Consider the following 57,671-nt stretch of genomic DNA (forward strand, 5'->3'; position numbering starts at 1 on the left):
CGCCAACTCACCCCGGAGCCGTTCCACCTCCCCCAACCTCATACCGAGAAGATGCCCAACACCAGGCGAGATCACCCAACGTAACGAAGCACTACTAGTCCGGGGGCTCCGGAACCGTCCCGTCCAGGTCCCGCGTTCCGGGGGCGACGCACTCCGCGACGGCGCCGGGCGCGAGCCTCGGCAGCGCGCGGTGGTGGAAGGGCACGGCGTGCGCGTCGCCGTGCCGGGGGCCGCCGTTGTCGACGGCGGACCGCTCGCCCCGCAGCCCGGACGGGTCACCGCCGGGCGACTGGGGCAGGGGCGCGGGAAGCTGCCCGGCGCGTGCGGCGGACTCCGCCGCCCGGCCCGCGCTCCCCGCCTCGGCCAGGGCCGCCACCTCGGCACCCCCGGGCCACGGCCCGTGCGCGACGGACACCACCGGCTCCGCCCGCTCCCGCGGTTCCGCCACCGCCCGCTCCGCCACCGCCCGCTCCGGCGCCGACGACGCGGGCGGCTCCCGTACGAGCCCGGCTGCCGGCTCCGACGGGGTGACCGGCACGGGCACGAGCGGTACCGAAGCCACGGGCAGCGGAAGCGGCAGCGCCGGGACCTGCGGCAACAGCACCGTCACATCCCCCAGCCCACCCGTGACCGCTTCGATGACCCCGCCGACCGGCGCCACGGCCTCCTCCACCACCGGTCGCACCAACCCGCCGGCAACCGGCACGACCACCTGCCGCACAGCACCGCTCACCCCGGCCACGGCATCTCGGAGGCCGGGAGCGGCCGCCGCGCTGGGTGCGGCCGGTGCGTTACGACGGCTGTGCTTGTGAGGCGTGCTGTCGGCACCGCCGCCCCGCGCCGCGCTCGCCGCGCTCGTCGTACTCGCCGCGCTCCCCGTACTCGCCGCACGGGAAGCAGGCGCCGCACCGGGCGCCGCCTCGACCACGGCCGACGTCGCCTGGGCCACGACCGCCGGCACGTCGGTCACCGGCGCATCCGTCACCGTCACCGGCCCGTCGGCCACCGGCACCGGCGCCCCCTCCGCCGCCTGTGCCCTCCCCCCGTACAGGAGCCCGAGCACCACCAACCCGCCCACCAGCAGCGCCAGTCGCAGCGCACGTCGGACGGCCGCCGTGCGCGCGACGCGCAGGACGGCGCCTGCGGGGTGCGGCGCGGCGGGCGGGACCAAGGCGGGACAGCCTCCGTGGGACGGGCGGAACCAGAGGGGTACGAGCGAAGGAGCACCGATACTCGCACGCCGCCTCCGAGCCCGCGCAAGCCCCTCGCTTCCTCGCTTCCTCGCCTCCTCCCCTCCCTCAGCCCACGTCCGGTATCGGCAGCGGCCGTTTCTCGAGCGCCGCCGCCATCACCTCGGGGAACAGCTCGGGCGTGCACGCGAACGCCGGTGCCCCGAGCGCCGCGAGGGCCGCCGCGTGCTCGCGGTCGTAGGCGGGCGCCCCCTCGTCGGACAGCGCGAGCAGCGCCACGAACCGCACCCCCGACGCCCGCATCGCCGCCACCCGCTTCAGCATCTCGTCGCGTATCCCCCCTTCGTAGAGGTCGCTGATGAGGACCACGACCGTGTCGGCGGGCCGGGTGATCCTCGACTGGCAGTAGGACAGCGCCCTGTTGATGTCCGTGCCGCCGCCGAGCCGCGTGCCGAACAGGACGTCGACCGGGTCGTCGAGCCGGTCCGTCAGATCGGCCACCGCCGTGTCGAAGACGACGAGCCGTGTGGCGATCGACCGCATCGACGCCAGCACCGCCCCGAACACGGACGCGTACACGACGGACGACGCCATCGACCCCGACTGGTCGATGCAGAGGATCACCTCCTTCTTCACCGACCGCGACGCACGCCCGTGCCCGACGAGCCGCTCCGGCACGACCGTGCCGTGCTCGGGCAGGTAGTGCTTGAGGTTGGCCGCGATCGTCCGGTTCCAGTCGATGTCGCCGTGGCGGGGCCGGGCGACCCGGGCGCCGCGGTCGAGGGCGCCGGTGAGCGCGGCCCGGGTGCGGGTGGCGAGCCGCTTCTCCAACTCCTCGACCACCTTGCGCACCACCGCCCGTGCCGTCTCCCTCGTCGTCTCGGGCATCGCCTTGGTGAGGGAGAGCAGGGTGCCGACGAGGTGGACGTCCGCCTCCACCGCCTCCAGCAGCTCCGGCTCCAGCAGCAGCGTGGCCAGGCCGAGCCGGTCGATCGCGTCCCGCTGCATCACCCGCACCACGGAGGCCGGGAAGTACGTCCGTATGTCCCCGAGCCAGCGGGCGACCGACGGCGCGGACGCCCCGAGCCCCGCCGAACGGTCCCGGCCCGACGCCGGTTTCTCCTCCTTCCCGTAGAGCGCGCCCAGCGCGCCGTCCATCGCCGCGTCCCGCCCGGCGAGTTCTTGCCCGGTGCCGTCCGCACCGCCCCCACCGAGTACGAGCCGCCACCGCCGCAACCGCTCCTCCGCCGCGCCCGGTGCGCCCGGTCCGTCCGGTCCGTCCGGTGAGGCCGGCCCGTCCGGTGTCCCCGGCGCCCGCGGCACCTGCTGTTCCGCCGTCATACCGCCGCCTCCCCGTACCCGTTGAACGCGTCCCGCCCGCCGTCGCGCGGGAGACCGGCGTGTGGAAGGCCGGTGCGCGGGAGACCGGTGCGCGGAAGTCCGGCGGACGGCGGCTCCTCCTTCTCCTCCGTGCCGGGGAGGCCGGGGAGGCCGGTCAGGCCGAGGAGCAGCCCCAGCACCGGCAGTACGGCGTCCGCGCGCTCCGCGTCGAGGCCGTCCCCGAACCCCGGGACGCCCGCGCCCCCGTGCCCCGCGCTCCCCCGCGCCCCGGGACCGCGCCGCACCAGTTCGCCGAGCGTTCTGCGCACCCCCGCCTCGTACGCCGCGAACGTGCGCCGCAGCAGGGGCAGTACGTCGTCGAACGCCTGCGCGGGGACCCCCGTGAGCCAGGCGTCCACCAGCCCCCGCAGCCGTTCGTCGTGCACGAGCAGCATTCCGCCGCCGGAGCCGCCCCCGAGGAACCCCTCGATCCATGCGGCCGCGTCCGCCGGCGGCGTGCCCGGCGACAGGACGAGCCCCATCAGCCGGGCCGCCTCCCCCTCGGCCAGCACACCGTCGTCGAGCAGCAGCCGTACGGCTCGGCCGCGCACGAGCCCCGCGACCGTGTCCCGCGCCGACAGCACCCGCAGCACCGCGTGCCAGCGCCGGCGCAGGCCGCCGCGGCCGACCGGCGGCCCGGTCCCCTCGGCCAGCAGCGCCACCGCCCCGTGCACGGCGTCGACATGGCCCCGCAGCTCCGCCGCGGCCTCGGCGTCGAGCGCGGCACAGGCGGGCGGGAGGCCGACGAACACCCGCTCGGCCAGGCCCCCGGCGACCTCGGCCAGGGCCCCGGCGTCCGTGCCGCGCACGTCGCCGTAGCGCAGGGAGCGGACGAGCGCGGGCAGGGCCTGGGCGAGGTGGCCCACGTCGGTGTCGAGTGCCGCGCGGTCGGTGAGGACCCGCATCACCACCGGCAGCGCGTCCGGGAGCGAGGCGAGCAGACACCGTTCGGCGAGCGCGGTGACCTCGGCGAGCCCCCGCGCGGACAACGCCTCCGCCTCGGCCTTCGCGGTCGCGGCGGCGAGCACCGTGGTTCCCCACACCCCCGCCTCCGCCACCCGCACCGCCAGTTCGGGTTCCCAGCGCAGCCGCCAGGTCTCCCGGAAGGTGCCCGTGCCGGCGCGGCCTCCGGTCGGCTCGCCCCAGCCGATGCCCAGCAGTCGCAGCCGGTGCAGCACCCGGCTGCGCCCCGCGTCGGTCTCCTTGCGCAGGTCCAGTTCGGCCTCGCGCGCCGACGGTTCGGGTTTCAGCCGCAGCCGCCGCTGGTGCCGGGCGAGGTCCCGCTGAAGGGGCACCGCGGGCGCCGAGTCGGGGACCTCTCCCAGCACCTCCCCGACCACGAGCCGGTCCCGCACCAGCGCCAGCGGCACGTCCGAGCCCTCGCACAGCACCGCCCGCACGGCGTCGAGCGTCTCGGTCAGCCCGGGCAGCGGCCGGCCGCGCAGCACCGCGAGCGTCTCCGCGAGCCGTACCGCCTCGATGACGTCGGCGGACGACACCATCCGGTCCTCGGCCCGGAGCAGCCCGGCCACCTTGGTCAGCCACCGTTCGACGGGCCGGTCCGGGGCGGCGAAGAGATGGCCGTACCAGCCGGGTGACTCGATGCCCGCGCCGTAGCCCCCCGCCCGGGACAGTCTGCCGTGGGTCCACGGCACCCACGTCATGTCGGCCCTCACCCGGGGCAGGCCCTTCACCAGCGCCCGGTCGGCGGCCAGGGTGGTGCGCTCCCGCAGCGCGGGCACGTGCCAGGCCCCGCACACCACGGCCACCCGGTCTCCGAACTCCTTGACCGCCGCCCGCACCTGGATCCGCATGTACGCCTCGCGGACCAGGTCCCGCGCGTGCCCGCCGTCGCCGTAGGTCTCCCGGAGCGCGGCCATCGCCTCGCCGAGCGCCGCGAACGGCGCGAGGGCGTCCCCCGCGGCGCCCCGGTGTTCGACCGCGTCCTCCCACCAGCGCTCGGGATCGTCGTACCCGGCGGCGTCGGCGAGCACGGCGAGCGGATCGACCCGCACGCGCTGGGCCTCGTCGGTCTCCCCGGCGCCGTCGGTCTCCCCGGCCTCGTCGGCGTCGTCGGCGTCTTCCCGCTCCCAGGCCAGGGTGTGCGCGGCCGGAAGGTCGATGAAGCGGGCGGGCACGTCGTGCTCCAGCGCCCAGCGGAGGGCCACCCACTCCGGGGAGAACTCGGCCAGCGGCCAGAACACCGAGCGCCCCGGTTCGTCCACCGCGTGGGCGAGCAGCGCGACCGGCGGCCGCATCGCCTCGTCCGCCGCGAGCGGGATCAGCGGATCGGCCTCCGGCGGCCCCTCGATCAGTACGGTTCCGGGAGCCGCCGCGTCGAGCGCGGCCCGCACCGCCCGCGCCGAGCCCGGTCCGTGGTGACGGACGCCGAGCAGCAGCGGCCCCGTGCCGGTCATGGGCTCACCTCCCGGCAGGCCCGGTAGAAGTCCGCCCACCCCTCCCGCTCCCGGACGACCGCCTCCAGGTACTCACGCCAGGCGACCCGGTCGGCCGCCGGGTCCCGGACGACGGCGCCCAGGACGCCCGCGGCGACGTCGCCCGGCCGCAGTACGCCGTCACCGAAGTGGGCGGCCAGGGCGAGCCCGCCGGTGACCACGGAGATCGCCTCTGCCGTGGAGAGAGTGCCGCTGGGCGACTTCAGCTTCGTCCGACCGTCCGCGGTGACGCCGTCGCGCAGTTCGCGGAAGACGGTGACGACGCGGCGGATCTCGTCGATGCCGTCGGGCGCCGCGGGCAGGTCGAGTGCGCGGCCGATCTGGTCGACCCGGCGGGTGACGATCTCGACCTCGGCCTCGGCCGTCTCCGGCAGGGGCAGCACCACCGTGTTGAAACGGCGGCGCAGGGCGCTGGAGAGCTCGTTGACCCCGCGGTCACGGTCGTTGGCGGTGGCGATGAGGTTGAAACCGCGGACGGCCTGCACCTCCTCTCCCAGTTCCGGTATCGGCAGAGACTTCTCGGACAGGATGGTGATGAGCGAGTCCTGGACATCCGCGGGAACGCGGGTCAGTTCCTCGACGCGGGCGGTCATTCCCGCGGCCATCGCGCGCAGCACCGGGCTCGGCACCAGCGCCTCCCGGCTGGGGCCGCGGGCCAGCAGTTGCGCGTAGTTCCAGCCGTAGCGGATCGCCTCCTCCGGGGTGCCGGCGGTGCCCTGGACCAGCAGCGTCGAGTCGCCGCTGACGGCCGCGGCGAGGTGTTCCGACACCCAGGTCTTGGCGGTGCCGGGCACGCCGAGCAGGAGCAGGGCGCGGTCGGTGGCGAGGGTGGTGACGGCGACCTCGACGATGCGACGCGGGCCCACGTACTTCGGTGTGATCACCGTGCCGTCCGCCAGCGTCCCGCCGAGCAGGTACGTCGCCACGGCCCACGGCGACAGTTTCCAGCGGGGCGGGCGCGGGCGGTCGTCCCGCGCGGCCAGTGCGGCGAGTTCACCGGCGAACGCGTCCTCGGCGTGTGGCCGCAGTACCCCGGCGGCCTTCGTCGCGTGCACGTTGTCGTCGTCGGTTCCGCCGTGTGCGGTGGTCGTCTCTTCCACGGGCGCAGGCATGGGCAGGTCCCCCTCCAGCTCGGCCGGTCCGGATCTGGTTCCACCCTGCACCACCCCACTGACAATCGCTCTGACCTGCACAGACGCTCGCGCAGGGCGGATTGTCAGTGGCGGGATCTACCGTCGTTGGCATGAGTGATGCGGGGGTGCGCCGGGCCACGGACCAGATCCCGGCACCGACGTCCGGCGCTGTGCCGGGCGCGGCGTCCGACGCCACGCCGGGCGCGGCGGATGCCGCGTCCGGGGCGGCCGGTCCGCGCCCGGACGCGGGCAGTGCACGGGAGGGGGCGGCCACGGTTCGCGGAACGCGGCGGGCGGAGGAAGAGCGGACGGCGGACTACGGCGGAAGCTCCGGTCCCAGGATTTCCGGGCTCACGGGACCCACGCCCACCGACCCCGTGCCCACCGGTTCCACGCCCACTGATCCGGGGCCCGCCGGATCCGGGCTGGCCGGTTCCGGGCCCGCCGGTTCCGAGCCGGCCGGTTCCGAGCCCGCCGGGTCCGAGCCCGCCGGATCCGAGCCGGCCGATCCCGGGCCCGCCGGGTCCGGGCCGGCTGATCCCGGGCCCGCCGGGTCCGGGCCGGCTGATCCCCGGGCGGCCCGGCGCCGGGCGGAGCTGCGGGCGGCCCGGATCACGGCGGGGGCCACGGAGTTGGAGCAGCGGCTGGCCGATCTGCTGCGCGGGGGCCTGGCCGCCGCCGAGGAGAAGGGGTACGGGCTGTGGGAGGAGACGGCGGCCCGCATGGTCGACGCGCAGGCGCCCGGACTTGCCGCGGGTGTACGGGAGTTGGGGGCGATACCGGGGTCGGGTCCCGGCTGGCCCGCCCGGCTGCTGGAGGAGTGCGCGCTGCTCCACCTCCTCGACCGGGGCTGGCTGCGCCACGGCGAACTGCCCGACGGCCTGGCGGCGACGGTCCGCTCGCGGATCGGCCTGCCCGCCTCGCCCGCGGAACCGCCGGTGCGGGACCGCTGGCTGGTGCTGGCCCAGTACGACACACAGGACAGCCGGCTCACCACCCGCCGGATCTGGCTGCACGGCACCGCATCCGGCCGTACGGCGCTGGTCCTGTCGTACGGGGGCGGGGGCCGGGCGCCGGAGCTGTCCCTGCCGGTGGGGCTGGCGCTGGACGCGGAGACGGTGGCGTACCCCGGGGCGGGCCGGCTGCGGGTGGCCCTGGGCGAGCGGTTCTCGGCCCCCGGCCCGGTGCCGATACGCCCGCCGGGCAGCGGTCCGGCCGAGGCCGCCGCCCGCTACGGCGAGGCCCTGCGCGACGATCCGTGGCTGGACGCCTGCCCGGTGACGCTGCGCCGCGTGGTGCCGGTCCCGGCCGGGGAGGGCGCCTGGCAACTGGCCGACGCGGACGGCGACCTGGCGCTGCCCGTCACCGCGGCGGCCGTATCCCGACCTGGCCTGTGGCGCCTGGTCGCCCTGTCGGGCGGCGCCCCGGTCACGGTCTTCGGCGAGTGCGGCCACCGCGGCTTCACCCCGCTGACGGCCTGGCCGGAGGGGACCGGAGAGGCGGTGGCGCTGTGCTGACCCCGGCCCCGCGCACAGCGCCGTCTGCCTCCCTCGCCCGCCCCCTCTTCTCCTCACGGAAGGAACGCGTATGAGCAGCACCCGCTCCGCTCCCGGCCCGCTCCGCTGGGAGGAACTGGTGACGGCGGCCCTGCTGGGCACCGACCGCCGGACGCCGCCGGGGCTGCCGCCCGGCCGCGAGGCACCGGCGGCCCTGCTGGACGCCGCGGCCGTGGCGACCGTACGGCGGCGGGCCGGGCTGCGCGCCGCGCCCGCCGCCGCCCGGCCGGCGCCCGCCGAGCCCGACCCGCGCCCCCCGCTGCCGCCCGCGGCGGCGCGCCGGCTGGCGGCGCTGCTGACGGACCGGCCCGGGACGGCGGGCGGTCGTCGGGGAGCGGCGCCGGATCTGAGGGAGCTGCTCCCGCAGTGGCTGTCGCTGGCGAACGAGCGGGGTTTCGCGGCGCCGCCCGAAGCGCTGCCGGCGCTGCTGGACGCGGCGCGGGGGCGTACGGACCTGCGCCCGGCGGCACTCGCCTTCGCGGGACCGCGGGCGCTGTGGCTGGCCCGGCTCAACCCGGACTGGCGGTTCGCCCTGCGGGCCGCGCCGGGCGGCGGTGCGGAACTGCCGTCGGCCGAGGAGTCCGACCGGGTGCGGGAGCTGTGGCAGAAGGGCCTGTTCGCCGAGCGTGTGGCACTGCTCACGGCGCTCAGGGCTCGCACGCCCGCCGCCGGCCGTGCGCTGCTGTCGACGACGTGGCCGACGGAGCGGGCCGAGGACCGGCTGATGTTCCTCGACTCGCTGCGGACGGGGCTCGGACCCGAGGACGAGCCGTTCCTGGAGCAGGCCCTCGCCGACCGCAGTCGCAACGTACGGGCCACGGCGGCGGAGTTGCTGTCGGCGCTGCCGGGGTCGGCACTGGCCGCGCGCATGGGCCGGCGGGCGGCCACGTGCGTGGCGGTCGACGTGACCGGCCGGGTGCCGACGCTGGTGGTGGAGGCCCCGCACGAGTGCGACGCGGGCATGGAGCGCGACGGAGTGGTGGCCCAGCCGCCGGCCGGGCGCGGCGAACGCTCCTGGTGGCTGGGCCAGTTGCTGGACGCCGCACCGCTCGCGACCTGGCCGGCCCGGTTCGGGGGCCGTACACCGGAGGAGATCGTCGCCCTGCCCGTGGCCGACGACTGGCAGGGCGAGCTGCACGCGGCGTGGTGCCGGGCGGCGGTACGGCAGCGGGACCCCGGGTGGGCGCGGGCGCTCCTCGGCATACCGTCCGCGCCGGAGGCCGGGGGCCCGGGCGCGGTGTCCCTGGCGGAACGGGCGAAGCTCCTCGGCACGCTCGGGGCGGCGGAGCGGGCGGCGTGGGTGGCCGGGTTCATCGGAACGCACGGGCTGTCGGAGGCGTTCCAGCTCCTCGGCGTGTGCGCGGTCCCGTGGGCGGAGGAACTGGGAGGGGCGGTGGTGGACGCGCTCAACATCGCACGGGATGCCGGGAGTTACCCGTGGAGCTTCAGCGGGGTGATGGGCCTGGCGGAACGCTGCCTGGCTCCTGCGGAGGCGAACCGGCTGGAGTCGCTCACCGCGACCCCCGACGAGACGGAGGGCTCGGCGCCGGGGGCGGGGGGCTACTGGGCGGAGGCGTTCCAACGCCTGACGGCAACGTTGCGACTACGCGCGACGATGGCCGACGAACTGACCCCTCCGCCGGCACGGACCGGCCACTGACTTCCGGTTGCGCGAGAGGGGGTGAGGGCGAAGTCGTACGGCGAGTGCGGCCCCGTGGCGGCGGGTCGCGCAGTTCCCCGCGCCCCTGAAGGGGGTGGCCGAGCCGCGTGTTCGGGTGCGGGTGAATCGTGGTTGCCCGCGCAGTTCCCCGCGCCCCTGGGTTGGCCGGGCGATCCGGGGATGCGGGGGCGCAGCCCCAGGCGTTTTCGGGGGTCCAGGGGGCGGAGCTCCCTTGGGGTGGGGGCGGAGCGCCGTGGCTGCTCCGGGGGCGGAGCCCCTCACGTCTTTCGGGGGGTGCAGGGGGCGGAGCCCCCGCGTCCCACCCACCTCCGGGGTCGAAGGGGCGGAGCCCCTGGAGGGCGGGAAGGGCAGGGGCGGCGGGGGCGAAAAAACCACCGCCGTCACACGCCCCGCACCCCCGCCCTACGCCCCCGCCGGCTGCCGCACATTCCCCCGCACCCACTCCACGATCGACGCCGTCGTCGCCCCCGGCGTGAAGATCTCCGCAACCCCCTTCTCCTTCAACGGCACGATGTCCGCCTCCGGAATGATCCCGCCCCCGAACACCTTGATGTCCTCCGCGTCCCGCTCCTTCAACAGCTCGATCACCGCCGCGAAGAGCGTGTTGTGCGCCCCGGACAGAATCGACAGCCCGATCGCGTCGGCGTCCTCCTGGATCGCCGTGTCGACGATCTGCTCCGGCGTCTGGTGGAGCCCGGTGTAGATGACCTCCATCCCCGCGTCCCGAAGCGCCCGCGCGATCACCTTGGCCCCGCGATCGTGACCGTCGAGCCCCGGCTTGGCCACCACCACACGGATCGGTCCCGCTGCCACACCCACCACTCCCTCCATGACGACAAGCGACTACCAGCGACGACTGCCCGACGTCGAACAACCTCCCGAACGAGGCCGGCCGACGCCCGAACGACGTCCAAACGAAGTGAACGAACGTTATCTACAGCATCCCGCAACCAGCCGATCCCCGCCGCACACAGAGGGGGAAATCACACGGCGGGACACACCTTCACCCTCCCCCACCCCGCCAGCCCCGTTTCCCCCGCCGGCCACGCGCACCCGCACCCGCGCGAACACGGCTCGCCCACCCACGCGAGCCCCGCCCATGTAAGCCCCGCCCAGCCAGTCGGCCCCTGACCGACGCACCGCGCACCACGACCGCCACACTCGAACGCGCCTCGAACATAAGGCCAAGGCCGTGTCCAACGCCCCCCGAAAGACGGTCGAATGCCCGTTTCCCCCGGGGGCGAAACCCGCAGAAGATTGTCGCGCCCGCATACCGCCGGGTACAGTCGCCGCACTGCTCTGCCAGCCCCTGTTGTCGAGGCGAAAGAGAAGTTGGTGAACGACCGTCACCCGTCGGGGACCACTACCTCCCCGGCCCCGGCTTCCGAAGCGGCCTCGGCGTCCTACACGCCGTACGGCGGAGAGGAAGCCCGGTACGGCGAGTTCACCCCCTACGGTGATCCCTCCGCCACCGCTTACCCCACCGCGACGACGACGGGACCGAGCGGCGGACAGCAGTCCGTCCCCTTCGGCAGCGACCCGCTCTTCGGCGACTTCCCCGGCACCGGCGCGTACGGCACCGACCAGTGGGCCGACCCCGGCCAGACGTACGGCACCGACCTCCACCACCTGCCGCCCTACGATCCGTACGCGGCCCCGCAGCAGTCCCTCTACGACTCCGGCGCCCACGACGCGTCCGCCTGGACCGACGGCTACCAGCCCCTGAACGGCATCCCCGCCCAGGGCTCGGCCCCCGAGGCGACCGGGCAGTGGAACGCACAGGCGTGGCAGCAGGCGGAGCAGTCCGACGGCGCGGGCGCCACCCAGCAGTGGGCGTGGGGCACCCAGACCTTCGACAGCGGCGTGTACGACGCCACGCAGTGGAACGGGGGCGCCGGAACCGGCGCGCAGGAACAGCACGAGGGCCTCGCACAGGAAAGCGCGTCGGCCGAGGAACCGTTCGGCCGCCAGGCGACCGCCGCCTTCGAGCCGGCGGACTCCTTCGACCACCCGGCCACCGCGGTCTTCGAGGCGGCCGAGCCGTTCGACCACGCCGCCACCGCCGTCGTCGAACAGGCCGTCCCCTTCGACCAGCAGGCCACCGCGACGTTCGAGTCGTTCGAGGAGTTCGGGGCGGCCGGGCCGGACGGCGGCGAGGACGTTCCCCCGCTCCTCGACGGCCAGGAGGAGCACGCGTCCGCCCCGCTCACGCGGACCGCGGCCCGTGCCGCCTCCCGCTCCCGCCGTCGCGCTCCGGCAAAACGTTCCGCGCTGCTCACCGTCGCGGTGCCCTCGGTCTGCGTCATCGGGGTCGCCTCCATCGCCGCCGCCACCGTCGACTTCGGCGGGGACGACGGCAAGGAGACGACGGCCGCCGGTTCCTCCGAGGCCACCGCGGTGCAGCCGGTCGCCGCAAACAACAAGCTGGACACCCAGCTCAAGAGCCTCTCCGCGGGCGCGGACGACTTCGCGGACCGGGCCAGCCGCACCCAGGAGCGCATGGACCTCAAGGCCCAGCAGGCGGCCCAGAAGAAGAGGGCGGCGCAGGAGGCGGCCCGCAAGGAGCGGCTGCGCCCCAAGTTCGTCCTCCCGGTCACGCAGAAGGGGCTCAGCGCCTACTTCGGCCAGGCCGGCGTCAACTGGATGTCCGTACACACGGGCATCGACTTCCCGGTGTCGTTCGGCACCACGGTGATGGCGGCGACGGACGGCACCGTGCGCACGCAGTGGAACAGCGCGTACGGCAACATGGCGATCGTCACCGCGAAGGACGGCACGGAGACGTGGTACTGCCACCTCTCCAGCTACCGCGTCGCCTCCGGTACGACCGTGAAGGCCGGCCAGCCGATCGCGTACTCCGGCAGCTCGGGCAACTCCACCGGCCCGCACCTGCACTTCGAGGTCCGGCCCGGCGGCGGCTCGGCCATCGACCCGCTGCCGTGGCTGCGCAGCCACGGCCTCAACCCGACGTAGGCCCCGCCGCCACTCGCCGTGGACCCCGCCGCCGCGCGACGTAGACCCCGCTGCCACTCGACGTAGACCCCTCCGCCGCGCGAGGCGGCCCGGTCCCGCCCTCCCGGGCGGACCGGACCGCTCCTGCTAGAGCTTCTCCACCGGCGCGTACCGCAGCAGCAGCCGCTTCGGCTTGGTGTCGCCGAAGTCGATCGTCGCCTCCGCCTTCGCGCCCGCGCCGGAGACCGAGACCACCGTGCCGAGGCCGAACTGGTCGTGGGTGACCCGATCGCCGACGGACAGGTCGACGGCCGGCTTCTCCCCCGCGCCGCCCCGGCCGGTCGCGAACCCCGCGCCCCCCGCCGCCGAGGAACGCGAACGGGACGGGAACGAGGAGGACAGCGACGACGACAGCGAGGCCGCCACGCCCGAGCCGCGCCCCGGCCTGCCGCCCCCGGCCGGCGCACCGGCCGACCCCGTCCGCTTCCACTCCACGTGCTGGTCGGGGATCTCCTCCAGGAAGCGGGAGGGCGGGTTGTACGACGGCTGTCCCCACGCACTGCGCAGCGCCGAGCGGGTCAGGTAGAGCCGCTCCCGCGCGCGCGTGATGCCGACGTACGCCAGTCGCCGCTCCTCCTCCAGTTCCTTGGTCTGTCCGAGCGCACGCATGTGCGGGAAGACGCCGTCCTCCATGCCGGTGAGGAAGACGACCGGGAACTCCAGACCCTTGGCGGTGTGCAGGGTCATCAGGGTGATGACGCCCGAGCCGTCCTCCTCGTCCGGGATCTGGTCGGAGTCGGCGACCAGGGCGACCTGTTCGAGGAAGTCGGCGAGGGTGCCACCGGGGCCCGCGCCGGCACCGGCACCGGCATCGGCATCGGCAGCGGCAGCGACGCCTTCGGCGCCCGCGCCCGCGTCCCCGGCATCCGCTGCCGCACCTGCGGCATCCGCTCCCGCTCCCGCGCCCTCGGCCGCGGTGGCGTCCGGTGCTGCCGCCGCGCCCCCCGCGCCGTTCCCCGCGCCGCGCTCCTGTTCGAACTCCAGGGCGACGGCGGCGAGTTCCTGGAGGTTCTCGATCCGGGTCTCGTCCTGCGGGTCCGTCGACGCCTGCAACTCGGCGAGATAGCCGGTGCGTTCGAGGATCGCCTCCAGGACCGTCGCCGGACCCGCCCCGGACTCGACGACCGTCCGCAGTTCCTCCATCAGCACGTTGAACCGCTTGACGGCGTTGGTGGAGCGGGCCGCCATGCCGTACGCCTCGTCGACGCGCCGCAGCGCCTGCGCGAAGCTGATCCGCTCGCGCTGCGCGAGGGCGTCGATCATCGCCTCGGCGCGCTCGCCGATGCCCCGCTTGGGCACGTTGAGGATGCGGCGCAGCGGAACGGAGTCCTCCGGGTTGGCGAGGACCCTCAGATAGGCCAGGACGTCCCGGACCTCCTTGCGCTCGTAGAAGCGGACACCGCCGACGACCTTGTAGGGCAGGCCGACGCGGATGAACACCTCTTCGAAGACACGGGACTGGGCGTTGGTGCGGTAGAAGACGGCGACGTCGCCCGCCTTGGCCTCGCCCGCGTCCGTGAGGCGGTCTATCTCGTCGGCGACGAACTGGGCCTCGTCGTGCTCGGTGTCGGCGACGTAACCGGTGATCCGCGCGCCCGTGCCCGCGTTGGTCCACAGGTTCTTGGGGCGGCGGGACTCGTTGCGTTCGATGACCGCGTTGGCGGCGGAGAGGATCGTCTGCGTGGAGCGGTAGTTCTGCTCCAGCAGGATCGTCGTCGCGTCCGGGTAGTCCTCCTCGAACTGGAGGATGTTGCGGATGGTCGCACCGCGGAAGGCGTAGATCGACTGGTCGGCGTCGCCGACGACGCACAGTTCGGCGGGCGGCACCTGGGCCTCCGGCGGGACGTCGACCGGCTGTTCGAAGGTGCCGACCAGTTCGCGGACGAGGGCGTACTGGGCGTGGTTGGTGTCCTGGTACTCGTCGACCAGGACGTGCCGGAAGCGGCGGCGGTAGTGCTCGGCGACGTCCGGGAAGACGCGCAGCATGTTGACCGTCGTCATGATCAGGTCGTCGAAGTCGAGCGCGTTGGCCTCGCGCAGCCGCGACTGGTACATGGCGTAGGCCTGGGCGAGGGTCTTCTCGAAGCCGTCGGCGGCCTGGGCGGCGAAGTCCTCCTCGTCGATCAGCTCGTTCTTCAGGTTGCTGATCTTGGCGCTGAAGGACTTCGGCGGGAAGCGCTTGGGGTCGAGGTCCAGGTCGCGACAGACGAGGGCCATCAGGCGCTTGGAGTCGGCGGCGTCGTAGATCGAGAAGGACGAGGTGAAGCCGAGCCGCTTGCTCTCGCGGCGCAGGATGCGGACGCAGGCGCTGTGGAACGTCATCACCCACATCGCGTGCGCGCGCGGGCCGACGAGCTGTTCGACGCGCTCCTTCATCTCGCCCGCGGCCTTGTTGGTGAACGTGATCGCGAGGATCTGACCTGGGTGGACGCTCCGCTCGGCCAGCAGATGGGCGATGCGGTGGGTGAGCACGCGGGTCTTGCCGGAGCCGGCGCCGGCGACGATGAGCAGGGGGGAGCCGGCGTGCACGACGGCCGCGCGCTGGTTCTCGTTCAGCCCGTCGAGCAGCGCGGCCGCGTCGAGGGCGGGGCGGGGGGCGCCGTTGCGGTAGTACGAGTCCCGGTCCGGAGGCGTGTCGAACTTCCCGCCGAACAGATCGTCCGGAACCTGCTCCGGAGCGTGCTCGTCCTCGGGCGGTGGCGGGGGTTCCTCCTCGTGGGCCCGCGGGGCCTGGAGGTCCGCCAGGAAGCTGTCGTCAAAGAGGCTGCTCATCGCTCTCCGAGTCTAGGGCGCCCCACCGACAACCGGCCGCCCCCTCGGAAACTCCGGGCGGTACGCGGGGCGGCCGGGGCGGTACGCGGGGCGATTCTCGGCGGCACGCGGGGCGGAACGCGGCGGTACACGGGGCGGTCCTCGGCAGTACGCGGGGCGCCTGGGCCTCCCGCGTGACGAAGCTCTCAGCCGCGGCGGCGGATCCGCCGTACCGGCGGGGACCCGGCGGCACGGCCGGGCGCCGGAGCGGCGTTCCCGGCACGATCACCGCTGGTGGCCGCGCGGCGAGGCGGAAACGGGCCGGTGGACGGGCCAACTGGCGGAACGATTCCGCCGGTTGGTCCGGACCGCTCCGGCAACCGAATCCCCACGCGAAGGTCACAAAAATGTATCGGACATAACGCACTTCGACCTTCACACGAGGGACACAAGTTGGCTACGGTGCCGACAGGCCGCTCGACGCAACCGGCGAACGTCGCCGGGCCGCGCGGCCTCCGCCGAGTCCGGCCCGCCCCCACGGCCGACCGGAGCCGGGGACCCAACCGAGACCTGGGGTGAATCGGCCCAACCGCCCCGCGCGCACGGGCCGTAGGGCAGTCCTTCCGGAACCATCCGCCCGAATCCGACAGCTAACCCGGTAGGCGGAGTACGGAAGGAGTCGCCTCTCTTGGCGTCGGACCAGAAACCGCTTCCTGCCGGTGTGTACCCCGTCGTCCCCGCACGGCCGGGGACGCCCGCCGCAGGACCGGGAACGCCCGCGCTCGCCGCGGGGGCCCTGGACCCCATGGCTCTGATCCCCCCGGCGGCGGACTCCGCGCCCGGGGCCGAGCCGCCGGCGCCGAGCCGTGCGGAGGTCCAGCAGCGGATCGACAACCTGTACCAACGGGTCGAGACGGCCACCGAGAACTACAACGCGACGCGCGTCATGGCCGCGAAGGAGCGGCAGCAGCCGGGGGCCGCGGCGGAGGCGGCCAAGCGCACGCAGTGGCTCGACGCGGCGCGCGCGAAGCTTGGTCCTTCCGTGGCCGCGGTGCTACCGGCCGACCGGCGCCCGGACCGCCCGGACCGCCCGGGCCGTTCCTCGTCGGGCCGGTCCGCCGGACGTCCGGCGGACGGGCACCCGTCGCGCCTGCGGCAGTCGTCGATCGACAGGACGGTCGCCGAACTGATCGCCGCGACGGAGAAGCGGCGGCCGGGAGGGGGCGCGCCCGCGCTGGGCCCCGGCCGCGCGATACCGGCGCTCGGGCCGGGGCGTACGGGTGGAACGGACGCGCCGGGCGGCGGTGCGGGTGATGCCGGTGGTGCCCGTGGTGTTGGTGGTGCCGCTGGTCTTGATGGTGTGGCGGATGGTCTGAACGGTCGTGGTGACCGGGGTGGTCCGGGTGGCCGGGGCAGGTCAGGGCCGGAGCTGCCGGCGTTGCCGGCGCCTCGGAGGCCGGCCTCGCCGAACGCGCCGCAGCGAACGCCGCGGACGCCGCGGACGTCCAAGGACGCGACGCAGCGGAAGCTCGCCACGGCGCGCGTACTGCTGTCGCAGCGAACGGGTGCACCGCACGCGGCACTGCGGAGCGCGCCGGCCTCACAGCCGTGGACGCCCCCCGCGCCCGCGCCCGCCCCGGGACAGGGAACGCCCTCGGGCGCGTACGCGGCGGTCGGGGACGGTTCGGGGTCGTTCGGGGCAGGGGTGCTCGGGAGCGGCACGGAGTCGTACGCGGGAGGGCCGCTCACCGGGTCCGCGGCGGACAACGCCGTGCGCGCGGGCGGCACGGGTTCCTTCCCGGCTGCGGACGGCAGGGGTTCCTTCCCGGCGCCCGGCAGCGCGGGGATTTACCCGGGCGCGGGCGGTGCTGAGTCCTTCACGGCCACGGACGGCACCGGCTCCCTCCCGGCCGTGGGCAGCACCGGCTCCCTCCCGGCCGTGGGCAGCACCGGTTCCTACCCGGTGGCCGACACCACCGGCGTGTACCCGGCGGTCGGCACCGCCGACACGTACCCGGGGGCGGGCAGTACGGGTCCATCTCCTGCCGTGGGCTACAACGGCTCCTTCCCCGCCGTGGAGGGGACTGGTTCCTTCCCCGCCGTGGGCAGCACCGGTTCCTACCCGGCGGTCGGCACCACCGGCGCGTACGCGAGTGCGGGCAGTGCGGGCCCCTTCCCCGCCATGGACGGCACCGGATCCTTCCCGTCCGTCGGTGCCAGCGGGTCGTTTCCGGCCGTCGGCGACACGGGGGCGTACCCGGGTGTGGAGAACACGGGCTCGTTCCCGGCGATGGCCGGCGGCGCGGGCGCCTTCCCGGGCCTCGGCGGCGCCGGTACGTATCCGGGCGTGGACAACACCGGGTCGTTCCCCGCGATGGGCGGCACGGGGGGCTTCCCCGCGATGAGCGTCACCGGGTCGTTCCCGTCGGCGGACGGCACCGGTTCCTTCCCAGCCCTCGGCAGCGCGTACGCGTACCCCGGCATGGACGGCACGGGCTCGTTCCCGGCAGTGGACGGCATGTGGCCAATGCCGACAGTGGACGGCACGGGGCCGAGCCCGGTCGTGGACGGCACCGGCCCCTTCCCCCATGTGCACGGCACGGGCGGCTTCCCGGCCGACGCCGGCTCCGGCGCGTACCCGGCGGCGCACAGCGCCGGAACGCACCCGGCCGCGGGCGACACCGGTGCCTACCCGGCCGCCGGCCCCGGCGCGAGCAGCGGCTCCCCGGCCGACGGCGGCTCCCGGGCGTATCCGACCGCGCCCACCACCGCCGCCTACCCGGCGACGGGCGGCGCCCCCGCGTACCCCGCCGCGAGCGTCACCGGCGCTCTCCCCGCCGTGAGCACCACCGGGAGCTTCCCGGCCGTGGACGGCATCGGGTCCTTCCCCGCCGCGGGCACGACCAGCAGCGCCGGGTCCTTCCCCGCCGCGGGCACGACCGGCGGCGCCGGGTCCTTCCCGGTCGCCGGCCACGTCGACGCGTACCCCGGGGCCGGCGGCAACGGGCCCAGCGGTGCCACCGTCGCCTTCCCGGCCGCCGCGGGCGCCGGCACGTACGCCCCCACCGGCCGCGGCGACTCGCTCCCGACCATCGAGAGCACGGGCAGCCTCCCCGCCATCGGCACCCCGGGCGGCCTGCCCGACCTCGCCGGCCCCGCCTCCCCCGGCACCGTCACGGCCGGCCCCCCGGCGGCGGGTGTCCCCGCCGCCGACAAGGCCGGGGCAGCGGCCGCGTTCGCCCGGGCGCAGACCGGGCGGCCGTACGTCATGGGCGCGACCGGCCCCGGCTCGTACGACGCCGCCGGCCTCGTCCAGGCCGCCTGGAAGGCCGCCGGATTCCTGCTCCCGCGCACTCCTGCCGAGCAGGCCCGCTGCGGCACGACCGTTCCGCTCGCCGCCGCCCGCCCCGGTGACCTGGTCTTCTTCCACGACGACCTCGGCCACGTAGGCATCTACACGGGCAACGGCATGATGATCCACGCCCCCCGCCCAGGCGCGTACGTACGCGAGGAGTCGGTGTACTTCGCCGGCGAGGCGGCAGTCCGCGGCGTCATACGCCTGGCCTAGGGCCGGAGTCGGACCGGCCGGCGTACTCCGCGAGTCCGTCGGCCATCCGCTGCATGAAGCCGGTCAGGTACCGCCGCAGGAGGCGTCCCGTGAGCGGAACCTTCGGTGCGAAGGTCGCCGACCAGGTGATGTCCGTGCCGCCCTGCGGCGCCTCGGCGAGTTCGACGACGCCCCGATAGAAACGGAAGGGACCGCTCACGTTCTCGTAGACGAACCTCCGGTCGGCGACCAGTTCGACGATCGGCTCCCGGGAGACCGAGCGGCCGGTCCGGAACACTCGGACGTCCCCCACCGTCTGCGGCTCGTCAGGGTTCCCGCCGCCCTCCAGTCCGGCCGCGTCGAGCGGCGACCACGACGGCCACGTACCTCCCCGGACGAGCAGCGAGAAGACGGCGGCGGGGGTCGCCCGCGAGTGGGACGTCACCTTGTAGCTGTGAGACATCACCCCAGGCTAGGAAAGCGTGACCGCACACGACATGCGCGGAATTGCCCACCCGGTTACGCGTTCTTGCGATACACCGACGGCCGGACGCCGACATGGGACAGGAACGCCGAGGACAGCGCCCCAGGGCTGGAGAACCCGCAGCGCTCCGCGATCTGACCGACGGTCAGGGCGGTGGTGGCCAGCAACTGCCGTGCCCGCTCGATCCGCAGCCGGGTGAGGAACCGGTGCGGCGTCTCGCCGGTGGCGTCGCGGAACACGCGGATGAAGTGGTAGACGCTCAGGTGGGCCTCGGCGGCGATGTCGGCGAGGGTGAGCGGATCGGCCAGGCGCTCCCGCATGACGGCGATGCCCGTGCGGACGGCCGTACGTTCGGGGCCGGGCGGGGGGTGAGCGTGGTCGCGGCCCCGGGTCAGCAGGTGCGTCGTGAGGAAGGAGGCGGCGGACTCCGCGTAGAGGTCGCTCTCGTCCCGGGCGGCCGCCAGCGCGCGCAGGACGTGTTCGACCACCGCGTCGCCCGCGCCGAGCCGGGCGGCCAACGCCTCGTAGTCCGGTTCCCCGCCGCCCAGTTGCGCCGCCGTCCGGTCGACGGTCGCCCGCGGGACATGCACCTGCGTGGTCCGCAGCGTGGACGCCGTGCGGTAGCTGCGTGTCGTCGGACGGCCGGGAACCATGAGCTCCAGCCGCCCGGGGACCCAGCGCCGCCGCACCGTCCTGCCGCCCGTGCCGGTTCGCATGACGGTGTCCCCGTTCGTGCAGAGGACGAGGTGGAGGTCGGCCGTCCCGGGCAGCTCCAGCTGCTCCGCCTCCTGACTGTGCGTGAGGCACTGCACCAGCAGCGACCGCCAGCCGGACGCCTCCCAGCTGCAATGCGTGTGCCGCACGAGCAATTCCGCGTCGACGCCCGCGTACGGCGCCAGGTCGAAGTCGGCCGAATCGAACACGCCGTAAGCGTATCGCCGCACCCGAGCCCCACGGCGCGTGCCGGAGCCCCGTACCACGGCGCTCGCGCAGGCTCCGTACCACGGCGCTCGCGCAGCCCCCGCACCGCTGCGCGCGCCCGGCCCTCCTGCCCGCCCGGCCTGCCCGGGCCCGCACCGCGGCACTTTCCGTGCTCCACGCGCGCGTGGCTCCTTTTCGTGCTCCACGCGCGCGTGGAGCTTTTTCGTCCTGTTCGTCCTCCGCGCGCGTGCCCCCGGACCGACCCGGCCGGTCCTTCCTAGCATCGAACCCATGGAACCCATGGAGCCCATGGCAGGCAGCTCCCCGCACCCCCGGCCCACGACCGTCGGTTCCGCGCTGCTGGCCTGGTGGGCGCAGCGCCCGCCCACCGCGGGGGCCGCCGTGATGGCGACGGGCATCCTCTCGGTCGGGCTGGACCTGACCGGTTACGACGTGCTGTCCCGCATCGCTCTGGCCGTCACCGTCGCGGCCTGGCTGGGGCTGGCCGCCGACTTCGTCCTACGGCTGCTGCGCGACCCGCGGCGGTGGCTGTCGGAGTCGGGCAGCCCGGCCGCCCTGAGCGCCGTGGCGGCGACGACCGTGCTGGGGTCACGGCTCTCCGCCCTGGGTCGGCAGACCCTGGCGGAGGCGTTGCTCGCCCTCGCGGTGGCCCTGTGGCCGGTCCTGCTGTTCCTTGTTCTACGGGGCTGGCGACGCGGTATGCCCGGTGCGGTGTTCCTGGGCTGTGTGGCGACGCAGGGGCCCGCCGTGCTCGGCGCGACCCTGGCCCGCGCGGTGCACACCCCGTGGCTCGCCCATGTGGCACTGGTGTTCTTCTGGCTGGGGCTCGCCCTCTACACCGCGGCCCTGTACTTCTTCGACTGGCGGCAGCTCGCGCGGGGCTCCGGCGACGAGTGGGTCGCGGGCGGCGCGCTCGCGATCTCCGCGCTGGCCGGGACCAAGCTGCTCAAGGCCGGCAAGGGGCCCGCGCACCTGTGGAGCGGCGACGACCAGGACGTACTGCACTCCATGACCATCACCCTGCTGGTGCTGGCCCTCGCCTGGTACGTGGTGCTGTGGGCCACCGAGCTGCGGTGGCCGCGCCCGCGCTACGACGTACGGCGCTGGTCGACCGTGTTCCCGCTGGGCATGACGGCCGTGGCCCTGCTGTCCGCCGCGTCGGCGCTGGAGGCCGGCTGGCTGCGGACGCCGGGACAGGTGCTGCTGTGGATCGCGGTGGCGGCGTGCCTGGCCGTCGCCGTGGGCGCGGCCGAGGGGCCCCTGCGAGCGGTCCGGTCCGTCAGGTCCACAGGACCGCGATGAAGATGTTCACCGTGGTCAGCAGGCCGACCAGCCCGAACAGCCGCTTGTCGACCGTCTCCTCGTCACGCTTGACGTAGACCAGCCCCAGGATGACGATCAGCAGCGCGAGCTTGGTGCCGATCTTGACGGTGTCGACCGAGTAGTCGTTCGCCTGACTGAGCCCCACCAGAACCGCACCCGTGACCAGCATCGTCAGCGCACCGTGCAGCATCCCGGGCACGAACCGGGCGGTGCCGCGGCCCATCGCCTTCGCCTGGGTGAGGAACCCGCCCAGCAGCGCGGCGATCCCGATGATGTGCAGGCCGACGAAGAGGTGGATGAGTACGTCCATGGGTCCGGAGCCTAATCGGGCCCTGCCCCACCCCGACCCGCCGGGGTCGGCCCCGGGCACCCGGGGCACCCCGCCCCACCGGCCCGGCGGGGGCACCCGGGCCGACTGGCGCCCCGCCCGGAGCGGCGCCGCCGCCCCCGCGCCGCGTCACACCAGCCGGCGGGCCGTCGCCCAGCGGGTCAGCTCGTGGCGGTTGGAGAGCTGGAGTTTTCTGAGCACCGCCGAGACATGGGACTCGACCGTCTTGACCGAGATGTACAGCTGCTTGGCGATCTCCTTGTAGGCATAGCCGCGGGCGATGAGGCGCAGGACCTCGCGTTCGCGCTGGGTGAGACGGTCGAGGTCCTCGTCGACCGGCGGGGCGTCCGTGGAGGCGAAGGCGTCGAGGACGAACCCGGCCAGACGCGGGGAGAAGACCGCGTCGCCCTCCTGGACCCGGAAGACGGAGGCGATGAGGTCGGAGCCGGTGATCGTCTTGGTGACGTAGCCGCGGGCGCCGCCGCGGATCACCCCGATCACGTCCTCCGCCGCGTCCGAGACGGACAGGGCCAGGAACCGCACGGGCTGTTCGGTGTCCGCCATCAGGGGTGCGCAGCGGCGCAGCACCTCGACGCCGCCGCCACCCGGCAGGTGGACGTCGAGGAGGACGACCTCCGGGCGGGTGGCGGTGATGACGCTCACCGCCTGGTCGACGTCCGCGGCCTCGCCGACGACCTCCACCCCGGTGGTCTCCGTCTGCCCGATCTCGGCCTGCACCCCCGTACGGAACATGCGGTGATCGTCGACGAGTACGACCCGCACCCGGCGTCCGGCCGCGCCCCCGCCCGCGCCCTCCGGTTCCGGCCCGGCCGCTCCGGTCGCCCCGTTCGCGTCGCTCATGACGTCTTCTCCGCCCTCTCCATCTCCAGCTCGACCTCCGTGCCGCCGTCGGGCACCGCACGCAGCCGTGCCGTGCCGCCGTTGCGCTCCATGCGGCCGATGATCGATTGTCTGACTCCCATGCGGTCGGCGGGTATCGCATCGAGGTCGAAGCCGGGGCCGCGGTCACGGACGGACACGAAGACCGTCCTGCCCTCGACTTCGGCGTAGACCTGGACCGGACCGCCGTCGCCACCGTACTTGGCGGCGTTCACCATGGCTTCCCTCGCGGCCTGCATCTGCGGTCCGATGCGCTCGTCGAGCGGGCAGTCGCCGACCACGACCACCTCTATCGGGACGCCGTGCTTGTCCTCGACCTCGGCCGCGTGGCGCCGGACGGCCTCGGCCAGGGTGTCGGGCTCCTCGTCCTCCTCCTTGCCGTTGCCCTCGGGTTTGTAGAGCCAGGCGCGCAGGTCGCGCTCCTGGGCGCGGGCCAGGCGCCGCACCTCGCCCGCGTTCTCCGCGTTGCGCTGGATCAGGGTCAGGGTGTGCAGCACCGAGTCATGGACGTGGGCGGCGACCTCCGCGCGCTCCTGGGCGCGGATGCGCATCAGTCGCTCCTCGGAGAGGTCCTGTGTCATGCGGATGAGGTAGGGACCGGCAAGCAGCGTGATGCCGACCAGGACGGCGAGGGCGGCCTGGAGGACCGAGCCGAGATGTGCGGCGGAGCCCTGGAGGACGAAGATCGCGGAGACTCCGGCGGTGACCAGCAGGACACCGGCGGCGGAGCGGAGCAGGGTCAGGGTGCGCCGGCGGCGGCCGACCTCGGCCCAGCGGGCCCGCCGTGCGTTGTCCGCCTGGCGCCAGACGAGGGCGACGCCCGCGCCGACCAGGACCGCGGGCCACAGATAGGCCTTGGCACCGTCGCCGAGATTGACGTTGCCGACGAAGACCATCGCCACGACGACCATGAGGAGCAGGGCGACGATCTGCCCTCTGTCCGGTTTGCGGGCCACGAGTCTGCGCCGGCCGTCGGGCGAGGTCTCGGTGCCGACCAGGGAGGGCGGCCGGCGGTCGTCCACCCCGCCGACGCCGAGCGGCACGAAGAACCAGAAGGCGGCGTAGAGCAGGGCGCCCAGGCCGTCCGCCATGAACAGCCCCGCGAACACCAGCCGGACCCAGATCACGGGCAGGCCGAGGTGTCCGGCGAGCCCTCGCGCCACCCCGCCCAGCCAGCGTCCGTCGCTGCTGCGGTAGAGCTTGCGCGGGGGCCGCGGAGGAGCGAGTGGCGCTGTGGCGGCTTCCGGCATGCCATCGATGGTCACACGTCCGGCGGACGGCGGGTATCAGGGATCGTCCCCGAGACTCCCCTGATCTTCGGCCCGCTGGTGATCGAACATCTCCCCGGCGGCGGCCCGGTCGGATATCAGGGTTCTGCCAGGGTCATCCCTGCTGCCGTGCGGGCGGTGGGGCGGGGACGATGGACGCATGACAGATCAGCGACACGCGGCAGCGGGGCCGGGTTCCGGCCCGGGCCCGGGCGCTCCGCGGCCGGAGGCCGGGCCGGGGCGGTCCGCGCCCGGACCGGGGCCCGGGCACGTACCGGGTTCCGGAGCGCCCGGACCGGGCCTCGGAGAGGAACCGCGCGCGCACGAGGACCCGGCAGCCGCCGGGGACGCGCCGGGCGTCGAGGTGCCGCACCGGTTCCGTCGTGACCGCCGGTACAAGATGCTGGGCGGGGTGTGCGCGGGGCTGGGCCGGCAGTGCGACATGGACCCGGTGATCTTCCGGGTGGGTCTGGCGGTGCTGTCCGCGGTCGGCGGCCTCGGTCTCCTCTTCTACGGCTTCGTCTGGCTCTTCGTCCCGTTCGAGGACGAGGAGGAGAACGAGGTGCGCAAGCTGCTGACGGGGCGCGTCGACGGCCCGGCGCTCGCCGCCGTGCTGTTCGCACTGGTCGGCTGCGGGGTCTTCCTCTCCCTGCTGAACAACGGCACGATGCTGGCGTTCGCCACGGTCCTCTCGCTGCTCCTGGCCGGCGCGGGGTACTGGTCCCGGCGGCGCGGTGCCCCCGCTCCCGACCCGCTGGCCGCCCAGGCCGCCGCCGACGCACCGCCGGAGGCCACGGCCCCGCCGGTGGCGGCGGCCTACCCCTCCTGGTGGCGGGACCCGATAGTCAAGGACGGCACGCACGAGGGAGGCACCGGCTATCTGTGGGGCCCGCCGGACGTTCCCGACCCGGACGTGAGGGCCGCGGTCAACATCGCCCACGGCATTCCGTACCGCCTGGGCATACCGCCGGTACCGAGGCTGCGGCCGCGCGGTCCGCGCCGCATGGGCGGCCGGGTGTTCCTGCTCGCCCTGCTGGCCGGGGGCCTGGGCACGTGGCTGACCTGGGACGACCACCCCCTGGGCACCAGTCTGGAGACCGGTCTCTCCTGCGCCCTGGTGGTGTTCGGCCTGGGCATAGCGATCAGCGCCTTCGCAGGGCGGACGGGCGCCGGCTCGATCATCCTGGCGGTGATCACGGCGGGGCTCCTCGCCGCCTCGGCGGCGCTGCCGAAGGACATCGGCACCCACTGGGCGCGGACGACCTGGTCGCCCGCCTCGGCGGCCGCGGTCCGGGAGAGCTACGACCTGGGCACGGGTGAGGGGACGCTCGACCTGAGCCGAATACGCCCGGCCGAGGACCGGACCGTGCGGGCCGACGCGGAGGTGGGGATCGGCCGGCTCCGGGTCGTGCTCCCACCGGGTGCCACGGTCAGGCTGGACATCGACGCGGGCATCGGCGACATACAGCTGCCGGGTGACACGTCGAAGGACGTGGACGTGGCCCCGGACAAGCACAAGCGGGTGACGCTGTCTCCCGCGGCGGGTGAGAAGAAGACCGGGGGCTCGTTCGACCTGCGGCTCCAGGTCGGCGTCGGACAGGTGGAGGTGACCCGTGCCGCGTCATGAGTTCCGGCCCGGCCGGCTGATAGCGGGACTGGCCCTCACGGCCGCGGGGATCGCCTACGCGGGCGATGCGGGCGGCTGGTGGAGCACACCGTGGTTCCTGATCATCCCGATCGTCGCGGCGGGCCTGTGCCTGGCGGGCGTGGCGGGGGTGACGAGCGGGGCGGTGCGCCGCCGCCGGCGGGGCCGTGCGGCGTCGTCCGCCTCGGCCTCGTCGGAGACACCGGTCTGAGAGAAGCGTCCGGTCCTGCCGGGCGGGAGGCCGGGCGGACGGGAACGGGTCTCGCGCGGGCCGCGCGCGTGGCGTCAGTACGCCGGGGTTCGCTGCCTGCGGCGGGTGCGGAGAACCGAGTCGAGGGAGAGGACGGAGGCACCGGCGAGGACGAGGGGGAGCCAGGCCATGAGATAGGCGAGATCGTTGCCGTAGTAGTACGGGTCGGAGGCCCAGCTCACGGTCAGCCACAGGCTGAGCGAGATCAGCGCACCGCCCAGGGCGGCGAGACGGGTCAGCAGGCCGACCAGCGTGCCGATGCCGACAGCGAGTTCGCCGAGGGCGATGGCGTAGCCGAAGCCGACCGGGCTTTTCAGGGCCAGGTCGACGAGGGCCGGAATCGCCGAGGAGTCGCGGACCGAGCGCATGGTGTCGCCGAGCGAGCCGGCGCCGGAGGCGGACATGAAGGCACTGTCGGTCAGCTTGTCGATGCCGGCGTAGATGAAGGTGATGCCGAGGAAGATCCGCAGGGGAAGGAGGGCGTACCGCGTGGCGGTGTCCCGCCAGCCGCGCTGCTCACCCACATGAAGGGTGTGCGTCTCGGAACGGATGCCATGAGTCACTGCCGGTCGCCGCCTCTCGCCCGCTGGACTGTTGAGATCTCAACCAACCATACGTACGGAAGGCGGGGACGGCTCAACGATCAGGCCCGTTTTCACGGTCCGACCGCGTACTGACATGTTTTAGACAGCTTCGGGGGTGCGGCATGCGTGGTTTGGGGGTGTTGCTCACCCCGGTGGCTCAGTCGAGGACCTCGATGGTCACGCGGTTGGTCTCCACTCCGGCGGCCGTGACCACCTGGACGTCGACGCGGCCCGGCTCGACGTCGGCCGGGACGGGGACGGTGAGGAGGGTGTCCGTGGGATTGTCGAAGCCGCCGGTCACCGGGACCAGGGGGACGTGGACGTGGACGGCGCCGATGCGGACCACCATGCGGGACAGCCGGTCCGCCGACTGGGCGCCGGCGGGGACGAAACCGGCGCCGCGGATCTCGATGTCGTCGCCGGTGCGGATCGGGGCGTCCAGGTCGCCCGCCTCCCGGGCGCGGACCACGGAGAGGACCACCGGGCGGCCGCCCTCGGCGTACTTGGCGGCGAGGTACGTCGCCGCGGAGACGAGGACGAGGACGGCGAGGCCCCAGGGCAGGTCGGGGAGCTGGTCGGGGCGGCGGGCCAGGCGCACCGCGGCGAAGGCGAGGGCCACGGCGCTGATCATCACGTACTGGATGTCGGCGAAGCTGCCCCGGCCGGAGTCGTCGGTGAGCAGGTCGGCGGCGCGCGGGCGGTGGGCGGGCACCTTTTGCAGGCGCTGGCCGAGGACACGCAGGCCGACCACCCGGCGGACGAGCACGGCGATCCCGCAGACCACGGCGACGACGGTGACCACGCCCACCCCGCGCGCGAGGTCGAGCCCGGCGATCAGCCGGTCGCGCCGGCCGTGCGCGGAGGCGGCGGCCAGTTGGCCGACCAGCACGAGCACCGCGTACACCGTGAAGAGCACCCAGCCCGCGGCCACCGCGCGCGAGGTGGACAGACGGTTGTCCTCGCCGATGACGGGGGCCAGGACGCCGCCGCGGGCCCGGTGCCAGTACCCGGCGCCGGTGAGCGCCGCGCCGACCAGCACGGCGGCGAGCAGTCCGGCGGTGCGGGCCGTGGACCATCCGGCGCCGACGGCGGTGAGCGCCTGGACCAGCAGCAGGAGCGCGATGCCGCCCCAGACGGCGCAGGCCGTGCGGTGCCAGAGCCGGGCCAGCCATGCCTCGCCCTCGGCACGACCGCGTTCGGCGACGGCGTCGGCGGACTGGGTCAGCTCGTCCGAGACCCACTGCCGGGACGCGGACGCGGAGTGCGCGACGGCCGCCGGCAGCCCCTGCCCGGAGGCGTACCCGTCCCGTTTCGCGAGGAACGCCGCCACCGCGCGCCGGTGCCCCTCGCGGGCGCCGTGCGGGCAGTCACCGCATGTGCAACCGCCCCGGTGGGCCGTGGGCTCCGCGCCCTGTCTCGCCTCCTGCACCGCCACGCCCGATGCCCGCCTTCCCCACGTCCCGTGCCTTGGTACGGCCGGTTCCGCGATGCGTCCGGCCCGTCTGCCACTCCCCAGCGACGACGAATTGTGCCGTACCCGGAGGGGTGTTCGTCGGCCAGGTCCGGTCAGTGGGAGTGAATGCGTCATACGCGGGTTGACGGACGGCGTGAAGCGGCGGTGCACGCGCGCCGGAGACCCGGTCGGAAGCCCGGCCGGGGGCTCAGCTCAGCAGGTCCGGTTCGCTGCGGCTGATGTGCTGCCACAGGGGCTGGTAGTTGATCCAGGCGACGAGGTCGCCACCCAGCTGTTCCCGGGTCGCGGTGGCCTGCCGGTGGCCGATCAGCACGGGGCGGCCGGCGGCACGGGCGGCGAGCTGCACCTGGCAGGAGCGCTCCATGGACAGGAACCACCACGCCGCGGCGTCCACGGAGTCGCCGACGGTGAGCAGTCCGTGGTTGCGCAGCACCAGCGCCTTGCGGCTGCCGAGGGCGGCGGCGATCCGGCGGCCCTCCTCGGCGTCCACGGCGACGCCGGTGTAGGCCTCGTACACCGCGTGGTCCTCGTAGAACGCGCAGCTCTCCTGGGTGAGCGGGTCGAGGAGCTCGCCGAGGGCGGCCTGGGCGCGTCCGTGCACGGAGTGGCAGTGGGCGACGGCGACGACGTCGGGCCGGGCGGCGTGCACCTGCGCGTGCACGGTGAACGCCGCCTGGTTGACGTGGTAGTTCCCCTCGACGACCTGGCCCTCGGAGTTGGCCATCACCAGGTCGCTCACGGTGACGTGCCCGAACGGCATGCCGAACGGGTTGACCCAGAAGCAGTCGCTGAACTCGGGGTCGCGTGCGGTGATGTGGCCGGAGACCCCGTCCTCGAAGCCGTGGCGGCCGAAGATCCGCAGGGCTCCGGCCAGCCGTTCCTTGCGGTGGCGGCGTTCGGCGTCCGCCGACTCGTGCTTGGGCGGCAGCGCGAACCGGAGCTTGTCGGTGGGCAGGGGCGGTGGCGGGGTGGGTCCGTGCATGTGTGCTCCCGCACTTGCTTCGTTCACGGGGCGGAAGTTACCGCCGGTCCGTCCCGGGAGGACAGAGGTTTCGGAGAAGAGTTGGCGGGCGGTGACCAGGCACCGACCGGCCCTGTGCAATACCCGACACAAGGTGTCGTCTTTGCAGGCAATGATCAGTCGTATGGACACGACGCATGCGCGCGCACGATGGGCGGAGTTCGCGGCCGCGGAGCCGGAACTGGCGCGGACGGCCCAGGAGCGCTTCGATGCCTTCACCCACCACACACTGGCGACGCTCCGCAGGGACGGTGCGCCGCGCACCAGCGGGATGGAGGTGCGGTTCCTGCACGGCGAGCTGTGGTTCGGGATGATGCCGGACTCGCTCAAGGCGCTCGACCTGCGCCGCGATCCGCGCTTCGCGCTCCAGGCCAACCAGGGCCCGGGCACGGCGATGGGCGGCGGGGACGTACGGGTCTGCGGGCGGGCGGTGGAGGTGACGGACGCGGCGGTGCGGGCCGCGTACGTGGAAGAGGTGGAACCGCCGCAGCCGTTCCACCTCTTCCGCACCGAGCTGACGGAGGTCACGCGGACGGCCGTCGAGGACGACACGTATCTGGTCGTCCAGGTCTGGAAACCGGGAGAGCCGGTGCGGACCCTCCGGCGGACCTGAGTACCGCCCTCACGGGACGGTGCTCACTCCCACTCGATGGTGCCTGGCGGCTTGCTCGTCACGTCGAGGACGACGCGGTTGACGTCGCGCACCTCGTTGGTGATCCGGGTGGAGATCTTGCCGAGGACGTCGTACGGCAGCCGGGACCAGTCGGCGGTCATGGCGTCCTCGGAGGAGACCGGACGCAGCACGATCGGGTGACCGTAGGTGCGGCCGTCGCCCTGGACGCCCACGCTGCGGACGTCGGCGAGCAGCACCACGGGGCACTGCCAGATGTCGCGGTCCAGGCCGGCGGCGGTCAGCTCCTCGCGGGCGATCGCGTCGGCGTCGCGCAGCAGGTCGAGCCGCTCCTTGGTGACCTCGCCGACGATCCGGATGCCGAGCCCCGGGCCGGGGAACGGCTGGCGCTGGACGATCTCCTCGGGCAGGCCGAGTTCCTGGCCGACCATGCGGACCTCGTCCTTGAACAGCTTGCGCAGCGGTTCGATCAGCTGGAACTCGAGATCCTCGGGGAGGCCGCCCACGTTGTGGTGGGACTTGATGTTGGCGGTGCCGCTGCCGCCGCCGGACTCGACGACGTCGGGGTAGAGGGTGCCCTGGACGAGGAACTCGACCGCCGGGCCCTCGTCCGCGATGATCTCCGCCTGGGCCTGCTCGAAGACCCGGATGAACTCGCGGCCGATGATCTTCCGCTTCTGCTCGGGGTCGCTGACGCCCTTGAGCGCGGTGAGGAAGCGCTCGCTGGCGTCCACCACCTTCAGCTGCACGCCGGTCGCGGCCACGAAGTCCTTCTCGACCTGCTCGGTCTCGCCCTTGCGCATCAGCCCGTGGTCGACGTACACACAGGTCAGCTGCGAGCCGATGGCCTTCTGCACGAGGGCGGCGGCGACCGCGGAGTCCACGCCGCCGGACAGGCCGCAGATCGCGCGCTTGTCGCCGACCTGCTCACGGATGGCGGCGACCTGCTCCTCGATCACGTTGCCGGTGGTCCAGGAGGGGCTCAGGCCCGCACCGCGATAGAGGAAGTGCTCCAGGACCTGCTGGCCGTGCGTGGAGTGCATGACCTCGGGGTGGTACTGGACGCCGTAGAGCTTCTTCTCGTCGTTCTCGAAGGCGGCGACCGGGACGACGTCCGTGGAGGCGGTGACGCTGAAGCCGTCGGGGGCGGCGGAGCAGGCGTCGCCGTGCGACATCCAGACGGACTGGTCGGCGGGGGTGCCCTCGAAGAGCGTGGAGGACGGCTTGCTGACGGCCATCTCCGTGCGGCCGTACTCGCGGGCGCCGGTGTTGTCGACGGTGCCGCCGAGGGTCTGTGCCATCAGCTGGAAGCCGTAGCACATGCCGAAGACGGGGACGCCGGACTCGAACAGCGCGCGGTCGAGGGTGGGCGCGCCCTCCTCGTAGACGGAGGAGGGGCCGCCGGAGAGGATGATCGCCGCCGGGTTCTTGGCGAGCATGTCCTCGACCGGGGTGGTGCTCGGCACGATCTCGCTGTACACCCGGGCCTCGCGAACGCGGCGGGCGATGAGCTGGGCGTACTGCGCGCCGAAGTCGACGACCAGGACGGTGTCGGGGGTGGCGGGGGACGCTTCTGACACGGGTTGCCTTCCGGCGGATGAGCAAGGGGTGTGTGGGGTCGAGTCTACCGGGGGCGGGTGGGAGGCCGCGGCCGACGGTTCGCCGGGGCGGGGGTCGCTTCCTGGCGCCCGTCTCATCATGCGGGCCCGACTGGACGTGCCGTTTGCGCACGGCATACTGGCCCCATGCTCACCACGCACCCGACCTTCCTCTTTACCTATGGCAACCGGCCCGCCGGCTGCCATGGTCGTGCTGCTTGAGCAACTGACAAGCGACTTCCCAGGCGCCCCGGGCCACACAGGCCCGGGGCGCTCTGCGTGTGCGGGACCTGTCGCCCCCGGGGCCGTCGAGAGCCACCCCCGACAAGGAGCCCCCGATGACCGCGACCCACCCCGAGACCACCGGAACCATCGGAACCACCGAGGCCGCCGGATCCACTGAGGCCACCGGAACCACCGGTACCACCGAGAAGGCCGGGAGCACCGGAACCACCGAGAAGACCGGTGCCCGCACCGCCGAGGCCGCCGGCCTCATCACCGGCGCCCGCGACCGCATCGACGCCCTCGACGACCGCATCCTCGGCCTCGTCCAGGAACGCATGGCCGTCTCCGCCGTCATCCAGGACGCCCGCATCGCCTCCGGCGGCCGTCGCGTGAACCTCTCCCGCGAGATGGAGATCCTCGGCCGCTACAGCGACGCCCTCGGCAAGCCCGGCACCACCCTCGCCATGACCCTGCTCGAGCTGTGCCGCGGCCGGGTCTGAACCTCTCTTCCTCCAGTGCGTGACCCACGCCACAACTCGTCGTTGGTAGAGGTGTCCGTGCCAGCCAGGGGCGGGCCCGAAGAAACCACGCGTGGCTCCGCTGGGGCGATGAGACGTACGGGGTTCACGCCGTACGTCGTGGGACCTCGCCCCAGGCTTGTGACCGGACGGCAGGGGACAGCAGCCCGGTCACCCAAGAGACGGCCGGTCCCGGGGACGCCCGGGGCCGACCGGCGACGAACAACCACATGTCGACGGCGCTCCCCTCCCCCGCGCCGTTCCCCCCGGCACCGATGCCGCCCTGACCACCGGTGCCGGCGCAGAGAAGGGCCCCGTGGAACATCACGCCCGCCGCACCGGCGAATTCCACGGGGCCCTTCGCGCGCGCCCTGCCACCGCTGCGCGAAACCGCCAAGTCCCGCCACGCGACTCCATGTGACCCATTCCACATAAGAATTTCGTGAAGACGGGGACAACCATTGCCGGTTGCGGTCGGTCACACCATCGGAACCAAGGGCCACACCCGCGCCCCACACGCGGAGGCCTCCGCCGTTCGTGCCGCCAGGGGGGCGGTACGCCCGACTTCTCGAGGTCTTCATGAAGCTTCGCCGCGCTCTGGTCACCGCCGCCGCGACGGCCGCCATAGCCCCGCTGTCGCTGATGGCGGCGGGCGCCGCCTTCGCCGACACCGACCCGGCCACCGGTACCGGAACGACCCAGTCCACCGAAACGACAGGCACCACGCCGACCGACGACACCACCACCGGCACGGCCCCCGCCGCGGGCGACGACGCCGACGGCTCGGGTGACACCAGTACGCCCGGCGACGACACCACGTCCTCGGACGGCTCCGACTCCGCGGGCGACGGGACCGGCGACACCGACGGGACCGACAAGACCGGTGAGCAGCCGGGCGGCACGCCCTCGTCCTCCGCCCCGGCCACCCCGAGCGACGGTTCGACGGCCAAGGAGACCCCGTCCGACGACCCGTCCGACTGCCCGGTCGACGACAACGGCGACGACGGCTCCGCGCTGACCGTCGGCGTCTCCGGGCTGCCCGGAAAGATCGTCGCGGGCAGCGGCTGGCACAAGTTCACGCTGACCGCCGCCAACCACAGCGACCAGTCCCTCGGCACCGTGCAGTGGTTCGTGCTCGTCGACAACGACTCGGCGAGCGAGAACGAGAAGGACTGGCTGAGCAACTACGCCCGCGTCCAGTACCTCGACCCGGAGACCAAGACCTGGAAGTCGATCTCGGAGGACCTCGGCGACGGCATCTTCTTCGGCGAGACCGACCTCGGCGCCAAGGAGACCGTCGACATCCAGCTGCGCCTGGACATCACCGCCAAGGCCCCGGCCGGCGACGGCTTCACCGTGGGCCTGGGCGGCTACGTGGACGAGAAGCTGAACTGCGTCCACAACACCTTCGGCTACTACGAGTTCACCGTGCTCAAGCCCGGTAGCGACAACGAGAACCCGGGCCAGGCCACTCCGGTCGACAAGGGTGACAAGGGCGAGAAGCCGGTCGGCGGCAAGAAGCCGCAGGGCGGCGCCGCCGAGCTCCCGGTCACCGGCAGCCTCGCCGAGACCGGCTCCAGCTCGATGCTGCCGACCATCGGACTCGTCGGCGGCATCGCCGTCGTCGCCGGTGCGGGCGCGGTGTTCGCGGTGCGCCGCCGCAAGAGCGGGAACGCGGCCGTCTGACGGCCGTCGGGCCTCCCCGGAGGCCCGACAGGCGGGTCTCCCCGGAGGCCCGCCTCTCGCCTCGCAGAGCAGAGAAGAAGGACCTGAGCCAGGAGGGGGGCACAGGTCCTTCTCCTCTGTCCGCACAGGACCGAAAGCACAGAACCAAAACGCAAGGTCGAAACGCAGGGCCAAAACGCAGGGCCGAGAGCGAAGAACCGAAAACCAAGGGCCTACTTCTTCGGCGGCACCGCCGGCACCCCCAGGAACGGCAGCCGCAGCGCGCCGAACGCCTCCGCCGGGACCGCCGGGTGGCGTGGCTCCACCGGGTCGAGGCGCACGTACGCCGCCCCCGGCGCCGGACGCGGGTCCGGCTCGCCCTTGTTGGGCCAGTACGCCATCGCCCGCTCGGCCTGTGCCGTGATGGTGAGCGACGGGTTGACGCCGAGGTTGGCGGAGACGGCCGAACCGTCCACGACGGAGATGCCGGGATGGCCGTGGAGCCGGTGGTACGGGTCGATGACGCCGGTGTCGGCGGAGTCGCCGATGGGGCAGCCGCCCAGGAAGTGCGCGGTGAGCGGGGTGCCCATGAGTTCGCCGACGTTGCTGCCGGCGAAACCGTTGATCTCCTCGGCGAGGGCGGTCGCGGCCTCGGACGCCGCCCGGATCTGCTTCGGGTTGGGGGCGCCGTGCCCCTGCCGTGCCGTCAGCAGCCCCTTGCCCGTGCCGCTGGGCTTCAGATACGTCGTCAGTGAGTTGTCCAGCGACTGCATGACCAGCCCGATGATGGTCCGCTCCGACCACCGCCGGTTGGACAGCGAGCGCGCCATCAGCAGGGGGTGCCGGGCCGCGTTCGCCAGCCAGGCCAGTGCCCGCGAGCCGCCCTCCGCGTACGGCACCTGGAGGATGGACAGGCCGCCCATCGAGTTGGAGCCCTTGCCGTAGCGCACCGGTTCGATGTGGGTGCTGGCGTCCGGGTGGACGGACGACGTGATGGCGACGCCGCGCGTGAAGTCGGCCCGGGGCGCGCCGTGCGCCTTGCGATAGCGGCGGTCGTCGGTCTGTGCGCCCACCAGCGCCTCGGAGTTGGTACGGGTCAGCTCGCCCAGCCGCGGCGAGAGGTGCGGCAGCTGGCGGCCGGCCTTCATGCGGTGCAGGAGGGTCTGGGTGCCGTACGTGCCGGCCGCGAGGACGACCCGGCGGGCGGTGAAGAGGCGTCCGGCGCCCTTGCGGCGGTCGTCGGTGGGGAGGGTGGCGACGGCGTAGCCGCCGCGCGAGTCGTCGGTCACGGAGACGACCGTGGTCATGGGGTGCACGACCGCGCCCGCCTTCTCGGCGAGGTAGAGGTAGTTCTCGTTGAGGGTGTTCTTGGCGCCGTGCCGGCAGCCGGTCATGCACTCGCCGCACTCGGTGCAGGCCCGCCGGGCGGGCCCGGCCCCGCCGAAGTAGGGGTCGGGCACCTCCGCGCCCGGGGCGGCCTCGGCCTCGCCCGTGGCGTCCTTGCCGTCGCCGAAGAACACGCCGACGGGCGCCAGGTGGAAGGTGTCACCGACGCCCATCCGCTCGGCCGCCGCCTTGAGGTGGACGTCGGACGGGGTCATCGTCGGGTTGAGCCGTACGCCGAGCATGCGCCGGGCCTGGTCGTAGTACGGCCGGAGCTCCTCCTCCCAGTCCGTGATGTCGCGCCACTGGGGGTCCTCGAAGAAGGCCTTCGGCGGGACGTAGAGGGTGTTGGCGTAGTTGAGGGAGCCGCCGCCGACGCCCGCGCCGGCCAGCACCATGACGTTGCCGAGCAGATGGATGCGCTGGATGCCGTACATGCCGAGGCGCGGCGCCCAGAGGTAGTTCTTCAGGTCCCAGGAGTTCTTCGGCAGGCTCTCCCGGGCGAAGCGGCGGCCGGCCTCCAGGACGCCGACGCGGTAGCCCTTCTCGGTCAGCCGGAGGGCGGTGACGGAACCGCCGAAACCGGAGCCGACGACGAGGACGTCGTAGTCGTACGCGTGGGTGTCGGCGTGGGGGCGGACGTCGGTGCCGGCTTCCCGGTGGTGCCCGCCCGCGTCCCGGGTCCGGGCAGAGTTCTCCTGCGACACGTGCTCTCCTCGTTGAGAACGGGCGGTGGTGGGGTGGGTCAGCGCAGACGCAGCGCCTTCATCAGCCGCAGGCTCCGGCTCATGAACGCCGCGTACTTCTCGTCGTCCATGCCCAGCGACGGGGCCATCGGCAGCAGCCGCTGCTGGGCGACGGTCTGGGCCTCGGTGTACTTGAGGATGCCCTCGGAGCCGTGGCGGCGGCCGAGGCCGGAGTCCTTCATGCCGCCCATCGGCGACTGGACGCTGCCGTAGGCGGAGGCGTATCCCTCGTTGATGTTGACGGTGCCGGTGCGCAGCCGGGCGGCGATCGCGCGACCGCGCCGGGCGTCCTTCGTCCAGACCGACGCGTTGAGCCCGTACGACGTGGCGTTGGCGCGTTCGACCGCCTCGTCGTCGCATCCGAAGCGGTAGACGGAGACGACCGGGCCGAAGGTCTCCTCGCCGCAGACGGACATGGGGGTCTCGACGCCGTCGAGGATGGTCGGCTCGTAGAAGTACGGGCCGATGTCCGCGCGGGGCACGCCCCCGGCCACGACCCGGGCGCCCTTGGCGACGGCCTCCTCCACGTGCCGCGTGACGGTCTCCAGCTGGCGCTCGCCGACGAGCGAGCCCATGTCGGCGCCGTACGCGAGGGAGGTGCCGAGCCGCATGGCCTTCGTGCGGGCGGCGAAGCGCTCCAGGAAGGCGTCGGCGACCGACTCGTGGACGTACAGCCTTTCGATGGAGATGCAGAGCTGTCCGGCGGAGGAGAAGCAGGCGCGGACGGCGCCGGCGGCGGCCTTCTCCACGTCCGCGTCCTCCAGCACCAGCATGGCGTTCTTGCCGCCGAGTTCGAGCGAGACGCCGACGAGACGGGCGGCGGCGCCCTGGGCGACCTCGCGGCCGGTGCGGGTGGAGCCGGTGAAGGAGACGTAGTCCGCGTACCGGACGACCTCGGGCCCCACGACCGGGCCCTCGCCGAGCACGACCTGGAAGACCCCGTCCGGCAGTCCCGCCTCGATCAGCAGGTCACGGGCCCACAGCGCGGTCAGGCAGGTCTCGGTGTCGGGCTTCATGACGACCGCGTTGCCGGCCACGAAGGCGGGCAGCGCGTCGCCGACGGACAGCTCCAGCGGGTAGTTCCAGGGGGCGATCTGGCCGACGACGCCGCGCGGGTGGCGCAGTTCGGTGACCTTGGTCAGGGTCGGTACGGCGCCGGTGTGCCGCTTCGGCCGCAGGTAGGCGCGCGCCCTGCGGCCGTAGTGGCGGGCGGTGACGGCGACGGACTGCACCTCCTCGTGGGCGTGCAGCCGGGCCTTGCCGGTCTCCAGCTGGACGAGGTCGAGGACTTCGCCCTGGCGTTCGAGGAGCAGGTCGTGGAAGCGGAGCAGCACGGCGGCCCGCTCGCGTACCGGCACCTGCGCCCAGACGGTCTGCGCGGCGCGGGCCTCCTCGAACGCCTTCCGTACGTCCTCGGGCGTCGACTCGGGCAGGTCGGCGAGCTTCTCCCCGGTGAACGGGGTGTGGCTCGCGGTGCGGCCGGAGCCGACGACGCCCTTGGCCAACCGGGCGACCAGCTCCGGCGTCACCACGTCGGCGGCCGTGCGCACACCGTCGGGGGCGGGGGCGACGGGGTTGGTGCCGGCCGCCGCGTCCGGGTCGGACGGGGTGGTCCGGGTGGCCGTGCGGGGGGTCGGCGCGGGGGCCTGGGCGTCGGTCATGAGCCGCAGGGTATGCCGGGTCGCGGCGTTTTGGTACCCGTCGGTAACGACGATTCGCCACGCTTTCCGGGCCTTCACCGGGTGCACACATCGCGCCAGTGATCGCTGGCAGCGAAGGGGCTGATCAGGGGGTTGCGGTGGGCCGTGGCTCCCTGTCCCCGCCCGCCACGGCCAGGGCGAGCGCCGCCAGTGCCTCCGGGGCGCCGGACTGCCCCCGGATGCCGGGGAAGGCGTTGATGTCGACGATGAGCGGGGTGCCGTCGCCCGTGTCGAGGACGTCGACGCCGTACACGTCGAGCGCGAAGACCTCGCCGACGCGACGGACCAGGCCGGCCCAGCCGGCGGGCAGCCCGCCCCCGGGGAGCGGCCGGGCCGGCCCCCGTCCCTCGGGCGAGAGCTCCGACCGGCGCAGGGCGGCGAAGATCCGCTCTCCGACGGCCCACAGCTTGTGGTCGTCACCGCTGTTCGGCACGTAGTCCTGTACGACGACCGGTTCCCGCGGCATGGCGGCGGCCAGCTCCCGCAGCCGTACGTCGCTGTCGGCCCGCGCCACCAGGTCCCCTCTGCGGCTGTGGCGGCTCTTGACCACCACCGGGCCGGTGAGCGGCGGGCCGGCGGCCAGCTCGGCGAGGGTGGCGTGGGTGCGGGTGGCCGCGAACGGCAGCCCGGCCCGCAGGGCGAGGTCCGCCATGGCGGTGCGGTCCTGGCAGAGCGCGGTCGCCGCCGCCGAGTTGACGACGGGGGTGCCGCGCCGCTCCAGCGCGGCGGCGAGGTCCAGGGCGCGGGGGGTGCGGGCCTTGAGCAGATGGACGTCGGCGAGCGGCGTGGTGGTCGCGTCGGTCGTCTCCGGGTCCAGGTGCACCACCTGGTGCCCGGGAGTGAGCAGTGCGGTGGCGGCGGCGAGCAGTGGATGCCCGGGGGCGGACGTGATCAGGCCGATCCTCACGGGGTCCCCGGGCCCTCAGATGCGTTCGCGCGCGGCGGCGGTGACCTGCGCGGAACGGGGACGGGGCAGCTGCGGCGGCTCGACGGCGGTGTCGTGCCGCTCGGACGGCTGCGCGAAGGGCCGCTCGGACGGGTGCACGAAGGGCTGCTCGGACGGGTACGCGAAGGACTCTTCGGCGGCGCCGGGGGCCCGGCCCCCGTCGCGCGCCAGTTCGAGCACCGCACGGGCCACCCGGGCCGTCGCGTCCGGGACCCGGCGGAAGCTGGGGAAGTCGTTGACGTCGACGATGACGGGGCCGTCGGGTCCGAGCAGGACGTCGACGCCGTACAGGTCCAGGCCGTAGACCCGCCCGGCCCGGGCGACCACCGCGGCGACCTCCGCGGGGAGCGGCACACCGCGCTCGCGCACCGCGTGGTCCGGGTGGAGCGGGGAGCGGCGCTCGGTGGCGTAGAGCTCGCCGCCGACGCTGTAGACCTTGAGGTCCATCCCGGAGTTGGGGATGTACGGCTGGGCGATGAGCATGGACTCCCCCGCCAGTACGGGGACGAGCTCGGCGAGCCGGGCGGGCGATGTGACCAGGTGCACGGCCCGCCCCGAGCTGCCGTCGGCCGGCTTGACGACGAGGGGGTACTCCGACTCCGGTATCTCGGCCAGCAGTTCGGGCCGCGCGGCCGCGTAGGTCGGCGGGAGCGGCAGCCCGCGGCTGCGGCCGATGGCGGCGGCGAGCGCCTTGTCGCGCACGCCCCGTATCGACCGGGCGTCGTTGACGGTCGTCATGCCGACGGAGGCGGCGGCCTCCAGCAGGGTGAGCCCGGGACCGCCGGAGACGGTCTTGAGGACCCACGCGTCATGCGTGCCTGCCCATACGTCCTCGGAGACGCGCAGCAGGGAACTGCCCGGCCGCACGACGTCCACCTGGTGCCCCCAGGAGGTCAGTTGCCGGATCACCTCGACCGGCATCCCGTCGCGGCGGTATTGCTCCTCCACCAGGAAGCAGAGCCTCATCGACCTTCCCCAAACCCCCCGGACGTCCGCCGTTCCCATACGGCCTCCCGTGACGTCGCGCGACGCCACAGGATGTCATGAACCGCACGCGCGGATACCACCGGCACCGATGGCGATTCCGTACCCGGCCCCGATCACGCGCTCACGCGACGACCACCGCCGCCACGAGCGGAGTTGAGATCTCGACGGCATTGGCGGCGCCGGCGGGCGGGTTCGGCCGCCGGTGCCGCTGCGGGCGTGGGCTCAGAGCGTGTCGATGTCCAGGTTGGCCAGGGTCGTCCTCGCGACCTCGCGGCCCCTGGCGGTGACGTCGCCCTTGCCCGGGTAGCCGATCGTGACCTCGTACATGTCTCCCGCCGACGTCTTGTAGTAGAAGACGCGTTCCTCGCGGGGGCGGGGGTCGGTGCTGTCCGTGGTGGTGTAGGAGAGGGTGTTCTCCGCCGACGGTCTGCCGTGGAAGGTGGCCTTGCCGTCGGGGGCCGTGTGCGGGTTGGCCGGCATCTCGCGGCTGTAGTCGCCGTTGGCCTTCAGGTCGTCGTTGTCCGCGTACATCTCGGCCGCGGCCGAGGACTTGATGTCGTGGCCGGTGTCCTCCGCCTTGCGGGTCACGTGCAGGGTGAGGGCGATCGCACCGCTCGGGTCGGTGTACGTCACCCAGTTCTTGTCGGTGTCGTCGGCGGCCGGTTTCGTCTCGTTGTACGACGCCGGGGCCGGCAGGGTCGCGCCCAGGCTCGTCAGGTGGTGCTTGGTCCAGCCGTCGGGGAGGGGGCCCGCGAACGGGTCAGCGACGACCAGGTACGTCGCCACCGCCGCCGCGACGACCGCCGCGCCCAGGCCGCCCAGGACCCGCAGCAGGGTCTTGCGGCCGATGCGGATGCCGTCGGCGCCGTCGGCGGGCGAGGACAGCGTCACCCGCTGGGTCGGTGCCGGGGGCGGGGGCGGGGCCGCCGCCCGTTCCAGCAGGGCGCGAGCCCGGGGCTCGTCCGGGCGGTGCGCCGGGTCCTTGTGCAGCAGGGCGCCGATCAGTTCCGCCAGCGGTCCCCGCGCGGCGGCCGGCGGGGCGGGCGTGGCGTTGAGGACGGCCTGGAGCGTCGCCGGGGTGTTGCTGCGGCGGAACGGGGAGACGCCCTCCGTCGCCGCGTACAGCAGGACGCCCAGCGACCACAGGTCGGCGGCGGGGCCCGGGCGCCGGCCCAGCACCCGCTCCGGCGCGATGTACTCGGGGGAGCCGACGAAGCCGCCGGTGTCCGTCAGCCGCGTGTCGCCCTCGATCTGCGCGATGCCGAAGTCGGTGAGGACGACCCGGTCGTGACGGCCGAGCAGCACGTTGTCCGGTTTCACGTCACGGTGCAGCACACCCGCCGCGTGCGCGGCCCGCAGCGCGCCCAGCACCTCCAGGCCGACGCGCGCCGCCTCGCGCGCGTCGAGGGTGCCCTCCTGGAGCGCGTCGCCCAGGCTGCGGCCGTGGACCAGTTCCATCACGATCCACGGCCGGCCGTCGACCACGGCCACGTCGTGCACGGTCACCACCGCCGGGTGGTCCAGGCGGGCGGCGGCGCGGGCCTCGCGGCGCATGCGTTCGAAGACGGTGGCGCGGTCCTTTTCGGACAGGTGGTCGGGGACCCGCGGCTCCTTGACCGCGACCTCCCGGTCCACCGTCTCGTCCTTGGCCCGCCACACCGTGCCCATGCCGCCGTGGCCGAGGCGGGAGAGGAGGCGGTAACGCCCGGCGACGAGGCGCCCGGCGCCGGGGGCGGAGGCGGGTGGCGGGGCGGCGGGTGCGTCCGGCCGGGTCTGTGCGCCGGGGGCGGCAGGCGTGCCCGGTCCGGTTCGTGCGCCTGGTCCGGCAGGCGAACCCGGTCCGGCCTGTGCGATCGCCGGCTGCGGCTGTGGGTGCGGCCTCGGCCGCTGCTGCTCGGGCCGCTGCCGCGGCGGGTGCGGGTGCGGCTGCTGTGGCTGCTGTGGCTGCGCACTCGGTTCCGCGTACGGGTTGCCCGGGTACGGCGCAGGCGCGCGCGGTGGTTGCAGCGCGTAGCTCGTCGGCTCGTCCGGTCCCGGTGGGGCTCCCCCGTTGTCGCTCATGCCCCATGCTTAGCGCGGGAGCGGGGGGCGGCACCACACCCGTCCGAAACCGGTCACCCACCTGTGACACTGGCCGCCGTGAACGTGTCCACCGCCACGTCGAAGTACTCCCTCGCCTCCCGTACCTTGCCGACCGGCGCCGACACCCACACGTCGTACATCCGGCCGCCCTCGTCCCAGCACAGGTCGTAGGTGTGACGCGGACCCTCGGCGGCCGTGTCGAAGCCCTCCCAGGTGAACTCCCACAGCGCCGCCGGGTGCCCGCCGTGCCCGGTGCGGGTGACGCTGCCGTCGTGGTAGCCCGGGTTCGAGGACGGGCCCCCGGCGTGCGCCCGGCGCATCACCGCGAGCGGGCCGCGCGGGTCGGGGTCGGTGACCTTGATGCCGATGCGGACGTGCCCGCCCGCGGACATGTAGAACACACGCTCGCCCTGGGACCGGCGCGTGAAGCCGTCCGGTACGGCGAGCGAGAAGCCGTCCGGGTCGCGTACGGTCCGGTAGCCGGACGGGGCCGTGTGTCCGGCCGCCGTGGAGGCGGTCGTCGAAGCGGTCGGGCCGGAGGCCGGGGTGGACGCGCTCGTGGACGCCCTCGTGGATGCCCCCGGCGACGCCACCGTGGTCGTCGGCCCCGTCGCGGTCACCGACGCCCCCGGGCCCGTACGCCCGGGCTCCCCGCCCCCGCCGCCGTCCCCGTGCACCAGCAGCGCCGCCGCCGTGACGCCCGCGCCCGTCAGCGCGGCGACCAGCGCCGCCGCCAGCAGCAGGGCGCGCGTCGAGTACCGTCCCGGCGGCCGTGGGGTGACGGGGGGCGTGGCTGCGGGCGCCTGCGGCACATCCCGTTGTGTCGGGGTGTACGAGGGCGTGCGCGCCAGATACGAGCCGAGCGGCGTGCGCCCCGCCGTGCCGCGCGCCAAGCGCCCCGGCGTGCGCCCCGTCGCCGTCCCGCGCGGCGCACGCCCCGTCTCGTGCACCTCCCGCAGCAGCCGTTCCGCCTCCGTCGCGCCCATGCGCCGCTCCGGGTCGCGGTCGAGCAGTCCCCGTACGACGGGCAGCAGCGGCCCCGCCCGCTCCGGTGGCCGGATGTCGTCGAGTACGACGGCGTGCAGCACCTCGCCCAGCGAGTCCCGGCGGAACGGCGACTCGCCGCTCAGCGCCGCGCACAACAGCGCGCCCAGCGACCACAGGTCGGACTCCGGCCCCGTCCCGGCCCCGGTCATCCGTTCGGGCGCGGTGTACTCGGGCGAGCCGACGAAGGACCCGGTCTCGGTCAGCGTCGTCGCGCCGGCGACCTGGGCGATGCCGAAGTCCGTGAGGACGACCCGGCCGGTGCCGCGCTCCAGCAGCACATTGGCGGGTTTCAGATCACGGTGCAGCACCCCGGCCTCGTGCGCCCGGCGCAGCGCACCGAGCAGATCGACCCCGATGCGCGCCACCTCCCGCACGTCCAGGGGACCGTCGGCCGCGAGACGGTCGGCGAGCGAACCGCCGTCGATCAGCTCCATGACGATGTACGGGCGTTCGTCGTCCTCCACGACGTCATGGACGACGACGATGTGCGGATGCCCCAGCTGCGCGACCGCGCGCGCCTCCCGCAGCGTACGGTCGCGCCGGGCGCGGGCCTCCGTCGCGGAGAGCGAGTCGTCGAAGGGGAGCTCCTTGACCGCCACGTCCCGGGCGAGCAGTTCGTCGGTGGCACGCCAGACGACGCCCATTCCGCCGCGCCCCAGCCTGTCCCGAAGCCGGTAACGGCCCGCGATCACACGGACGTTCTCCCCCTCGGTCCCCATGCGCCCCATCATGCCGCACCCCACCGCCGCCACCCCGTGCGACGGAAGGCGGTCGGCCGACAAGCGACGTTCGGGGCCGGGCGCACGGCAGCACGGACGGTGGACTTCGGGGGCGCGCGGCCTCCGGTCGCTCCCGGCCGCCGCTCAGCCCTGGGCCGGCGGGCGCCACCCGCGCAGCATCTTGTCGAACTGCGGCCGTACCGTGTCCCAGTCGCCCGCCGGCGAGGAGAAATAGAGCACGTACTCGACGCCGTCCCGGCTGATGTACGCCTGTTCGATGGCCCGGCGCGGGCCCGGGAAGGGTCCGTCCTTGGCGAGCGCCGTCCAGGTGAAGTCCCACAGCGCGCCCTGGCAGTCGCGGTAGGTGTTGGCCACCAGGCTGACCCGCTTGTAGTTCACCAGCCGCTTCAACTGCTGTTCCAGGTCGATCTGGTGTGCGTACGCGCTGTCGAAGTCGGGGGAGTCGTCGATGGCGACGCGCAGGAAGTGCTCGCCCCCGTCGGGCGTGTAGTCGATCTGGGTGCCCTCGACCTGCCGCTTCCAGCCGTCGGGGACGACGACGCTGAAGCCCAGCGGGTCGTCGACGCGCTGCCAGCCGTCGGGGACCGCCCCGGACGCCGTGTCGTCGGCGCCGGACGAGGCGGACGCGGAGGGGGAGCCGGAGTCCGAGGGGGAGGTGGTGGCCGTGTCGGCCGCGGAGGTGTCTCCCCCGCGGCCGTCCGTGCCGCCGTTGCCGACGTAGTTCCAGGCCAGCGCGCCGCCGGCGCCGACGACCACGGCGAACGCCAGTACGAGCGCGATCGTACGGCCGCGGCGGCGCGGCCGGCCCCCGGCACCCGGGGGCGCCGACTGCGGGTGGGCGGTGGCGCCGAAGGGGGGCGTCGCGGGGTGGGCCGTGGCGCCGAAGGGCGGCGTCGCGGGGTGGGCGGGGCCGCCGGGCGCCCCGGGTATGTGCGTGCCGACGGTGGCCCGCCCGGGCACCGGCGTGGCCGTGTGCCCGGTGGCGGGCGTGTGGCCCGCGGCCGGGTTCGTGACCTGACCTGCGGCAACGCCGCCGGAGGAGGAGGAGTTGGTGACGGCCGTGCCGACACCGTTGGCGGTGGACACGTGCGGGGCCCCGGAGGCGTCCGGGAAGCCGCCGGGCGTCACCGCCGTGCGCCGCCCGTCGGCCGCGCTCCCGCTGTCCGGCCCGTCCGGTACGTCGCCTTGCGCGGTGCCCGCGCCGCCGATGTCGACGTGCCGGGTCGGGACGTACGCCTGTGCCGCGCGGGGGCGGCGGCCCTCCGCCGCCTCGGCGAGCATCTGTTCGGCCTCGGCCGCGCTCGGCCGCGTCGCCGGGTCCTTGCGCAGGAACGCCTCGATCACCGGGCCGAGCGCGGGTCCGGCGTAGCGCGGCGCGGGGGGCTCCTCGTCCACCACGGCCTGCATGGTGGTCAGCGGCGAGGTCCGCCGGAACGGCGAGCGGCCCTCCACCGCCGTGTACAGCGTGGCCCCGAGCGCCCACAGGTCGGAGGCGGGCCCGGGGTCCTGGCCGACCACGCGTTCGGGGGCCAGATAGTCGACCGAACCGACGATCTCCCCGGTGCGGGTGATGGTCGTGTCACCCTCGACCTGGGCGATGCCGAAGTCGGTGAGCAGCACCCGTCCGTCGGTGGCGAGCAGGACGTTGCCGGGCTTGACGTCGCGGTGCACGACGCCCGCCGCGTGCGCGGCGCCCAGGGCGCGCAGCACCCACAGCCCGATCCGGGCGGCCTCCGCCGGTTCCAGCCGCTCCCGGTCCCGGACGGCGTCGGCGAGCGAGCCGCCCTCGACCAGCTCCATGACGATCCACGGCCGGTTGTCGTGCTCCAGCACGTCGTGCACGGTGACGACGGCCGAGTGGTTGATCCGCGCGGCCGCCCGCGCCTCGGTCTGGGTGCGCGCCAGCAGCACCGCCCGGTCACTGTCGGTGACGTAGAGCGCGGCCGTCAGCTCCTTGATGGCGACCGACCGGTGGAGCACCTCGTCCCGGGCGCGCCATACGCGGCCCATGCCGCCGCTGCCGATCGGGTCGACGAGCCGGTAGCGTCCCGCGAGAAGCAGGCCCTGCATCTGATTCACGTTTCCCCGCAATGGTCTTGACAGAGCCAGCGTAAAGATCTGTACCCACACTGGGAACCGGCGGGGTACTACGGAAACGACACTGTGACGCTTGGGACTTGCGGGATCTGGTGTTGCGTCAGGGGTGCGAGTGACGACATAACACCCGATGCCCGACGGGTGGAGGGGGCCCAGCGGGGACCCGGCGGGGGCCCGCGGGGGCCTGTACGGCCGACGCCCGACGGCCGTTCGACGACGGCGTCGTACGGCCGGCCTACTGGCCGTCGGCCGGGGCCCCGCGCCTCGGTCGTCCGGCCGTCAGCCGGTGGCCTTGTACGTCCGTTCGGCCTGTTCGTAGAGGCGGGTGACCTCGTCCCGCTCGGCCTCCGGGCCGCGCACCTGCACCACGTGGTACCGGTTGCCGAGCAGCAGCACGAGGTTGCGCACGTACAGCTCCTTGCCGCCGTCCGTCCAGGTGAACTGGCCCTCCGCCATGGTCCGTCCGCCCACGTCGATGCGGCGCATCCCGGTGGACGTCGCCCAGGTCGAGTCCCGGAACGGCTGCGTCTCCGGTTCCTTCTCGCGCTGGTACGTCAGCAGGTCGGTGCCGTACTTGCCCGTGCTGTCCCGGCCCGGTACGACGATCAGCTCGAACTCCCCGTGGGAGTAGACGACCTGGCCGCTGCCGTTCTTGGGCGCACGGTCCCAGCCGTTGGCGACGGCGACCCGGAAGCCCTCGCTGTCCTTGCGCAGGGTGAAGCCCTGGGCGACGCCGGAACCGCCGTCGCTCTGGGCCTGCGAGTCGTCGTCGGCGGACTTCGAGGGGCTCTTGGCGGCGTCGGGTGACGTAGCGCCGCCCCCGGGGCCGCCGCCCTTCTCCGACGGTGCGGGAGCGGCGCTCGCCTCGCCCGCGGCTCCGGTGCGGTCGGCGCCCGCGCCGTCGTCGCGCGCCCCGTTCTTCGGCAGGAACACCACGGCGTACGCCACCGCCGCGGCCATCGCCAGCAGTATCAGCACGAGCAGGGTGCGGCCGAGCCGGCGCGGGCGGCCGGCGCGGGCGCCCCGGTGGCGGGCGCGGGTGGCGACGGGCAGCCCGGCCCTGCGGCGCCGGACGAGTTCGCCGCGGCGCCGGAGGATGGGCAGCCTGCGGGTGTCGACGGGGGGCGCGGACACGACGTGCGCGCCGGCCTCCGGCTCGGGCGCCGAGCGCACGAGCGAGCGCAGCCAGCCGCGCAGTTCCTCGAAGTCCGGGCGTTCGGTGGGGTCCTGGCGCAGCAGCGACTCCACGACCGGCCGCAGCGGGCCGCACTCCTCGGCGAACGCGGGCGGCTCCGCGCACACCAGCTGGACCAGCTCGGCGGTGTTCTCCTCGGGGTACGGGGCGTGCCCCTGGACCGAGCGGAACAGCAGCGCGCCGAGCGCCCACAGGTCGGTGGCGGGGCCGATGGGCGCGGCCAGCTGCCAGTTCTCGTGCACGGGGCCTGCCTGCTCGGGCGCCCAGCGCTCGGTCACGGGCCCGACCAACGTCATCCGCGCCTGCCGCGCCCGCTCCGCCTCCAGCGCGGTACCGGGCCCACGCTGGGGCGCACGCCCGGGCGCGCTGCGGCCCCAGTGCGCGGGGGGCGCGTCCTGAGCGCGCGGGGCGCCGGGGTACGGGGCGGGACGGTCACCGGCGCCGTAGGCCGGGCACGCGTCCCCAGCCGGGTCGGGACGGCCGGAGACGGCGGGTCCACCAGGGGGGCCGTACGCCGCACGACCGGCGGAGGTGCCGTACTCGACGTACCCGGCACCCTCGGCCGGGGCAGCGGGCCCGGCGGGGCCGGTGACGCCGCGCCGCGGTCCGTACGCCGTCCGGTGCGCCGAGGTGTCGTGCTCGACGGGGTCACCCGTGGGGCCGGAGGCGAGGGGACGCCCCTGGGAGTCGTACCCGGCCCGGCCGGCCGCAGAGCCGTAGCCACCGGGGCGCCCCGCGGGACCGGGCACGGGAGGACGTTCCTGGGGGCCGTGCCCCGATCGCCCCGCGGAGGCGCCGTAGCCGCCGGCCGGGACGCCGGGGGCACCGGAGCCGTCCCGGGGGCCGTACCCCGCCCGGCCCGCCGATCCGCCGTACCCCGTGGGGTCCCCCGCGGAATCGGCTCCGGAGGGACGGCCCTGGAGGCCGGGGCCATGCCCCTCGCGCCCCGCCGGCGGGCCGTAGCCGGCCGGGTCGCCCGGAGCGCCGGGGGCGGCGGGACGCCCCTGGGAGCCGTACCCGGCCCGGCCGGCCGGGGTGTCGGACGCGGCTCCGCCGCCGGGCGCGGTCCGGCCGCCCGGTGTGCGGTACGGGTTCGGGTCCTCCGCGGTGCCGGGGGCTCCCGGCTGGTCCGGAGCGGTGCCGTACGCCGCCGGGCCCTCGGGACCGGTGCCGTAGGGGCTCTGCCCGCCCGGCGCGCGGTACGCGTTCACGCCGCCGGGAGCGCCCGGGCGCGCCGGACCGCTCGCGGCACCGGGGCCGTACGCGCCCGGCCTGCCCAGGACGCCGTACGGGTCCGCGATCCGGCCGGGAGCCGGCGCCTGTTCCACGCCGTGCGCGGGATCCTGGCCCGACAGCGCCTGCGGAGGCATCGCCTCCCGGCCGCCGTCAGGGTCCGCCGCGTCCGCCCCGGACTCCGGGCGGCCGGGCGGAAGGCTGTTCGCCGGGCGCGGCGCGGGGAGCGCCGCGCGGCTGTTGCGCTCCTCCTCCTGCACGCGCGCGGCGGCGCGCGCCCCGGCGCGGTAGGCGGCGATCGCCCCCGCACGCGCCGCCCGCACGTCGTCCCCGGCCTCCAGCGCCCTGGGCCCGGGCGCCAGTACGCCCCCGGAGCCGCCCTGCGGGGTCATCGCCCCGTTCGCGCGGGCCTCGAGCGCCGCGCGGCGCGCCTCTTCCGCGTCCGCCGCGTTCATGCCGCCGGCCACGGCCCCGAGGGCGCCCTCGGCCGGTGCGCTCACCATCCCGCCGGCGGCACCCACGGCACCCCGCATCCCGGGACCCACGCCCGGGCCACCGGGTCCGCCGCCCCGGGCCCCCGGAACCAGCGGTCCCGCGCCCGCCGCACCCGGGCCGGGAACGGCCGGGCCTCCGGCCCCCCCGGGCGCCCCGGGCCGGGCGCCGGGCCCCCGGAAGGTGTCGGGCACGACACCGGGTGCCCCGGCGCCGCCCTCGCCGCCGGGCCCCGGCCCGGGCTCGACGTCCGGCGGCGGCACCGGGTCGTAGCCGCACAGCGCCTCCTCCGCCGCGCCGACCGCGAGCCCGGTGAGCATCACCCGGCCGTCGTCGCAGACGAGCACCGTCCGCGCGGTGATGTTGCGGTGCACCCAGCCGTGCGCGTGTAGCACCCGCAGGGCGGTCAGCACGTCGGAGGCGACCTCGGCCGCGCGGTAGGGCGTCAGCGGCTGGTCGGCGAGGAGCGTCGCCAGCGACCGCGCGGGCACCAGCTCGCTCACGACCCACAGCGAGCCGCCCTCGGCGAACACGTCGAACACCTGGTCGAGCCGCGGGTGGTCGGGGATCCGCGCGGCGGCCTGCGCCGCCTCGATCGCGCGCCGCACCGCCGGATCGGCGGGCCGGCGCGTGGCCCCCCGCCCGCCGGGACCGCGCGCCCCGGCACTCCGCGCACCGGCGTCCCGGGCCACGAAGCCGTCCGGCAGCCCGTCCGCGTCGAGCACCTCCGCCTCGACCACCTCCGGCAACGGCACCTGCCGGATGAGGACTTCCTGCCCGCTGTAGGTGTCGAAGGCGCGTCCGTCGGCGAGTTCGTCCTCGTCGGCGGCCGGCAGCGGCAGGCGGTAGCGGTCGGCGAGGACCCGTCCCGCGTAGTCGTCCACGATGCCTCCCCCGGCCGGCCGGCTGGTCAATTCCGCTCGCCTTGCGCCCCGTTGTGGCTTCGTACGGTTCGCAACCACTCACGATACGTGCCGTAGGCAACCCGCATGGAGGGATATGACATCTCGCCGCCCCAGAACCGTACGGAACGTAACGTCAGCCCGGCCGGCCTGTCACCGCACGTGACGACAGATGGCGCTTCGCCCCGTTATATGACGCCACCTCACGACTTGGGCTCAAAGGTGGTGTTCAGCGTCTTCCACGTGCTCTTGCGCAGGCTGGCGCCCCACCCGGCCGACTTCGCCGAGTACATCAGCGCGTAGCCCTGGTGGTCGTTGACGACGAAACCCCGGTCGATCACCCGGTACTTCGTCCCGTCGTCGGAGTAGGTGAACTCCCAGTCGGCCGTGTTCCAGCCGCGGTAGTCCACCTTCTCTATTCGGATCCGGTGGTACTGGGCCCGGGTCATGTAGCGCTCCTGGTTCTTCCAGTCCGCCACCGGGTCGTCCTTGGGCGTAGAGGTCCAGGCGATCAGCAGCCGCTGTCCGTCGGGGCCGGTGAACCGGGCCCCGGCCGAGTCCGTCGTCCTGTACTTCCATCCCTTGGGCAGCCCGATGGAGAACCCCTGAGCGCCCTTGTACGTGGTCACCTTGCCGCTGCCGGAGGAACCGGACGAACCCGAGGAGCCGTCCGACGACGAGTCCGAGGACCCGGACGCCCCGGACCCTTCCTCACCCTCGTCCGCGCTCGTGGCGGAGCCCGCCGTCGAGCCGTCCGCCGACCGCTCGTCCGCCTCCCCGCCCCCCTTGCCGGTACCGGTACCGGTGCCGCTGCCCTTCCCGCTGCCGCTCTTGCCGGAGCCGCCGCCGCTCGCCCCGCTGGAGGCGGCCGCCTTGGTGCCGGCGCCCTTGTCGTCCTTCGAGCCGTCGTCGCCCAGCGTCAGCGCGAGCACCGTGCCGAGCACGGCGAGCACCACGACCACGGCGACGACCACCAGCGCCCGCTTCGGGACCACGTCGGTGATCGGCGCCCGGGGCGGCGACGCGGGCCGCCGCGGACGGTCCGGCTCCGGCACCGCGGGCCATCCCGAACTGGTCTTCCCCGAACCGGAGTTCGACGCGACGACCGCGGTGCCCCCCATGCCCCCCGCCCGCCCGCCGGAAGCCCCGGAGGCGGTCGAGGACGAGCGCGGGGAAGAGGAGGGGGCCGGGGAAGCGGCCTGGGAAGCGGCCGGTGCCGCGGAGGCACCCGCGGCACCCGACGACACCGCCGCGCCGCTCCTGGCCGCGCTCGCGCTCGCGCCCTTCGTCGCGCCCGTACCCGCCGGCTTCGTACCGGCCGTCGCCGTCCGTGGAGAGGCCGGGGAACTCACGGATCCCGCGGCACCGGCCGCGCCGGCGGCACCCACGGCGGCGGACGCCGACGCCGGGCCGGCCCCCGCGGTGCCGGACTTCTCCTCCGTGACGGACCCGGTCCCGCTCCCGGCCGCCGGCTCCGCCCCGCCCCGCTTGGAGCGGGCGGTCACCGAGGCGGTCGCGGCACCCGCGGCCTTGCGCACCGAACGCAGCGCCCCGCGCAGCTTCTCCGCCGCCTCCTCGCCCCGCCTGCCGGTGGCACCGTCGGCGCCCGCGCCCTCCTCGGGCACCGGCGGCAGCGCCACCACCCGCGTGGCGTCCACCGGCTCCGGGCCCGCCTCCTTGGGATCGGCGGCGTTGATCACCTCGTTGAGCATCGCCCGGGCGCCCGCGTCGTCCAGCCGCTGCTCGGGGTCCTTGGCGAGCAACCCGAAGATGACGCTCCGCAGCGGGCCGGCGTTCTTGGGCTCCTCGACGGGCTCCGTCATGACCGCCGTCAGGGTGGCGATCGCCGAGCCCTTGTCGTACGGCGGAGTGCCCTCCACCGAGGCGTACATCAGCCCGCCGAGCGACCACAGGTCCGCCGCCGGCCCCGGCTTGTGCCCGCGCGCCCGCTCCGGGGAGATGTAGGAGGGGGCGCCGACGAGCATGCCGGTCGAGGTGATGGACGGGTCGCCCTCGACCTGCGCGATGCCGAAGTCTGTCAGCACCACCCGGCCGTCCTCGGAGATCAGCACGTTGGACGGCTTCACGTCCCGGTGCAGGATCCCCTCACGGTGCGCGGCCCGCAGCACGTCCAGGACCGCGAGCCCCACCTCGGCGGCGCGCCTCGGCTCCAGCACGCCGTCCTCACGGATGACCTCGGCGAGGGACTTGCCCTCGATCAACTCCATGACGATCCAGGGCCGGTCGTCCTCCTGCACGACGTCGAAGACCGTCACCGCACCCGTGTTGCGGATCCGCGCGATCGCCTTCGCCTCGCGCAGCGTCCGCGTGATCAACCGGCGCTTCTCCTCCTCGTCGATGCTCGACGGGAACCGCAGCTCCTTCACGGCGACCGTACGGCCGAGGGTCTCGTCCTCGGCCCGCCACACCGTGCCCATGCCGCCGCGGCCGAGGACCCCTCCCAGCCGGTACCGCCCGGCGAGGAGACGTCCGCTCTTGTCCTGACGGGATGACCCCGCCCGCTCCGCCTCCGACATGCGTCCCCTCATGCAACCCGCCCTGACAGAGCCTTCATTGTTACTCACGCACGGACCACCCGGCGCCCAGGGTGCCCCGTACGGCGGCCCGCCGGGGGCCGCACGGCACCGGCGGCCGGACAACCGTCCGGAGCGGGCACGCTCCCACCACCTGGTGCGCGGGGGCGGCCGGCGGTCCTCCATGATGTGCGGTGACGAAACGAGGACGCCGATGCCGCTGCGCCGGGCCTGCCGCTCCCTGGCGGCCGTGGCCCTGACCCTCCCCCTGCTCGCCCTCGCCCCCCGGGGCCCGGCGGACACGGCCGGCCCCGCGGCCCGGGCCCGCCCGGCGACGGACACGGTCCTCTCCCTCCTGGTCGCCCGCGGCGGAGTCCGCGCCGGCGCACTCCTCGCCCAGGACCCGACGGGCACTCACTTCGCGCACGCCGAGGCCGATTCGGCCCTCACCAGCACCAGCACCGGCACCGGCACCGAACCCAGGTCCGGGGACAGCCTCCACCCCGCCGACCACTTCCGCGCCGGCAGCGTCACCAAGACCTTCCTCGCCACCGTCGTCCTCCAACTCGCCGCCGAACACCGGCTGTCGCTGTCGGACGCCGTCGAGGACCACCTGCCCGGGCTGGTGCACGGTCACGGCAACGACGGCCGCACCCTCACCCTGCGCTCCCTGCTCACGCACACCAGCGGACTGGCCGACTTCACCGCGGACACCGAAGGCATGGTTCCCGTGACCCCGCGTCAGGCCGTACGCATCGCTCTCACCCACTCCCCCGCGGCACCCGGCCGCTTCTCGTACTCCAACACCAACTACGTACTGCTCGGCATGGTCGTCCGGCAGGTCACCGGAGACTCGTACGCCGACGAGGCCGAGCGCCGCATCCTCACCCCCCTGCGTCTCACGGGCACGTCCTTCCCGGGCGCCCGCACCACGCTCCCCTCCCCGCACGGGCGGGCCTACGCCGCCGACGGGTCCGACGTCACCGAACTCGACCCGCGCGTGGCCGGCGCGGCGGGTGAGCTCGTGACCACGCTCGCCGACCTCGACCGCTTCTACGCGGCCCTGCTCGGCGGCGGACTGCTGCCCCCGTACTGGCTGCACGAGATGCTCGACACCCGCACCGCACATGGGGTGTACGGCTCCGGGATCTATCCGGTGACCCTTCCGTGCGGCACCACGGTGTGGGGACACGACGGCCGGATACCGGGCAGCTACGTGCGCACCGCGGCCACCGTCGACGGTCGTCGTGTGCTCACGTACCGCGTGAACACGGACGCCTTCGCAGACTCCGGTCTCGAGCGGGCCCTGCTGTCGGCCGAGTTCTGCGTCCGCACCCCGTAGAACGACCGGGTTCCGAACGGAGATCCCGCTCCGGTCCACCCGTTCGAGTGAACCCGGCCCGGTCGACCCCACTCAACCGGACCGTCGGCCGGTCGACCCCGCTCAACCGGACCGTCGGCCCGCCGACCCCGCCCAGCCCGGCAGGCGGCCCGGCCGGCCCGCCTGCCGAGGGCCCGGCCTGCTTCGCGACTGCCCGGCGCACCGGCCACAGCGGCGGTCGGCCGCCTACAGCGGCACGATGTCCGGCGCGCCCAGCCGTGCCGCGTCGGCCGTCAGGTCGTCCGGCTGGCGCTGCGACTCGCGTTCGGCCTCCACACGCTTCTCGTAGTGCTGGACCTCGCGCTCGACCTGGTCCTCGTCCCAGCCCAGCACGGGCGCCATCAGCCGCGCGACCTCCCTGGCGCTGCGCGTGCCGCGGTCGAAGGTCTCGATGGAGATGCGGGTGCGCCGGGTGAGGACGTCGTCCAGGTGCCGGGCGCCCTCGTGCGAGGCGGCGTAGACGACTTCGGCGCGCAGGTAGTCGTCGGCGCCCGGGAGCGGTGCGCCGAGCGAGGGGTTCTCCGTGATCAGGTCGAGGATCTCCTGGGTGAGCGAGCCGTAACGGTTCAGCAGGTGCTCGAGCCGTACCACGTGCAGGCCGGTCCGCGCGGCGGTGTGCGCCCGCGCGTTCCACAACGCTCGGTAGCCCTCCGCGCCGAGCAGCGGAACGTCCTCGGTGACGCAGTCCGCGACCCGCTGGTCCAGGCCGTGCACCGCCTCGTCGACCGCGTCCTTGGCCATGACCCGGTACGTCGTGTACTTGCCGCCCGCGACGACCACGAGACCCGGCACCGGGTGGGCGACCGTGTGCTCGCGGGAGAGCTTGCTGGTGGCGTCCGACTCCCCGGCGAGCAGCGGGCGCAGCCCGGCGTACACGCCCTGCACGTCGTCCCTGGTGAGCGGCACCGCGAGGACGGAGTTCACGTGTTCGAGCAGATAGTCGATGTCGGCGCTGGAGGCGGCCGGGTGGGCCTTGTCCAGGTCCCAGTCGGTGTCCGTGGTGCCGACGATCCAGTGCCGCCCCCAGGGGATGACGAACAGAACGGACTTCTCGGTGCGCAGGATGAGTCCGGTGGTGGAGTGGATGCGGTCCTTGGGCACCACCAGGTGGATGCCCTTGGAGGCGCGCACATGGAACTGGCCGCGCTCGCCGACCATCCCCTGGGTGTCGTCGGTCCACACCCCGGTCGCGTTGACGACCTGCTTGGCGCGTACCTCGTATTCGCCGCCCGCCTCGACATCCTGCACCCGGGCACCGACCACGCGCTCGCCCTCGCGCAGGAACCCGGTGACGCGGGCCCGGTTGGCGACCCGGGCACCGTAGGAGGCGGCGGTGCGCACCAGGGTGGCGACGTAACGGGCGTCGTCCATCTGCGCGTCGTAGTACTGCAACGCCCCCACCAGGGCGTCCTTCTTCAGACAGGGCGCGACGCGCAGGGCGTGGCGGCGGGTCAGGTGGCGGTGGGAGGGCAGCCCGCGGCCGTGCCCCCGGGCCATCGACATGGCGTCGTAGAGAGCGACGCCCGAGCCCGCGTACAGCCGTTCCCAGCCCTTGTGCTGGAGGGGGTAGAGGAACGGGACGGGCTTGACCAGGTGGGGGGCGAGGCGTTCGAGCAGCAGCCCGCGCTCTTTGAGCGCCTCGCGCACCAGTGCGAAGTCGAGCATCTCCAGATAGCGCAGTCCGCCGTGGATGAGCTTGCTGGACCGGCTGGAGGTGCCCGACGCCCAGTCACGGGCCTCGACCAGCCCCGTGGACAGGCCGCGGGTGGCCGCGTCCAGTGCCGTGCCGGCGCCGACCACGCCCGCTCCCACGACCAGCACGTCCAGCTCGCGCTCGGCCATTCCCGCCAGTGCCTCGGCGCGCTGCGCCGGACCCAGTGCCGCTGTCCTCACCGCTGCCTCCCGCTGTTCGTCGCGTCGGCCTCACCCGTCCGGCGAGTCCCGGCCCACATCCCCCATGCCCGCAATTCTGACCGTCTTGCCCGACTTCGGCCACCAGCCGCCCTCAGCCTGTGGACAACCACGGGCGCCAGGACATCCGCGCAGGCCGGGGACCCCGCCCCGACCCTTCGCACACGAGCTGTCCACCGTGCCGCGACGCCCGCACCTGCCGGAACACTCATGAAGACGCGCCGAACCAATCCAGCAATTCGGTCATATTTACTCCTAGTCTGACATTGCGCTCGCTCATTCTGTCCACAGGGCTTGCGCGACTGCCCCGCTCCGGTTATTGGGAAGGACGGCCCACTCCATGCCCGCAGATCTCGCCGTCATCGGACTCGGTCACCTGGGCATGCCCCTGGCCCAGGCCGCGGTGACAGCCGGCATTCCCACGGTCGGGTACCGCACCGGGCCCGACGCCGGCTCCCTCACCGCCGCGGAGCTGCGCCGGATGCACGCGAGCGGCTTCCGCGTCACCACGGGCCCCGCCGAACTCGGCCGCGTCCGCACCGCCGTCATCTGCTCTCCCACTCCGCGGGGCACCGACGGCACGCTCGACCTGGGACAGGTGGAGGCCGCCGCCCGCGCCCTCGCGGCCCGGCTGCGCCCGCACACCACGGTGATCCTCGAATCGGCCGTGTACCCGGGGACCACGGAGGAATTCCTGCGCCCGCTGCTGGAGAAGGGATCCGGACTGCGGGCCGGCCGCGACTTCCACCTGGCGTACTCGCCGAGCCGGGTCGACCCCGGCAACCGCGGCTTCACCCCCGCCAACACCCCCAAGGTGATCGGCGGGCTCACCCCCGCCTGCACCGAGTCGGCCGCCGCGTTCTACGGCCGCCTCACCGACAAGGTGGTACGCGCGCGCGGACCGCGCGAGGCGGAGACGGTGCAGCTCCTGGAGACCAACTACCGGCACGTCAACATCGCGCTCGTCAACGAGATGGCCGTGCTCTGCCACGAGCTGGGCGTCGACCTGTGGGACGTCGTGCGCTGCGCGGAGACCAAACCGTTCGGCTTCCAGGCGTTCCGCCCCGGCCCCGGCGTCGGCGGCCACACCGTCCCGCTCGACGACCTGACCGGCCCCCACGGACCCGCCGGCGGCCGCACGCTGCGCATGGTGGAACTCGCCCAGCAGGTCAACAACGACATGCCGCAGTACGTCGTCCAGCGCGCCGCCGCGCTCCTCAACGAGCACGGCAAGTCCGCGCGGGCCGCACGCGTGCTGCTGCTCGGCGTCACCTACAAGCCGGACGTCGCCGATCTGAAGGGCTCGCCGGCGCACGAGATCGCGGTCCGGCTGACGGAGCTCGGCGCCTCCCTCAGCTACCACGACCCGCTGGTGCACTCCTGGAGCGTGCTCGACCGGCCCGTGCCGCGCGCGGACTCGCTCTACGAGGCGGTCGCCGACGCGGACCTGACGATCCTGCTCCAGCAGCACCGCACGTACGACCTCCAGGGCCTGTCGGTCAAGGCCCAGCTCCTCCTCGACACGCGGGGGGCGGCACCGACGGGGGCGGCGCATCGGTTGTGAAGGGGGCGCGCGCGGAGACAGCGAGCTCCCGGGGCTGATGGCACACGGGCGCTACCGCCGCTAGCGTAGGAAAGCTCCTCCGGCACCCGGACCGCCCCACAGCGAATCCGGTACCGTACAAAAGGGCGGAGCCCGCCCCAGCGGGTTACTGAGGCAGGCTCCAAGATGGTTCACGGAGTGTCCACCCCTAATTGTCGTAGGGGTGGCCGCTCACCATCCGAAAATCCGCAAGATCCACCTCCTCCGGCACTGCACCGTCCGAAGACGGATCCGGTCCCAGCGGGTGGGCCTGCGGTGACGTTCCATGGGCGCCCCCTTCCACGACGCTGCCCAGAGACCCGGTGGACAGCACGTGCGAACTCGGGCCGGGCCCCGAGGGCCGGGGTCCGGAACGATGTCCTTGGAAGGGGGCGACCCAGACAACTGGGGCGCCGGAAACGGACACTACCGTCCCAGCGGCGCCGTACCGCTCGTTCTCACCGCGAACACCACCGCACGCCCCCTTCCGCGAAAACGCGCCCCCGCCATCGCAGTTGGGCATGCGAAAGGGGCCCGGTCGCCCCTCGCGGGCGGCCGGGCCCCTCTCCGTGCTCAGGCGCGGCGCGGTGTCATCGCTTGTGCTGCGAGTCCGCCACCGTCACCTCGACGCGCTGGAACTCCTTGAGCTCGCTGTAGCCGGTCGTGGCCATGGCGCGGCGCAGGGCGCCGAAGATGTTCATGGAGCCGTCCGGGGTGTGCGAGGGACCGGTGAGGACCTCCTCGATGGTGCCGACCGTGCCGAGGTCGACCTTCTGGCCGCGCGGCAGCTCCTCGTTGACCGCCTCCATGCCCCAGTGGTGGCCGCGGCCCGGCGCGTCCGTGGCGCGCGCGAGCGGGGACCCCATCATCACGGAGTCGGCGCCGCAGGCGATCGCCTTGGGGAGGTCCCCGGACCAGCCGACGCCGCCGTCCGCGATCACGTGGACGTACCGGCCGCCGGACTCGTCCATGTAGTCGCGGCGGGCCGCCGCGACGTCCGCGACGGCCGTGGCCATCGGGACCTGGATGCCGAGCACATTGCGCGTGGTGTGCGCGGCACCGCCGCCGAAGCCCACCAGGACGCCCGCCGCGCCCGTCCGCATCAGGTGCAGGGCCGCGGTGTAGGTGGCGCAGCCGCCGACGATCACCGG

Annotated in this window: 38 protein-coding genes and 1 riboswitch (1 of these 39 running past the window's edge); of the genes, 12 read left to right on the top strand and 26 right to left on the bottom strand. The window is 74.3% G+C overall.

The window, feature by feature from the left end; translation table 11 throughout:
- Window positions 1–94: 94 nt before the first annotated feature.
- The 4 genes from IO29_RS38550 to IO29_RS17460 all read right to left on the bottom strand — a co-directional run bounded on the left by IO29_RS38550 (window position 95) and on the right by IO29_RS17460 (window position 6,138).
- Complete coding sequence (locus IO29_RS38550) at window positions 95–1,171, bottom strand: hypothetical protein (protein ID WP_158709343.1); 1,077 nt, start codon at window positions 1,169–1,171, stop codon at window positions 95–97.
- 127 nt (window positions 1,172–1,298) lie between these two features.
- Window positions 1,299–2,531, bottom strand: a complete 1,233-nt coding sequence (locus tag IO29_RS17450) for a VWA domain-containing protein (protein ID WP_033225839.1) — start codon at window positions 2,529–2,531, stop codon at window positions 1,299–1,301.
- Entirely contained in the window at window positions 2,528–4,987 is a 2,460-nt protein-coding gene (locus tag IO29_RS17455) for a DUF5682 family protein (protein WP_234307547.1), read from the bottom strand. The genes IO29_RS17450 and IO29_RS17455 overlap by 4 nt, the downstream gene beginning before the upstream one ends.
- A complete protein-coding gene (locus IO29_RS17460) occupies window positions 4,984–6,138 on the bottom strand; it encodes an ATP-binding protein (protein ID WP_030380410.1) in 1,155 nt (384 codons plus the stop codon). The genes IO29_RS17455 and IO29_RS17460 overlap by 4 nt, the downstream gene beginning before the upstream one ends.
- 131 nt (window positions 6,139–6,269) lie before the next feature.
- On the opposite strand from IO29_RS17460, the gene IO29_RS17465 reads away from it, so the two are divergent.
- A complete protein-coding gene (locus IO29_RS17465) occupies window positions 6,270–7,676 on the top strand; it encodes a hypothetical protein (RefSeq protein WP_078618323.1) in 1,407 nt (468 codons plus the stop codon).
- Between the two features lie 70 nt (window positions 7,677–7,746).
- Window positions 7,747–9,375 (top strand): DUF5691 domain-containing protein, encoded by a 1,629-nt coding sequence (locus IO29_RS17470; RefSeq protein WP_030380412.1) that lies wholly within the window; start codon window positions 7,747–7,749, stop codon window positions 9,373–9,375.
- A 423-nt stretch (window positions 9,376–9,798) separates the two neighbouring features.
- Here IO29_RS17470 and IO29_RS17475 read toward each other — a convergent pair whose 3' ends face one another.
- Window positions 9,799–10,215, bottom strand: a complete 417-nt coding sequence (locus tag IO29_RS17475) for a coenzyme B12-dependent isobutyryl CoA mutase small subunit (protein WP_030380413.1) — start codon at window positions 10,213–10,215, stop codon at window positions 9,799–9,801.
- Window positions 10,216–10,731: 516 nt separating this feature from the next.
- On the opposite strand from IO29_RS17475, the gene IO29_RS17480 reads away from it, so the two are divergent.
- Complete coding sequence (locus tag IO29_RS17480; RefSeq protein ID WP_030380414.1) at window positions 10,732–12,369, top strand: M23 family metallopeptidase; 1,638 nt, start codon at window positions 10,732–10,734, stop codon at window positions 12,367–12,369.
- A gap of 126 nt (window positions 12,370–12,495) precedes the next feature.
- Here the strand turns inward: IO29_RS17480 and IO29_RS17485 are convergent, their stop codons facing one another.
- A complete protein-coding gene (locus IO29_RS17485; protein ID WP_030380415.1) occupies window positions 12,496–15,180 on the bottom strand; it encodes an ATP-dependent DNA helicase in 2,685 nt (894 codons plus the stop codon).
- A 485-nt stretch (window positions 15,181–15,665) separates the two neighbouring features.
- A riboswitch (cyclic di-AMP (ydaO/yuaA leader) is annotated at window positions 15,666–15,839 on the top strand.
- Between the two features lie 1,025 nt (window positions 15,840–16,864).
- Between IO29_RS17485 and IO29_RS40365 the strand changes: the two genes are divergently transcribed.
- The gene (locus IO29_RS40365; RefSeq protein WP_051707691.1) at window positions 16,865–18,727 is read left to right on the top strand and encodes an NlpC/P60 family protein; all 1,863 of its coding nucleotides are present in this window, start codon (window positions 16,865–16,867) and stop codon (window positions 18,725–18,727) included.
- Here IO29_RS40365 and IO29_RS17495 read toward each other — a convergent pair.
- Together IO29_RS17495 and IO29_RS17500 are read right to left on the bottom strand one after the other, a co-directional pair.
- Entirely contained in the window at window positions 18,711–19,169 is a 459-nt protein-coding gene (locus IO29_RS17495; protein WP_030380417.1) for an SRPBCC family protein, read from the bottom strand. The genes IO29_RS40365 and IO29_RS17495 overlap by 17 nt on opposite strands.
- 56 nt (window positions 19,170–19,225) lie before the next feature.
- Window positions 19,226–20,113 (bottom strand): AraC family transcriptional regulator, encoded by an 888-nt coding sequence (locus IO29_RS17500; protein ID WP_030380418.1) that lies wholly within the window; start codon window positions 20,111–20,113, stop codon window positions 19,226–19,228.
- 307 nt (window positions 20,114–20,420) lie between these two features.
- On the opposite strand from IO29_RS17500, the gene IO29_RS17505 reads away from it, so the two are divergent.
- The gene (locus IO29_RS17505; RefSeq protein WP_030380419.1) at window positions 20,421–21,434 is read left to right on the top strand and encodes a tellurite resistance/C4-dicarboxylate transporter family protein; all 1,014 of its coding nucleotides are present in this window, start codon (window positions 20,421–20,423) and stop codon (window positions 21,432–21,434) included.
- Here IO29_RS17505 and IO29_RS17510 read toward each other — a convergent pair.
- The 3 genes from IO29_RS17510 to IO29_RS17520 all read right to left on the bottom strand — a co-directional run bounded on the left by IO29_RS17510 (window position 21,412) and on the right by IO29_RS17520 (window position 23,933).
- Window positions 21,412–21,765: a hypothetical protein gene (locus tag IO29_RS17510; RefSeq protein ID WP_030380420.1), complete on the bottom strand. Its 354-nt coding sequence runs from the start codon at window positions 21,763–21,765 to the stop codon at window positions 21,412–21,414. The two genes, IO29_RS17505 and IO29_RS17510, sit on opposite strands and share 23 nt — an antisense overlap.
- Before the next feature lie 147 nt (window positions 21,766–21,912).
- The gene (locus IO29_RS17515) at window positions 21,913–22,644 is read right to left on the bottom strand and encodes a LuxR C-terminal-related transcriptional regulator (protein ID WP_030380421.1); all 732 of its coding nucleotides are present in this window, start codon (window positions 22,642–22,644) and stop codon (window positions 21,913–21,915) included.
- Complete coding sequence (locus IO29_RS17520) at window positions 22,641–23,933, bottom strand: ATP-binding protein (RefSeq protein WP_030380422.1); 1,293 nt, start codon at window positions 23,931–23,933, stop codon at window positions 22,641–22,643. The genes IO29_RS17515 and IO29_RS17520 overlap by 4 nt, the downstream gene beginning before the upstream one ends.
- Before the next feature lie 178 nt (window positions 23,934–24,111).
- Between IO29_RS17520 and IO29_RS17525 the strand changes: the two genes are divergently transcribed.
- Window positions 24,112–25,578: a PspC domain-containing protein gene (locus IO29_RS17525; RefSeq protein ID WP_030380423.1), complete on the top strand. Its 1,467-nt coding sequence runs from the start codon at window positions 24,112–24,114 to the stop codon at window positions 25,576–25,578.
- A complete protein-coding gene (locus IO29_RS17530; RefSeq protein ID WP_030380424.1) occupies window positions 25,565–25,807 on the top strand; it encodes a hypothetical protein in 243 nt (80 codons plus the stop codon). Before IO29_RS17525 ends, IO29_RS17530 begins: the two co-directional genes overlap by 14 nt.
- A 74-nt stretch (window positions 25,808–25,881) precedes the next feature.
- Here IO29_RS17530 and IO29_RS17535 read toward each other — a convergent pair whose 3' ends face one another.
- The 3 genes from IO29_RS17535 to IO29_RS17545 form a co-directional block, all read right to left on the bottom strand.
- The gene (locus IO29_RS17535; protein ID WP_030380425.1) at window positions 25,882–26,409 is read right to left on the bottom strand and encodes a DoxX family protein; all 528 of its coding nucleotides are present in this window, start codon (window positions 26,407–26,409) and stop codon (window positions 25,882–25,884) included.
- A 178-nt stretch (window positions 26,410–26,587) separates the two neighbouring features.
- Window positions 26,588–27,865, bottom strand: coding sequence for a hypothetical protein (locus IO29_RS17540; RefSeq protein WP_030380426.1), 1,278 nt, complete (start codon window positions 27,863–27,865; stop codon window positions 26,588–26,590).
- A 226-nt stretch (window positions 27,866–28,091) separates the two neighbouring features.
- Window positions 28,092–28,886 (bottom strand): class II aldolase/adducin family protein, encoded by a 795-nt coding sequence (locus tag IO29_RS17545; RefSeq protein ID WP_030380427.1) that lies wholly within the window; start codon window positions 28,884–28,886, stop codon window positions 28,092–28,094.
- 163 nt (window positions 28,887–29,049) lie between these two features.
- Here IO29_RS17545 and IO29_RS17550 point away from each other — a divergent pair, with 163 nt between their 5' ends.
- Window positions 29,050–29,538 carry a pyridoxamine 5'-phosphate oxidase family protein gene (locus tag IO29_RS17550; RefSeq protein WP_030380428.1) on the top strand — a complete coding sequence of 163 codons (489 nt, stop codon included), beginning with the start codon at window positions 29,050–29,052 and terminating at the stop codon, window positions 29,536–29,538.
- 23 nt (window positions 29,539–29,561) lie between these two features.
- Here the strand turns inward: IO29_RS17550 and guaA are convergent, their stop codons facing one another.
- The gene (gene guaA, locus IO29_RS17555) at window positions 29,562–31,136 is read right to left on the bottom strand and encodes a glutamine-hydrolyzing GMP synthase (protein ID WP_030380429.1); all 1,575 of its coding nucleotides are present in this window, start codon (window positions 31,134–31,136) and stop codon (window positions 29,562–29,564) included.
- A 356-nt stretch (window positions 31,137–31,492) separates the two neighbouring features.
- On the opposite strand from guaA, the gene IO29_RS17560 reads away from it, so the two are divergent.
- Together IO29_RS17560 and IO29_RS17565 are read left to right on the top strand one after the other, a co-directional pair.
- Entirely contained in the window at window positions 31,493–31,879 is a 387-nt protein-coding gene (locus IO29_RS17560; RefSeq protein ID WP_030380430.1) for a chorismate mutase, read from the top strand.
- Window positions 31,880–32,476: 597 nt separating this feature from the next.
- Window positions 32,477–33,583 (top strand): LAETG motif-containing sortase-dependent surface protein, encoded by a 1,107-nt coding sequence (locus IO29_RS17565; RefSeq protein ID WP_030380431.1) that lies wholly within the window; start codon window positions 32,477–32,479, stop codon window positions 33,581–33,583.
- Window positions 33,584–33,795: 212 nt separating this feature from the next.
- On the opposite strand, the gene IO29_RS40050 is transcribed toward IO29_RS17565, so the two are convergent.
- From IO29_RS40050 to IO29_RS17610, 9 genes are all read right to left on the bottom strand, one after another.
- Entirely contained in the window at window positions 33,796–35,652 is a 1,857-nt protein-coding gene (locus tag IO29_RS40050) for a GMC oxidoreductase (RefSeq protein ID WP_030380432.1), read from the bottom strand.
- A gap of 38 nt (window positions 35,653–35,690) precedes the next feature.
- The gene (locus IO29_RS17575; protein ID WP_030380433.1) at window positions 35,691–37,352 is read right to left on the bottom strand and encodes a succinic semialdehyde dehydrogenase; all 1,662 of its coding nucleotides are present in this window, start codon (window positions 37,350–37,352) and stop codon (window positions 35,691–35,693) included.
- 124 nt (window positions 37,353–37,476) lie between these two features.
- The gene (locus IO29_RS17580) at window positions 37,477–38,298 is read right to left on the bottom strand and encodes an ATP-grasp domain-containing protein (RefSeq protein WP_030380434.1); all 822 of its coding nucleotides are present in this window, start codon (window positions 38,296–38,298) and stop codon (window positions 37,477–37,479) included.
- A 15-nt stretch (window positions 38,299–38,313) separates the two neighbouring features.
- Complete coding sequence (locus IO29_RS17585) at window positions 38,314–39,303, bottom strand: ATP-grasp domain-containing protein (RefSeq protein WP_030380435.1); 990 nt, start codon at window positions 39,301–39,303, stop codon at window positions 38,314–38,316.
- A gap of 243 nt (window positions 39,304–39,546) precedes the next feature.
- Window positions 39,547–41,385 (bottom strand): serine/threonine-protein kinase, encoded by a 1,839-nt coding sequence (locus IO29_RS17590; protein WP_030380436.1) that lies wholly within the window; start codon window positions 41,383–41,385, stop codon window positions 39,547–39,549.
- Window positions 41,386–41,438: 53 nt separating this feature from the next.
- Window positions 41,439–43,172, bottom strand: a complete 1,734-nt coding sequence (locus tag IO29_RS17595) for a serine/threonine-protein kinase (RefSeq protein ID WP_030380437.1) — start codon at window positions 43,170–43,172, stop codon at window positions 41,439–41,441.
- Between the two features lie 144 nt (window positions 43,173–43,316).
- Window positions 43,317–45,263, bottom strand: a complete 1,947-nt coding sequence (locus IO29_RS17600; protein ID WP_030380438.1) for a serine/threonine-protein kinase — start codon at window positions 45,261–45,263, stop codon at window positions 43,317–43,319.
- Between the two features lie 306 nt (window positions 45,264–45,569).
- The gene (locus IO29_RS17605) at window positions 45,570–49,094 is read right to left on the bottom strand and encodes a protein kinase (protein ID WP_033225848.1); all 3,525 of its coding nucleotides are present in this window, start codon (window positions 49,092–49,094) and stop codon (window positions 45,570–45,572) included.
- Window positions 49,095–49,315: 221 nt separating this feature from the next.
- Window positions 49,316–51,649 (bottom strand): serine/threonine-protein kinase, encoded by a 2,334-nt coding sequence (locus IO29_RS17610; RefSeq protein ID WP_030380440.1) that lies wholly within the window; start codon window positions 51,647–51,649, stop codon window positions 49,316–49,318.
- Window positions 51,650–51,860: 211 nt separating this feature from the next.
- Here IO29_RS17610 and IO29_RS17615 point away from each other — a divergent pair, with 211 nt between their 5' ends.
- Window positions 51,861–52,988: a serine hydrolase domain-containing protein gene (locus tag IO29_RS17615; protein ID WP_030380441.1), complete on the top strand. Its 1,128-nt coding sequence runs from the start codon at window positions 51,861–51,863 to the stop codon at window positions 52,986–52,988.
- Window positions 52,989–53,213: 225 nt separating this feature from the next.
- On the opposite strand, the gene IO29_RS17620 is transcribed toward IO29_RS17615, so the two are convergent.
- Window positions 53,214–54,920, bottom strand: coding sequence for a glycerol-3-phosphate dehydrogenase/oxidase (locus tag IO29_RS17620; RefSeq protein WP_030380442.1), 1,707 nt, complete (start codon window positions 54,918–54,920; stop codon window positions 53,214–53,216).
- Window positions 54,921–55,278: 358 nt separating this feature from the next.
- Here IO29_RS17620 and IO29_RS17625 point away from each other — a divergent pair, with 358 nt between their 5' ends.
- On the top strand, window positions 55,279–56,502 hold the full coding sequence (locus IO29_RS17625) for a nucleotide sugar dehydrogenase (protein WP_030380443.1): 1,224 nt from the start codon (window positions 55,279–55,281) through the stop codon (window positions 56,500–56,502).
- Window positions 56,503–57,110: 608 nt separating this feature from the next.
- Here the strand turns inward: IO29_RS17625 and IO29_RS17630 are convergent.
- Window positions 57,111–57,671 carry the end of a GuaB3 family IMP dehydrogenase-related protein gene (locus IO29_RS17630; RefSeq protein ID WP_030380444.1) on the bottom strand. It continues 564 nt past the right edge of the window, so the window shows 561 of its 1,125 coding nt (coding positions 565–1,125); its start codon lies beyond the right edge, outside the window; the stop codon is at window positions 57,111–57,113.

The sequence above is a fragment of the Streptomyces sp. NRRL F-6676 genome (genome assembly GCF_000725625.1).
GTDB lineage: Bacteria > Actinomycetota > Actinomycetes > Streptomycetales > Streptomycetaceae > Streptomyces.

Coding starts and splice junctions, on each gene's coding strand:
- IO29_RS17610 (WP_030380440.1), bottom strand. CDS start 51,649: ATGTCGGAGGCGGAGCGGGCGGGGTCATCCCGTCAGGACAAGAGCGGA.
- IO29_RS17485 (WP_030380415.1), bottom strand. CDS start 15,180: ATGAGCAGCCTCTTTGACGACAGCTTCCTGGCGGACCTCCAGGCCCCG.
- IO29_RS17545 (WP_030380427.1), bottom strand. CDS start 28,886: ATGCACGGACCCACCCCGCCACCGCCCCTGCCCACCGACAAGCTCCGG.
- IO29_RS17510 (WP_030380420.1), bottom strand. CDS start 21,765: ATGGACGTACTCATCCACCTCTTCGTCGGCCTGCACATCATCGGGATC.
- IO29_RS17625 (WP_030380443.1), top strand. CDS start 55,279: ATGCCCGCAGATCTCGCCGTCATCGGACTCGGTCACCTGGGCATGCCC.
- IO29_RS17600 (WP_030380438.1), bottom strand. CDS start 45,263: ATGCAGGGCCTGCTTCTCGCGGGACGCTACCGGCTCGTCGACCCGATC.
- IO29_RS17590 (WP_030380436.1), bottom strand. CDS start 41,385: ATGAGCGACAACGGGGGAGCCCCACCGGGACCGGACGAGCCGACGAGC.
- IO29_RS17515 (WP_030380421.1), bottom strand. CDS start 22,644: ATGAGCGACGCGAACGGGGCGACCGGAGCGGCCGGGCCGGAACCGGAG.
- IO29_RS17525 (WP_030380423.1), top strand. CDS start 24,112: ATGACAGATCAGCGACACGCGGCAGCGGGGCCGGGTTCCGGCCCGGGC.
- IO29_RS17565 (WP_030380431.1), top strand. CDS start 32,477: ATGAAGCTTCGCCGCGCTCTGGTCACCGCCGCCGCGACGGCCGCCATA.
- IO29_RS17595 (WP_030380437.1), bottom strand. CDS start 43,172: ATGGGGACCGAGGGGGAGAACGTCCGTGTGATCGCGGGCCGTTACCGG.
- IO29_RS17575 (WP_030380433.1), bottom strand. CDS start 37,352: ATGACCGACGCCCAGGCCCCCGCGCCGACCCCCCGCACGGCCACCCGG.
- IO29_RS17495 (WP_030380417.1), bottom strand. CDS start 19,169: ATGTCTCACAGCTACAAGGTGACGTCCCACTCGCGGGCGACCCCCGCC.
- IO29_RS17520 (WP_030380422.1), bottom strand. CDS start 23,933: ATGCCGGAAGCCGCCACAGCGCCACTCGCTCCTCCGCGGCCCCCGCGC.
- IO29_RS17550 (WP_030380428.1), top strand. CDS start 29,050: ATGGACACGACGCATGCGCGCGCACGATGGGCGGAGTTCGCGGCCGCG.
- IO29_RS17585 (WP_030380435.1), bottom strand. CDS start 39,303: ATGAGGCTCTGCTTCCTGGTGGAGGAGCAATACCGCCGCGACGGGATG.
- IO29_RS17560 (WP_030380430.1), top strand. CDS start 31,493: ATGACCGCGACCCACCCCGAGACCACCGGAACCATCGGAACCACCGAG.
- IO29_RS17460 (WP_030380410.1), bottom strand. CDS start 6,138: ATGCCTGCGCCCGTGGAAGAGACGACCACCGCACACGGCGGAACCGAC.
- IO29_RS17450 (WP_033225839.1), bottom strand. CDS start 2,531: ATGACGGCGGAACAGCAGGTGCCGCGGGCGCCGGGGACACCGGACGGG.
- IO29_RS17455 (WP_234307547.1), bottom strand. CDS start 4,987: ATGACCGGCACGGGGCCGCTGCTGCTCGGCGTCCGTCACCACGGACCG.
- IO29_RS17470 (WP_030380412.1), top strand. CDS start 7,747: ATGAGCAGCACCCGCTCCGCTCCCGGCCCGCTCCGCTGGGAGGAACTG.
- IO29_RS17465 (WP_078618323.1), top strand. CDS start 6,270: ATGAGTGATGCGGGGGTGCGCCGGGCCACGGACCAGATCCCGGCACCG.
- IO29_RS17615 (WP_030380441.1), top strand. CDS start 51,861: ATGCCGCTGCGCCGGGCCTGCCGCTCCCTGGCGGCCGTGGCCCTGACC.
- IO29_RS17505 (WP_030380419.1), top strand. CDS start 20,421: ATGGCAGGCAGCTCCCCGCACCCCCGGCCCACGACCGTCGGTTCCGCG.